This window comes from Aeromonas sp. EU05-FHT14A05, assembly GCF_058791175.1.
Genome location: NZ_JBYTDH010000010.1, coordinates 113716 through 167361 on the forward strand (window position 1 = coordinate 113716; position 53646 = coordinate 167361).

63 protein-coding genes, 1 other RNA gene, 1 pseudogene and 1 riboswitch (2 of these 66 cut by a window edge) are annotated in these 53646 nt (G+C 62.0%); of the genes and pseudogenes, 21 read left to right on the forward strand and 44 right to left on the reverse strand.

The window, feature by feature from the left end; translation table 11 throughout:
- The 8 genes from lafS to lafA (AC3WR3_RS14960) form a co-directional block, all read right to left on the reverse strand.
- On the reverse strand, nt 1-434 hold the 5' portion of the coding sequence (gene lafS / locus AC3WR3_RS14925; protein WP_139438978.1) for a lateral flagellar system RNA polymerase sigma factor LafS. 280 nt of this gene lie to the left of the window's left edge; the window shows 434 of its 714 coding nt (coding positions 1-434); the start codon lies at nt 432-434; the stop codon falls past the left edge of the window.
- A gap of 5 nt (nt 435-439) precedes the next feature.
- Nucleotides 440-898: a lateral flagellar basal body-associated protein LafF gene (gene lafF / locus AC3WR3_RS14930; RefSeq protein WP_025328471.1), complete on the reverse strand. Its 459-nt coding sequence runs from the start codon at nt 896-898 to the stop codon at nt 440-442.
- A gap of 40 nt (nt 899-938) precedes the next feature.
- Nucleotides 939-2012: a flagellar hook-length control protein FliK gene (locus tag AC3WR3_RS14935; protein ID WP_492292218.1), complete on the reverse strand. Its 1074-nt coding sequence runs from the start codon at nt 2010-2012 to the stop codon at nt 939-941.
- Entirely contained in the window at nt 2003-2341 is a 339-nt protein-coding gene (locus tag AC3WR3_RS14940; protein ID WP_265435648.1) for a LafX, read from the reverse strand. The genes AC3WR3_RS14935 and AC3WR3_RS14940 overlap by 10 nt, the downstream gene beginning before the upstream one ends.
- A gap of 120 nt (nt 2342-2461) precedes the next feature.
- On the reverse strand, nt 2462-2854 hold the full coding sequence (gene lafC / locus AC3WR3_RS14945) for a lateral flagellar export chaperone LafC (RefSeq protein WP_492292219.1): 393 nt from the start codon (nt 2852-2854) through the stop codon (nt 2462-2464).
- 37 nt (nt 2855-2891) lie between these two features.
- Nucleotides 2892-4175 carry a lateral flagellar capping protein LafB gene (gene lafB / locus AC3WR3_RS14950; RefSeq protein WP_492292220.1) on the reverse strand — a complete coding sequence of 428 codons (1284 nt, stop codon included), beginning with the start codon at nt 4173-4175 and terminating at the stop codon, nt 2892-2894.
- Nucleotides 4176-4288: 113 nt separating this feature from the next.
- Nucleotides 4289-5155 (reverse strand): lateral flagellin LafA, encoded by an 867-nt coding sequence (gene lafA / locus AC3WR3_RS14955; protein ID WP_139438968.1) that lies wholly within the window; start codon nt 5153-5155, stop codon nt 4289-4291.
- Nucleotides 5156-5336: 181 nt separating this feature from the next.
- Entirely contained in the window at nt 5337-6200 is an 864-nt protein-coding gene (gene lafA / locus AC3WR3_RS14960) for a lateral flagellin LafA (RefSeq protein ID WP_139438965.1), read from the reverse strand.
- Nucleotides 6201-6385: 185 nt separating this feature from the next.
- On the opposite strand from lafA (AC3WR3_RS14960), the gene fliB reads away from it, so the two are divergent.
- Nucleotides 6386-7549, forward strand: coding sequence for a flagellin lysine-N-methylase (gene fliB, locus AC3WR3_RS14965; protein WP_492292221.1), 1164 nt, complete (start codon nt 6386-6388; stop codon nt 7547-7549).
- Between the two features lie 61 nt (nt 7550-7610).
- On the opposite strand, the gene AC3WR3_RS14970 is transcribed toward fliB, so the two are convergent.
- The 12 genes from AC3WR3_RS14970 to lfgB all read right to left on the reverse strand — a co-directional run bounded on the left by AC3WR3_RS14970 (nt 7611) and on the right by lfgB (nt 17381).
- Nucleotides 7611-8612 (reverse strand): kinetochore Spc7 family protein, encoded by a 1002-nt coding sequence (locus tag AC3WR3_RS14970; protein ID WP_479758948.1) that lies wholly within the window; start codon nt 8610-8612, stop codon nt 7611-7613.
- A 19-nt stretch (nt 8613-8631) separates the two neighbouring features.
- Entirely contained in the window at nt 8632-9531 is a 900-nt protein-coding gene (lfgL, locus tag AC3WR3_RS14975; protein ID WP_265435642.1) for a lateral flagellar hook-associated protein LfgL, read from the reverse strand.
- A gap of 10 nt (nt 9532-9541) precedes the next feature.
- Nucleotides 9542-10861 (reverse strand): lateral flagellar hook-associated protein LfgK, encoded by a 1320-nt coding sequence (lfgK, locus tag AC3WR3_RS14980; RefSeq protein ID WP_139438954.1) that lies wholly within the window; start codon nt 10859-10861, stop codon nt 9542-9544.
- Nucleotides 10861-11259, reverse strand: a complete 399-nt coding sequence (locus tag AC3WR3_RS14985) for a rod-binding protein (protein WP_265435641.1) — start codon at nt 11257-11259, stop codon at nt 10861-10863. The genes lfgK and AC3WR3_RS14985 overlap by 1 nt, the downstream gene beginning before the upstream one ends.
- Nucleotides 11260-11267: 8 nt before the next feature.
- On the reverse strand, nt 11268-12374 hold the full coding sequence (gene fgIL, locus AC3WR3_RS14990; protein ID WP_139438950.1) for a lateral flagellar basal body P-ring FlgIL: 1107 nt from the start codon (nt 12372-12374) through the stop codon (nt 11268-11270).
- An 8-nt stretch (nt 12375-12382) separates the two neighbouring features.
- The gene (gene flgH / locus AC3WR3_RS14995) at nt 12383-13054 is read right to left on the reverse strand and encodes a flagellar basal body L-ring protein FlgH (RefSeq protein ID WP_025328484.1); all 672 of its coding nucleotides are present in this window, start codon (nt 13052-13054) and stop codon (nt 12383-12385) included.
- Nucleotides 13054-13839 carry a lateral flagellar basal-body rod protein LfgG gene (gene lfgG, locus AC3WR3_RS15000; RefSeq protein WP_025328485.1) on the reverse strand — a complete coding sequence of 262 codons (786 nt, stop codon included), beginning with the start codon at nt 13837-13839 and terminating at the stop codon, nt 13054-13056. Before lfgG ends, flgH begins: the two co-directional genes overlap by 1 nt.
- 89 nt (nt 13840-13928) lie before the next feature.
- Nucleotides 13929-14663 (reverse strand): lateral flagellar basal-body rod protein LfgF, encoded by a 735-nt coding sequence (gene lfgF, locus AC3WR3_RS15005; protein WP_025328486.1) that lies wholly within the window; start codon nt 14661-14663, stop codon nt 13929-13931.
- Nucleotides 14664-14673: 10 nt separating this feature from the next.
- Nucleotides 14674-15867 carry a lateral flagellar hook protein FlgEL gene (gene flgEL / locus AC3WR3_RS15010; protein ID WP_319914002.1) on the reverse strand — a complete coding sequence of 398 codons (1194 nt, stop codon included), beginning with the start codon at nt 15865-15867 and terminating at the stop codon, nt 14674-14676.
- An 18-nt stretch (nt 15868-15885) separates the two neighbouring features.
- Nucleotides 15886-16569, reverse strand: a complete 684-nt coding sequence (locus tag AC3WR3_RS15015) for a flagellar hook assembly protein FlgD (protein WP_139438943.1) — start codon at nt 16567-16569, stop codon at nt 15886-15888.
- On the reverse strand, nt 16570-16995 hold the full coding sequence (gene flgCL / locus AC3WR3_RS15020) for a lateral flagellar basal body rod protein FlgCL (RefSeq protein WP_025328489.1): 426 nt from the start codon (nt 16993-16995) through the stop codon (nt 16570-16572).
- A 2-nt stretch (nt 16996-16997) separates the two neighbouring features.
- The gene (lfgB, locus tag AC3WR3_RS15025) at nt 16998-17381 is read right to left on the reverse strand and encodes a lateral flagellar basal body rod protein LfgB (protein ID WP_025328490.1); all 384 of its coding nucleotides are present in this window, start codon (nt 17379-17381) and stop codon (nt 16998-17000) included.
- A 130-nt stretch (nt 17382-17511) separates the two neighbouring features.
- Between lfgB and lfgA the strand changes: the two genes are divergently transcribed.
- From lfgA to lfgN, 3 genes are all read left to right on the forward strand, one after another.
- Entirely contained in the window at nt 17512-18237 is a 726-nt protein-coding gene (gene lfgA / locus AC3WR3_RS15030) for a lateral flagellar basal body P-ring formation protein LfgA (protein ID WP_492292222.1), read from the forward strand.
- Nucleotides 18238-18313: 76 nt separating this feature from the next.
- On the forward strand, nt 18314-18586 hold the full coding sequence (flgM, locus tag AC3WR3_RS15035) for a flagellar biosynthesis anti-sigma factor FlgM (protein ID WP_025328492.1): 273 nt from the start codon (nt 18314-18316) through the stop codon (nt 18584-18586).
- The gene (gene lfgN, locus AC3WR3_RS15040) at nt 18583-19026 is read left to right on the forward strand and encodes a lateral flagellar protein LfgN (RefSeq protein WP_139438939.1); all 444 of its coding nucleotides are present in this window, start codon (nt 18583-18585) and stop codon (nt 19024-19026) included. Before flgM ends, lfgN begins: the two co-directional genes overlap by 4 nt.
- Nucleotides 19027-19030: 4 nt before the next feature.
- Here lfgN and lfiJ read toward each other — a convergent pair whose 3' ends face one another.
- The 16 genes from lfiJ to rsmI form a co-directional block, all read right to left on the reverse strand.
- Nucleotides 19031-19447: a flagellar export protein FliJ gene (lfiJ, locus tag AC3WR3_RS15045; protein WP_247625392.1), complete on the reverse strand. Its 417-nt coding sequence runs from the start codon at nt 19445-19447 to the stop codon at nt 19031-19033.
- A 9-nt stretch (nt 19448-19456) separates the two neighbouring features.
- Complete coding sequence (gene lfiI, locus AC3WR3_RS15050; RefSeq protein WP_247625391.1) at nt 19457-20788, reverse strand: flagellar protein export ATPase FliI; 1332 nt, start codon at nt 20786-20788, stop codon at nt 19457-19459.
- On the reverse strand, nt 20781-21473 hold the full coding sequence (gene lfiH, locus AC3WR3_RS15055) for a lateral flagellar assembly protein FliH (protein WP_139438859.1): 693 nt from the start codon (nt 21471-21473) through the stop codon (nt 20781-20783). The genes lfiI and lfiH overlap by 8 nt, the downstream gene beginning before the upstream one ends.
- Before the next feature lie 12 nt (nt 21474-21485).
- Nucleotides 21486-22514 carry a lateral flagellar motor switch protein FliGL gene (fliGL, locus tag AC3WR3_RS15060; protein WP_139438861.1) on the reverse strand — a complete coding sequence of 343 codons (1029 nt, stop codon included), beginning with the start codon at nt 22512-22514 and terminating at the stop codon, nt 21486-21488.
- Nucleotides 22501-24240: a lateral flagellar M-ring protein FliFL gene (fliFL, locus tag AC3WR3_RS15065; protein WP_404838560.1), complete on the reverse strand. Its 1740-nt coding sequence runs from the start codon at nt 24238-24240 to the stop codon at nt 22501-22503. The genes fliGL and fliFL overlap by 14 nt, the downstream gene beginning before the upstream one ends.
- 18 nt (nt 24241-24258) lie before the next feature.
- Nucleotides 24259-24585, reverse strand: a complete 327-nt coding sequence (lfiE, locus tag AC3WR3_RS15070; RefSeq protein WP_492292223.1) for a lateral flagellar hook-basal body complex protein LfiE — start codon at nt 24583-24585, stop codon at nt 24259-24261.
- Nucleotides 24586-24596: 11 nt separating this feature from the next.
- Nucleotides 24597-25859, reverse strand: coding sequence for a lateral flagellar response regulator transcription factor LafK (gene lafK, locus AC3WR3_RS15075; RefSeq protein ID WP_492292224.1), 1263 nt, complete (start codon nt 25857-25859; stop codon nt 24597-24599).
- Nucleotides 25860-26111: 252 nt separating this feature from the next.
- Nucleotides 26112-26199, reverse strand: a riboswitch (cyclic di-GMP riboswitch).
- A gap of 194 nt (nt 26200-26393) precedes the next feature.
- Nucleotides 26394-28469, reverse strand: a complete 2076-nt coding sequence (gene lfhA, locus AC3WR3_RS15080; protein ID WP_025328501.1) for a lateral flagellar biosynthesis protein LfhA — start codon at nt 28467-28469, stop codon at nt 26394-26396.
- A 3-nt stretch (nt 28470-28472) separates the two neighbouring features.
- Nucleotides 28473-29609: a flagellar biosynthesis protein FlhB gene (gene flhB / locus AC3WR3_RS15085; RefSeq protein WP_265436454.1), complete on the reverse strand. Its 1137-nt coding sequence runs from the start codon at nt 29607-29609 to the stop codon at nt 28473-28475.
- Nucleotides 29606-30388: a lateral flagellar biosynthetic protein LfiR gene (gene lfiR, locus AC3WR3_RS15090; RefSeq protein WP_139438871.1), complete on the reverse strand. Its 783-nt coding sequence runs from the start codon at nt 30386-30388 to the stop codon at nt 29606-29608. The genes flhB and lfiR overlap by 4 nt, the downstream gene beginning before the upstream one ends.
- Nucleotides 30385-30654 carry a flagellar biosynthesis protein FliQ gene (gene fliQ / locus AC3WR3_RS15095; protein ID WP_025328504.1) on the reverse strand — a complete coding sequence of 90 codons (270 nt, stop codon included), beginning with the start codon at nt 30652-30654 and terminating at the stop codon, nt 30385-30387. The genes lfiR and fliQ overlap by 4 nt, the downstream gene beginning before the upstream one ends.
- Nucleotide 30655: 1 nt before the next feature.
- Nucleotides 30656-31390 carry a flagellar type III secretion system pore protein FliP gene (fliP, locus tag AC3WR3_RS15100; RefSeq protein ID WP_247625385.1) on the reverse strand — a complete coding sequence of 245 codons (735 nt, stop codon included), beginning with the start codon at nt 31388-31390 and terminating at the stop codon, nt 30656-30658.
- Nucleotides 31390-31767, reverse strand: coding sequence for a lateral flagellar motor switch protein LfiN (lfiN, locus tag AC3WR3_RS15105; RefSeq protein ID WP_025328506.1), 378 nt, complete (start codon nt 31765-31767; stop codon nt 31390-31392). Before lfiN ends, fliP begins: the two co-directional genes overlap by 1 nt.
- Nucleotides 31768-31774: 7 nt before the next feature.
- Nucleotides 31775-32632, reverse strand: a complete 858-nt coding sequence (gene lfiM, locus AC3WR3_RS15110; protein WP_492292225.1) for a lateral flagellar motor switch protein LfiM — start codon at nt 32630-32632, stop codon at nt 31775-31777.
- Between the two features lie 246 nt (nt 32633-32878).
- Nucleotides 32879-33265: RNase P RNA component class A (rnpB, locus tag AC3WR3_RS15115), an RNA gene on the reverse strand.
- 62 nt (nt 33266-33327) lie between these two features.
- Nucleotides 33328-34161, reverse strand: coding sequence for a 16S rRNA (cytidine(1402)-2'-O)-methyltransferase (gene rsmI / locus AC3WR3_RS15120; RefSeq protein ID WP_139438874.1), 834 nt, complete (start codon nt 34159-34161; stop codon nt 33328-33330).
- A 199-nt stretch (nt 34162-34360) separates the two neighbouring features.
- On the opposite strand from rsmI, the gene AC3WR3_RS15125 reads away from it, so the two are divergent.
- From AC3WR3_RS15125 to dolP, 4 genes are read left to right on the forward strand one after another with little or no spacing between them, the layout of a single operon-like run.
- The gene (locus tag AC3WR3_RS15125) at nt 34361-36151 is read left to right on the forward strand and encodes a penicillin-binding protein activator (RefSeq protein ID WP_492292226.1); all 1791 of its coding nucleotides are present in this window, start codon (nt 34361-34363) and stop codon (nt 36149-36151) included.
- The gene (locus tag AC3WR3_RS15130) at nt 36069-36464 is read left to right on the forward strand and encodes a YraN family protein (protein WP_492292227.1); all 396 of its coding nucleotides are present in this window, start codon (nt 36069-36071) and stop codon (nt 36462-36464) included. The genes AC3WR3_RS15125 and AC3WR3_RS15130 overlap by 83 nt, the downstream gene beginning before the upstream one ends.
- A 9-nt stretch (nt 36465-36473) precedes the next feature.
- Nucleotides 36474-37064 carry a D-sedoheptulose-7-phosphate isomerase gene (locus AC3WR3_RS15135; RefSeq protein ID WP_005331389.1) on the forward strand — a complete coding sequence of 197 codons (591 nt, stop codon included), beginning with the start codon at nt 36474-36476 and terminating at the stop codon, nt 37062-37064.
- A gap of 4 nt (nt 37065-37068) precedes the next feature.
- Nucleotides 37069-37647, forward strand: coding sequence for a division/outer membrane stress-associated lipid-binding lipoprotein (gene dolP, locus AC3WR3_RS15140; protein WP_106885641.1), 579 nt, complete (start codon nt 37069-37071; stop codon nt 37645-37647).
- Nucleotides 37648-37693: 46 nt separating this feature from the next.
- Here dolP and AC3WR3_RS15145 read toward each other — a convergent pair whose 3' ends face one another.
- The 8 genes from AC3WR3_RS15145 to zapE all read right to left on the reverse strand — a co-directional run bounded on the left by AC3WR3_RS15145 (nt 37694) and on the right by zapE (nt 43874).
- The gene (locus tag AC3WR3_RS15145; RefSeq protein WP_025328512.1) at nt 37694-38101 is read right to left on the reverse strand and encodes a ClpXP protease specificity-enhancing factor; all 408 of its coding nucleotides are present in this window, start codon (nt 38099-38101) and stop codon (nt 37694-37696) included.
- Between the two features lie 17 nt (nt 38102-38118).
- Nucleotides 38119-38748: a stringent starvation protein SspA gene (sspA, locus tag AC3WR3_RS15150; protein WP_025328513.1), complete on the reverse strand. Its 630-nt coding sequence runs from the start codon at nt 38746-38748 to the stop codon at nt 38119-38121.
- Nucleotides 38749-38835: 87 nt separating this feature from the next.
- On the reverse strand, nt 38836-39570 hold the full coding sequence (locus tag AC3WR3_RS15155; RefSeq protein WP_265436450.1) for a cytochrome c1: 735 nt from the start codon (nt 39568-39570) through the stop codon (nt 38836-38838).
- On the reverse strand, nt 39567-40784 hold the full coding sequence (locus AC3WR3_RS15160) for a cytochrome b (protein WP_139438882.1): 1218 nt from the start codon (nt 40782-40784) through the stop codon (nt 39567-39569). Before AC3WR3_RS15160 ends, AC3WR3_RS15155 begins: the two co-directional genes overlap by 4 nt.
- Before the next feature lie 2 nt (nt 40785-40786).
- Entirely contained in the window at nt 40787-41377 is a 591-nt protein-coding gene (petA, locus tag AC3WR3_RS15165; RefSeq protein WP_025328515.1) for a ubiquinol-cytochrome c reductase iron-sulfur subunit, read from the reverse strand.
- Between the two features lie 300 nt (nt 41378-41677).
- Nucleotides 41678-42070, reverse strand: a complete 393-nt coding sequence (gene rpsI, locus AC3WR3_RS15170) for a 30S ribosomal protein S9 (protein WP_005336286.1) — start codon at nt 42068-42070, stop codon at nt 41678-41680.
- 14 nt (nt 42071-42084) lie between these two features.
- On the reverse strand, nt 42085-42513 hold the full coding sequence (rplM, locus tag AC3WR3_RS15175) for a 50S ribosomal protein L13 (RefSeq protein ID WP_005336289.1): 429 nt from the start codon (nt 42511-42513) through the stop codon (nt 42085-42087).
- A 266-nt stretch (nt 42514-42779) separates the two neighbouring features.
- Complete coding sequence (gene zapE / locus AC3WR3_RS15180; protein ID WP_492292228.1) at nt 42780-43874, reverse strand: cell division protein ZapE; 1095 nt, start codon at nt 43872-43874, stop codon at nt 42780-42782.
- Nucleotides 43875-44013: 139 nt separating this feature from the next.
- On the opposite strand from zapE, the gene AC3WR3_RS15185 reads away from it, so the two are divergent.
- From AC3WR3_RS15185 to AC3WR3_RS15245, 13 genes and pseudogenes are all read left to right on the forward strand, one after another.
- Nucleotides 44014-44394 carry a Z-ring associated ZapG family protein gene (locus AC3WR3_RS15185; protein WP_139438885.1) on the forward strand — a complete coding sequence of 127 codons (381 nt, stop codon included), beginning with the start codon at nt 44014-44016 and terminating at the stop codon, nt 44392-44394.
- An 81-nt stretch (nt 44395-44475) separates the two neighbouring features.
- Nucleotides 44476-45837, forward strand: a complete 1362-nt coding sequence (locus AC3WR3_RS15190; protein ID WP_182787435.1) for a Do family serine endopeptidase — start codon at nt 44476-44478, stop codon at nt 45835-45837.
- Nucleotides 45838-45926: 89 nt separating this feature from the next.
- Complete coding sequence (gene degS / locus AC3WR3_RS15195) at nt 45927-47048, forward strand: outer membrane-stress sensor serine endopeptidase DegS (RefSeq protein ID WP_139438890.1); 1122 nt, start codon at nt 45927-45929, stop codon at nt 47046-47048.
- Nucleotides 47049-47361: 313 nt separating this feature from the next.
- Nucleotides 47362-47724 (forward strand): transcriptional regulator, encoded by a 363-nt coding sequence (locus tag AC3WR3_RS15200; RefSeq protein WP_202047354.1) that lies wholly within the window; start codon nt 47362-47364, stop codon nt 47722-47724.
- A complete protein-coding gene (locus AC3WR3_RS15205) occupies nt 47725-48090 on the forward strand; it encodes an SFCGS family glycine-rich protein (RefSeq protein ID WP_202047355.1) in 366 nt (121 codons plus the stop codon).
- Entirely contained in the window at nt 48090-48386 is a 297-nt protein-coding gene (locus tag AC3WR3_RS15210; protein ID WP_139438896.1) for a DUF4312 family protein, read from the forward strand. Before AC3WR3_RS15205 ends, AC3WR3_RS15210 begins: the two co-directional genes overlap by 1 nt.
- A gap of 25 nt (nt 48387-48411) precedes the next feature.
- On the forward strand, nt 48412-49188 hold the full coding sequence (locus AC3WR3_RS15215) for a DUF4311 domain-containing protein (RefSeq protein ID WP_429109283.1): 777 nt from the start codon (nt 48412-48414) through the stop codon (nt 49186-49188).
- A gap of 11 nt (nt 49189-49199) precedes the next feature.
- On the forward strand, nt 49200-49850 hold the full coding sequence (locus AC3WR3_RS15220; RefSeq protein ID WP_025328524.1) for a DUF4310 family protein: 651 nt from the start codon (nt 49200-49202) through the stop codon (nt 49848-49850).
- Nucleotides 49851-49892: 42 nt separating this feature from the next.
- Nucleotides 49893-51032 (forward strand): amidohydrolase/deacetylase family metallohydrolase, encoded by a 1140-nt coding sequence (locus tag AC3WR3_RS15225; protein ID WP_492292229.1) that lies wholly within the window; start codon nt 49893-49895, stop codon nt 51030-51032.
- Entirely contained in the window at nt 51016-52131 is a 1116-nt protein-coding gene (locus tag AC3WR3_RS15230) for a DgaE family pyridoxal phosphate-dependent ammonia lyase (RefSeq protein ID WP_492292230.1), read from the forward strand. The genes AC3WR3_RS15225 and AC3WR3_RS15230 overlap by 17 nt, the downstream gene beginning before the upstream one ends.
- Nucleotides 52131-52205 (forward strand): annotated as a pseudogene (locus AC3WR3_RS15235) (2-dehydro-3-deoxy-phosphogluconate aldolase); the annotation flags it as partial. The gene AC3WR3_RS15230 and the pseudogene AC3WR3_RS15235, both read left to right, overlap by 1 nt.
- A gap of 34 nt (nt 52206-52239) precedes the next feature.
- Nucleotides 52240-52980, forward strand: coding sequence for a 2-dehydro-3-deoxy-phosphogluconate aldolase (gene dagF / locus AC3WR3_RS15240; RefSeq protein ID WP_492292231.1), 741 nt, complete (start codon nt 52240-52242; stop codon nt 52978-52980).
- 106 nt (nt 52981-53086) lie between these two features.
- Nucleotides 53087-53646 carry the beginning of a BglG family transcription antiterminator gene (locus tag AC3WR3_RS15245; protein ID WP_319917332.1) on the forward strand. The gene runs 1345 nt beyond the window's last position, so the window shows 560 of its 1905 coding nt (coding positions 1-560); its start codon is at nt 53087-53089; its stop codon lies off the right edge, out of view.

Genomic DNA, 53646 nt, shown 5'->3' on the forward strand with positions numbered 1-53646 from the left:
GCATAGGCCAGCTGGCGCACCTCCTCCACTGAGCAGCCCAGCGCCTGCGCCAGCTCCTGTTCGGTCGGGTTGCGACCCAGCCGGTTGAACAGCTCCCGCTGCACCTGGTTGTGCCCGTGCACCTGCTGGCGCAACTGACGGGGGCGCCAGTCGAGGCGGCGCAGCTCGTCCAGCATGGCGCCACGGACCCGCTTGAACGCATAACTCTCGAACTGGGCATCCGGCTCGCTGCCATAACGGCGCCAGGCCTCGAGCAAGCCCATCATGCCGACCTGCTCCATGTCCTCCTGATCGAAACAGGCACTGACCTGGCTGCGCAGGTGAGTGGCCGCCCGCTTCACCAGCGGCAGATAGCGGGTCAGGATCGCCTGCTCGCCAGTACGGGGGGGCGAGGGGGTCAGTTCGCAGGGAGTGTCCCAGCCAGCGTCCATCATTTCCGTTACTGCACCAGTACCTTGGTGACCAGCACTTCATCCAGATAGGGCTTGTAGCCATACCCTTGCAGTGTCGCTACCAGCTTGCCAAGCAGAGAGGTCTGCAGGGCGGAGATGTTTTGCAGCTCCAGCTTCACCGCATCGTGGGAGCGATGGCTGAAATATTGCACCATGGCATTGCGGATCAGGGGGGTCAGCTCGTTGAGCGTCTCCAGCTGCTGGGGATTGTGAGTCACCAGCGCCAGCTCCAGCACCAGATAATGAGGTTCTGTGTCCCCCTCCAGGCTGATGACGAAACGCTCCATCGGCTTGAACAGCGGCGTCTTGCTCAGCTCGGGCTTGGCCTCCGCCAGCCCCAGCCAGACGGCAACCGTATCTCGCTTGAGATAGGCGCCATAGGCCAGCGCCGCCAGCAGACACAGTGCCATCACCATCAACATCATCCACTTCATGACACGCCGCATAATTTGAAATCACTCTCGCTATTGCCAGATTGTAAAAATGTCACACCAGGGTATTGAGCCAATCCTGGCCAGCACCGCCCGATGCATCTTGTTCTTCCTGCCACTGTCGCCGACCCGCCAGGATCTTCTCCTGCTGCCAGCGATCGCCCCGCTCCTGCTCTCCCCCCTGACCGACGTTCACTTCGACGCCGCCGGCATGGTGAGGGGCCAGGCTCATCCGCAGCCGCTCCATCGACTGGATCATGGCCTCGCGCACCGCAGGGTTGGTCACGTTGAGCTGCACGCTGAGCCGATCCCCCTCGACCCTGACCGTCAATTCGAGACGCCCCAGCTCCGGGGGATCGAGGCGAATGTGCGCCTGCTTGATGCCCTGATTCACCTGCAGCTCGAGCTTGTCCTTCAAGACGTCCACCAGTTGCTGCCCCCACTGGGTCTGGTTGTCGCTCAGGCGGGCCGGGGCCCATTGATACTCGGCCGTCCTGGTCAGTGGCGAGGGCGCCAGAGCGGACATGCCTCTGAGATCCGAGACAAGGGACTCCCGCTCTGACGAGCCATCCGCACCAGGCAGGGGAGGCAAGCCCGCCATCGATTTACCGTGCAGCAGCGACGACTCGGCCTGAGCGGCCGGTTGCACCAGCTGACGGGCAAACTCCCCGGTGAGCGAGGCGCTCATCTCCCGGCGCCCCGACACCAGATCCATCGGCAGGCTGCGATCCGTTTCCAGCCGCTCGTGGCGCACCAGGGCACGCAGGGCGGGTGAGACGGCGGGTGCGTCATCCTGAACGCCCCCGGCATCCGGCGCCAGGGAGGAGATGTCCGGGGTCTGACGCAGTGGCGGCAGGCGCCCCCCCTCGTCAGGGCGAACAAACACGGGCTGCATATGGGTAAAGGCGTGCAGTTGCTCCGTCACATCCTGCTCGGACAAGTCCGCCTCCTCGACCTCGGTGTCCGGGGCCGGAGCTTCATCGAGCGGCAAGATGGCAGGGGCTTCCTGCTGGAACTCCAGAGGCTGATACTGCCCTCCCTGCCCCTCGGGTTGACGAGCGAGGCGCGTGAAGCCAGGGGGATCGAGATTGGGGGCCGGGTCTGAACCGACGAAGGGGATCATGCCCATGCCTGCGCCTCGTCATAGGCTTGCAGCCCTTCCCGTCTGAGGGAGAGGGCGTCCCACTCCTGCTTGCGCTGGGCGGTCTCCTGCTGGCAAAGCGCCAAGGCTTCCTGATGCCAGTGACGCACCTGATCCCGGGCCGGTACCAGGGATTGCCACAATGCCGGTTGCTGGCGCAGCTGGTCGACGAGCCGGGCCAGGCGATGATCCGCCAGACGCACCGCGTCCCACTGCCCGGCACGGGCCTGCTGTAGTATCAGACGTCCCAGCCCCAATAGCTGGCGCTGGCGAGTCTCGCGTTCCGTGCTGGGCGGCACGGCCCCGGTCATGGACATGATGATGGCCCCAAAATAAGACGACCTTGCCAGTAAGCAAGGAGCAGGCCAGATATGTAGTTGTGGTATTTCAATGCGTTAGCCGCAGCCCTTGGCGGATGAGGAAGGGGGACTTCCGCATCAGCGAGGATGGCGGGCCATGGCTTCCCAACCATCTTTCAGCTCCAGCAGGATGCGACGCACCTCGGCAAAGCCGGCGACGTCGTTGCCCACGCTGATCTCGAACAACCGCTGCCCGCAATAGTCGTACAGGCGGTGCAGGTTGGCCGCCAGCTCCCCCCCCTTGTCCATGTCGAGAGCGCTGTCGAGCCCTCCCAGGATCTGCAGACACTTGTTGATGGACTGACCCTTGCGCTCATACTGCCTGACCAGGATATGGCCCTCGGCCCTGGCTATCTCGTCGAGCAGCCCATCCATCAGCATCAGCACCAGCTGGTGCGGATCGGCGCTCGCCGCCTTGGCCTGGGTGGCGGCGAACTGATAGGCGTCATAGCCTTCTTGGGGTTCAAACATAAAGACTCACTTATTCAGGGAATACGGGATCACCGACTCACAACGCGCCCATGGTTTGCAGCATCTGGTTCATGGTGGTGAACTGATTGAGGTAGCGCTTATACGCGGAATCCATACGACGATCCAGCGCCTCCATGCGCTCGTTGACCCGCTTCTCGTTCGCCTCCAGACCCGTCTTGCGCCCCTTGAGTGCACCGTCCCGCTTGGTGTAGGGATCGAGTGCGTTGCTCATCCGCTTGAGCAGGCCGTCATCCCCCATCAAGGCCTTGCCAAGCAGCTCGGGATCCTTCTCCAGCGCCTTGTTGAAGTCGGTCTCGTTGAAGGAGAGCTTGCCCGCCTTGTCGGTCTTGATCCCAAGGCTGCCCAGGGTCAGATCGCCGGGCAGATCCCGCACGCTGCGGGCCAGCATGCTCTTGAGACTGCGCACCCCGCTGTCGGAGGAGAGGGCCCCCGGCGCCTTGGGATCGCTGGAGGTCATCTTGGCCAGCTCATCCACCAGCTCGTTGTAGCTATCGACGAATTTCTTGAGGGAGCCGGTCACCGCCTCCTTGTCCTGATCCACCGTCACCAGCAGGGGCGCGTCATCGACCTTCTGCGCCTTGGTCAGCTGGAAGGTCAGGCCGTCCACCACGTTCTCTATCTTGTTGCTGGCGGAGGTGATGGTGAGCGGGTTGTCGCCCCCCATCCGCAGCTTGGCGTCCTGCGCCTGGGTGATGTCGGTCTTGCCGGTGACGGCCACCCCGAGGGCATTGGCACTATCTCCGCTATAGCCCAGGGTGATGGCGTTCTCCACCCCGCTATCCTTGCTGGTCAGCACCATGCTGACCTTGCCGTCGGTGCGCACCAGGGTCGCCTTCACGCCCGGGTTGTCCTTGGCGTTGTTGATCTGGGAGACCAGATCCTTGGCGGTGGCACCGGCCGGCAGGGTCGCCAGATCGATGTTCATGGTCTTGCCCTTGACGGTCAGGGAGAAGACGCCGTCGGCGGGCAGCGGCGCAGTGTCGCTATCGAGCTGCAGGCCGACCTGATGGGACTGGGCAAGCTGCTCCACGAAGAAGTTGTACTGGCCCGAGCTGGCCTTGCCATTGCTCGTCACCGTCATGATCCCCTCCTGGGACATGGTGGCCTTCTGCGCCTGCAGGCTGGTCGCCTTGTTCAGGTCCTTGAGCAGGGTCTGGAAGCTCGACAGCTTGGTCGTGAGCGTGCTGATGGCGCTCTGTTGTCCCTTGACGCTGTCCAGCTGCTTCTTCAGCAGCTTGTCCATGTTCTGGCGCTCGATGGCCACCAGTTGCATCGCCGTGCTGGCCGGATCTATTTGCATCTTTATCCCCTCATTCAGTGGCATGCCTGTTGGAAAACACCGGCTCGGCCCTTTCCAACCGACAAGCGATTGTCAGACAAGGGCCGCCCCTTTCGAAGCGGCCATGCAATCCATCAACGCAGCAGAGAAGTTACCATGCCGGTCATCTGGTTGGAGTTGGACAGCACTGACATGCCAGCCTGCATCAGCATCTGGTTCTTGGTCATGTTGGTGCTCTCCTGGGCGAAGTCGGCATCCATGATGCGACCGTTCGCCATGTCGGTGTTCTCTTTCATGTTGGAGAGGTTGTTGACGGTGTGCTCCAGACGGTTGATGTTGGCACCGAACTGGGAACGGGCGGTACCGATCAGATCCAGGGCATCTTCCATCTTGGTGATCTGCGCATTGAAGTCAGTGGACGCCAGGGCAGTCGCTGCCACATCGGCGGCGGCCAGATCCGTGGTCGCCGTGGTGATGGCGGTGTTGACAGCCTTGACGTTGGTGTCGGCCTTCACATCCAGCTTCTCGGCAGCGGTGCCACCGATCTGGAAGGTCACGGTGCCAGCTTCGAACTTGCCACCTGCGCCGATCAGGGCCTCACCACCAAACTTGGTGTTGTCGCTGATGTTCTTCAGCTCGGCGGTCAGCTCCTTCATCTCGGTCCCCATGGCCAGACGATCTTCCGCGCTCGCGGTACCGTTGGCACCCTGGGTGGCCAGATCCTTCATGCGCTGGACGATGTTGGTCATCTCGTCCATGGCGCCTTCGGCGGTCTGCATCATGGAGACGGCGTCCTGGGCGTTGCGCATGCCAACCTTCTGACCGTTGGACTGGGCTTGCAGACGGGTAGCCATCTGCAGGCCGGCGGCATCATCGGCGGCAGAGTTGATGCGCAGACCGGTACCCAGGCGCTGCATGGCGGTGCCCAGCATCTTGTTGGTGGAATTCAGCTGGTTCTGGGTGGTCAGAGAGGCGAAATTAGTGTGAATGGACAAACCCATGGTTCTACTCCTCAAAAAGGCTGCAATGCAGCGGGGATCTCTACGACAAGGAGAAGCGACAGGGGAGGCTCAAGACTTGAATGGCAAATGAAAATGAGGGTGAAAAAGGCGAGGAAGGCAGAGGAAGAAACGTTCAGGAAGGGAAAACAGGCACCCATCCAGCGGATGGGTGCCACAGATATCAACGCAGCAGGGAAGTCACCATGCCGGTCATCTGGTTGGAGTTGGACAGCACGGACATGCCAGCCTGCATCAGCATCTGGTTCTTGGTCATGTTGGTGCTCTCCTGGGCGAAGTCGGCATCCATGATGCGGCCGTTCGCCATGTCGGTGTTCTCTTTCATGTTGGAGAGGTTGTTGACGGTGTGCTCCAGACGGTTGATGTTGGCACCGAAGGAAGAGCGGGCGCTGCCGATGTCTTTCAGGAAGGTTTCCATCTCGGTGATGGCGGCAGAGGCCTTGGTCTGATCACCGATACCGGCCTTCAGGGCGGCGCCATCCAGACCGGAGTTCGCGGTAGAACCGGTCACCTTCTTCAGGTCGGTGGAGATGTCCACGCTCAGGGTCTCGGCAGCGGTGCCACCGATCTGAAACTTGACCGCGCCCTTCTCGAAGTTGCCGGCACCCTTCTTCAGCAGGGACTGGCCGCCGAAGGTGGTGTTGTCGGTGATGTTGGTCAGCTCTTTCGCCAGTTCGCCGAACTCGGCGTTCAGGGCGGTGTAGTCTTCGGTGCTGGTGGTGCCGTTGGCGCCCTGAGTGGCCAGATCCTTCATGCGCTGGACGATATTGGTCATCTCGTCCAGGGCGCCTTCGCCGGTCTGCATCATGGAGACGGCATCCTGGGCGTTGCGCATGCCGACCTTCTGGCCGTTGGACTGGGCTTGCAGGCGGGTAGCCATCTGCAGACCGGCGGCGTCATCGGCGGCGGAGTTGATGCGCAGACCGGTGCCCAGACGCTGCATGGCGGTGCCCAGCATCTTGTTGGTGGAGTTCAACTGGTTCTGGGTGGTCAGGGAGGCGAAGTTGGTATGAATGGACAAGCCCATGATGTATTCCTCGAGTAGTCGCTGCGTTGCAGCCTGTTAGGTTGACATCAGAGATAGGCGACCCCTTTCTCGGGAAAATGTAGTCCTGCCCCCGCATATTTTTTGTCAGGCACCACAGTCCTGGCTTGCCTCATCCGGCATGCTTATTGCTTTTAAAATGTCCTCTCTCATTACCGGACCGCGACATGGCAACCTCGCTCTACACTCCTCGTTTCGTTCAACATTTCCAGTGCATCGGCGATCGCTGTGAAGACAACTGCTGTCATAGCTGGACCATCACCATCGACAAGCAGACCTTCCGCAACTACGAGCGGCACCCGGATCCTGCGGTCAAGTCCCTGAGCAAACTGCACATTCGCAAGGTGAAGGAGAGCAACGAACGCTGGGGGGAGATCAAGCTCGATGAGCAGGGCGCCTGCCCCTTCCTCGATGAGAATCGTCTGTGCCAGATCCACAGCAAGGCGGGGCCGGAGGCGCTGAGCCACACCTGCAAGACCTACCCCAGAGCCCAGACCCGCATCGGCAACCAGCTCAAGAAGTCCCTGATGCTCTCCTGCCCCGAGGTGTGCCGGCAGCTGCTGCTGGATCCCCTGGCGATGCAGACAGAGGTGACCGAACTCGCCCAGCCCCTGCCCTTTGCCACACCCCCCTCCACCGCCATGGCGACCCTGCACAGCCTGAGCATCCATGTGCTGGCGGCCACCGATGTCCCTGTCGAAATACGGCTGTGGCTGATCGGCATGCTGATCCACCGGGATCCCTCGGCCCTGTCCCACGAAGCCTTCCTCGATCAGGTGGCGGCGCTGGCCGAGCGGGGGGAGCTCAATACCATGTTCGAACAGTTGCCCGCCCTGCCGCAGTTGCAGTGGTGGGGACTGAGGACCATCACCGGCCAGTTGCTGGCGTATTCACAGGGGCGCCGGGGACGGCAGACGATGCAGCGCTGCCTCGACAAGATCAATCTGGTGCTGGAGGGGGTCTATCATGAGGGCAAGCTCGCGCGCCTGCAGCAGACCTGGCACGACAAGGTTGCCCCCTTCCTGGCCGAGCGCCCCCAGATCATGAACAACTACCTGCTCTACTACGTCTATCACCACAACTTCCCGCTGCTGCAGAGCGACCGCTTCCAGGCCTATCAGCTGCTGGTGATAGATTACTTCCTGCTGCGCAACTATCTGTGTCTGCTGGCCATGGACAAGGAGCTGGAAGAGCAGGACGTGGTCAACCTCTTCTACAGCTATCACACCATACGTCAGCACAACGCGAATTTTCTCAAGACCATAGAACAGGGACTGAGCGAGTCTGGCTTTGCCTCGGATCTCAGCCTCTACGCCCTGCTGAAACCCTGAAAACAAGAAACCGCCAGGGGAATCCCATGGCGGTTTCTTTTGCGGGACGGGCGTCTCGGCCCTAGGTCAGCAGTGCCACCACGTTCTGGCGCGACACATTGGCCTGGGCCAAGAGACCTGACATGGTGCCCATGAAGCCCCCCTCCTTGAGTTGCAGGCTGAGCTTGCCTTGCAACTGTGCCAGCTCCTCCTGCGGCATGCTCTGGCTGCGCGACTTCACCCGATCGAGCTGCTTGACCATCTTCTGGCGGAACTGCTTCAACTCGCGCACCGACTGCTCGATCTCGCCGAGCAGTCGCTTGAGGCGCTGCTGCTCCTGCTTGAGCTCCCCCTTGTCGAGCCCCTCGCCGAGCTGGGTCAACTGCCCGGCCCTTTGCTTGAACTGCACCGGAACCGGGTTGCCTGCAGGAATGCGGATGCCTTCCCCGCTCAGCAGCACGGGTTCGTCCAGCTTGCGCCTGTGCTGATCCGGCACGCTCAGCTCCAGCTTGCCCAGCTCGTTCAGGCGGGCCTGAATGTGCTCCTTGCGCAGCGCCCTGTCCAGACGGGAGGCCGCCTCCGACTCGCTGGCATCGGCGGGCAGCAGCACCTCGACGGCGCTGCTGGTCTGGGGGAAGGAGAAGACCAGTCGCTCAGCACTCGACTTGGGGCTCAGCAGATCCAGGCGATCCGCGCTGTAGTGCACCCGACTGTCCGTCGTTGACGCCAGCAGGCGGGGCTTGAGTTCGGCGGTCAGAGGGGCCTTCGGCTGGGTCAGCTTCTCTTCCAGCAGCTTGAGGCGGGAGACCAGATCCCCGCTCGCCGCCTTATGCTGGCCCAGCTGTTGTTCGAGGCGCTTCAGCTCGCCCCACACCTGGCTCAGGGCCTGTTCGCCCCCCTGGGCATGGGCGATGCGCTGCTGCGCCGTACCGATCAGGGCCCAGCGATCCAGCCGGATGACATTGGGCTGGCGCTCGTTGCGGGGAGTCTGCTGGGAGCTGGCCTGGGCAGTCGAACGTCCATGCAGCCTGGGCTGGGCCGGCGTCTCGGCCACGCCGCCCGGGCGGGTTTGTTGAATCTGCATCCTGGCTCCTTAGACAGACTTAGGGCATGTAGTTGAACAGGCTCAGCCCGTTCACCTTGGCGAAGGCCTGCTGCTGCACCTGCAACGCCATCAGCACATGAGCCTGCTGGGTCACGGCCCCTGCGTAATCGAGGGACTCTATCTGATTGCTCACTTCCTTGCTATAGGTGCTCTTCTCGGCGTGCCCTTCGTCCACCTGATCCAGCAGATTGATCCGTGCCCCTATGGTGCTGACCATCTGGCTGATGTCATCTTGCAGGGTCAGACTGCGATCCAGCATGGCTCTGGCCTGATCGGTCGCGTCCGCGGCACCGCTGTCGAAGGCCGCCACCATGTCGTCGAGCTGCTTGAAGAAGTCCCCGTTCTGAATGAACAGCTTGTCCGCGGTGTGATTGAGCTCCACCGTGACCCCTCTGGCGATGCCGACCTCGCGCACCAGAGCATCCCCCTGATAGAGATAGTCGCCGCCCGGCCCCTTGACGATGGGGGCCTTGTCCACCTGGCTGCCGCTGAACAGGCTGGAGCCACTCTCGTTGCGGGCATTGGCCAGATCCAGCAAACCGTCCTTGATGATCGCCAGTTCGCTGGAGACGGCCCGGCGATCGTCCTCGGAGAGGGAGCCGGTGGCGGCAGTCTGGGTCAGATCCCGCAGACGGCTCAGCATGTTGGTCATGGTCTCGAGCTGGATCTCCCCCTGGGAGAGCTGGCTCTTGGCGTTGGCGATGTTCTTCTGGTACTGCGCCATCGCCGCCTGCTCCTTCTTCAGTCCGAGCAGTTGCACGCTGCCCACGGGATCGTCCGAGGGCTGCAGGATCCGCTTGTTGGAGGAGATCTGGCGATCGAGGCGGGCATACTCGCCGAAGCCCTGCTGCAGGTTGTCGAGCATGCTGAGCTGGATCTGGTTGGTGCTGATGCGCATGCGGACTCCGTCAGAACATGTTGAGGATGGAATTGAAGAGTTGATCCGAGGTGCTGATCACCTTGGCATTGGCCTGATAGGCCTTGGTATAGGCCATGATCTTGACCCCCTCCTCGTCGGTGTTGACCCCGCTGACACTGCTGAGCTTGGTCGCCAGCTGCTTCTCCATGTTGGCATCGGCCTCCATGGTCGCCTTGGCCTGGCCGCTCTGCACCGCCATCTTGCCGAGCAGGGCACTGTAGGCCTCATACTGGCTGTCCTTGATGGTCAGCAGCTCCTGCAGGTTGCGGTTGTCGCCGTTGCCGCCACCCGCCTTGGCGAAGGCCAGGTGATCGCCGGTAAAGCCGTCGGCCACCTTGAGGGTGCCGGAAGGATTGAGGGGGTCGTAGCTGAACAGGGGTTTGCCCGGGTCACCGTTCAAGTCGATGCCCCCCGCCTGCTTGGCGTTGAAGTCGTCCGCCAGCTTCTTCGCTATCTGGTTCAGTTCGTCGCGCAGGGGGCGCAGTACCGTGGTGCGATACTCCAGCACCCCGGCCAGGGTGCCGCCCTGCAGCTTGGGCACCTCGAAGGATTGCGGCCCGAAGCTCAGGCTCAGGGTATCGCCGGTGAGGGAGAGGGTACTGCTGCTGCCCGCCAGCACCAGGGGCTGGCCCTGGGGCAGGCTCAGGGAGAAGGAGCCGTCACTCTGGCGGTTGACCCGCACCTCCATGAAGGTCGAGAGCTCGCGCACTATCTGCTCGCGGCTGTCTTCCAGGGCCGAGGTGTTGACCCCCTTGGAGGCCTGTTCGCCAATCTGGGTGTTGAGCTCGGCCACCTGTTTCAGATAGCTGTTCACCTGGGTGATGGTGCTGCCGAGCTGATCGTCGATCTGCTTCTCCTGGGTCAGCAGGCTCTCGTTCAACTGGCCGAAGCGGTTGGCCAGCGCCCCGGCAGAGCTGACGATCTGGCTGCGCTGCGCCGGCGTCTCCGGGCTGTCGAGGGCGGCGCTGAGGGAGGCGAAGAAGCTGTCCAGCCCCTTGGTGATGTTCATCGATTCGCTGCCAAGCAGCTGCTCTGTGGTGTTGATGTACTGATGAAACGCATAGGAGGAGCCGGTGGAGGAGCGGCTGCGCCAGTGCTGGGACACCAGATAGTCATCGGTGATCCTGCGGACCCCGGTCACCTCGACCCCCATGCCGTTATCCAGCCGACCGAAACCGGACAGGCTGCCCATCATGGCTTCCTGGCGGCTGTAACCCAGGGTGTTGACGTTGGCGATATTCTGGGCGGTGACGTTTAACGCGATCTGCGCCGCGTTGAGTCCGCTAAAACCGATATTGAGCAGCGACATCAGTCAACTTTCCTCATTTTTGCCGAATTCAGAGGCTGACTGAAGGCAGCCAGGGTCTGGGGTTCTGAAGCGACCACAGGCTCGGCATTCTTTAATGTGGGGGCCAGTTGATTGACCATCTGCTCCGTGAGCCCCATGCCGCCACGCTTGACCAGGCTCATCGCCAACTGGCTGTCGTACATGTCGCGGTAGAGCGCCTCTCCCTTGATGAGCTTGTCATCCTCATCCTGCATGGCGTCGGAGGCCGAGCGCATGTGTTTGAGCACCGTCTGCAGGAAGCTCACCTCGAACTGACCGGCCGCCGCCTCCAGGGCCGCGCGCTGATCCGGGTTGCTCTTTATCTGCTGCAGTTCATTGAGATCCTGATAGAAGCCAGGCTCAGAGGTAATTCTGGTCATAGAGATCCTTAGATGACCACCAGCTCGCCTTCGAGGGCTCCCGCCTCGTCGAGGGCTTGCAGGATGGCCATGACATCGTCCGGGGTCGCCCCCAGGGAATTCACTGCCTTGACGATCACCTCCAGGGAGGTGCCATCGGGCCAGACAAACATGTTGTTGCGCTCCCGGTCAACCTGAACCTGAGAGTTGGGCGTGGTGGTGGTCCGGCCGTTGGAGAAGGCATTGGGCTGACTGACTGTCTGGCTCTCGCCTATGGTCACCGTCAGGCTGCCGTGGCTGACCGCGGCCTTGCGTACCTTGACCCCCTGCCCCATCACCACTGTGCCGGTGCGGCTGTTGAAGACCACCCTGGGTCGCTCCTTGCCCATGTCCACCTGGATGTCCTGCAGCAGGGCCATGAAGGAGATGCGCTGGCTCTCGTCGCGGGGCGCCGCAATCTGGATGCGTCCGGCGCTGACCGCCTTGGCCACGGGGCCGAGCTGACGGTTGATCTCCCGCTCCACGTTGCGGGCCGTCTTGAAATTCGGCTGATGCAGGTTGAGGGTGACCTCGGGCTTGTCCGAGAAGTTGCTGGCCGCCTCCCGCTCTATGATGGCCCCGTTGGGAATGATGCCCGCCGTCGGCACATTGATGGTGACGGACGAGCCGGACTGGCCCTCCGCCTTGACCCCGGCCACCACCAGGTTGCCCTGGGCAACCGCATAGACCTCGCCGTCGATACCGCGCATGGGCGTCAGCAACAGGGAGCCGCCCCGCAGGCTCTTGGCATCGCCGATGGAGGTCACAGTCACGTCCACCAGCTGCCCCTTGCCCGCCAGGGCAGGCAGGGTCGCCTGCACCGAGACCGCGGCCACGTTCTTGAGCTTGGGGTCGATGTCATCGGGCAGTTGCACGCCAAACTGCTTGAGCATGTTGGTCATGGACTGGCCGGTAAACTTGACCTGGCTGCGATCCCCGGTGCCGGAGAGGCCGACCACCAGGCCATAACCCACCAGCTGGTTGGTTCTCATCCCCTGCACGTCGGCGATGTCCAGCAGGGCCCGTTTGGCGGGTGCGGCCGCCCCTGCCACCCCAGACAGGGAGAGGCAGAGCAAGGCGATATACCATCTGTTCATCGAAATCCTCACAAGGGGGCGAAGGCGGAGCTGAAGAAGCGCGACAGCCAGCCCATCTGGTTGCTGTCGGCGAGGGCACCGCGACCCGCGTAGGTGATGCGGGCGTCGGCGATGCGCTGGGAAGAGATGCGGTTGCTCTGATCGATGTCCTCGACCCGCACCATGCCCCCCAGACGGATGTACTCATCCCCCTGGTTGAGGCGGATCCACTTCTCCCCCCGGATCCCCAGCACCCCGTTGGGCATCACCTCGGCCACGGTGACAGTGATGGCCCCCGCCAGGGTGTTCTGCTGGCTGGAGGTGGCACCGCCATCGAAGTCCCGATCCGCCGTGACGGAGGCGCCCCAGTCGGGCCGCGACACGCCGCCGATGGAGGGAGCCGGCACATTGAGGCTGCTGTTCTTGTTCATGCTGGTGTTGGCTTTCTTGCTGGACTGGGTCCGCTCTTCCAGCATCACGGTCAGGATGTCGCCGATGCGATAGGCGCGGCGATCCTGAAACAGGGTCATCATGTAGTCGCCACGGTAGAGGCTGCCATCCTCCCCCACCCCTGACTTCGTCATCTGGGAGCGGGAGGGCGCCCACTTCTCGTCACCGGGCTCGGGAGCCTGCAGTTCATAGGTGGAGCAGCCCCCCAGCAACAGGCTGAACACGACACAACGCCACATCGCCCTCATCATCACAACGCCTGGGTCACGAACTTGAGCATCTGATCCGCGGAGGAGACCACCTTGGCATTCATCTCGTAGGCGCGTTGGGTGGTGATCATGTCCACCATCTCCTCCACCACGTTGACGTTGGAGCTCTCCAGGGTGAACTGCTTGATGGCCCCCATGGCCTCTTCCCCCGGCACCCCTTCGATGGCTTCACCGGAGGCGCCGGTCGCACGATAGAGGTTGCCCCCCAGGGCTTCCAGACCGGCCGGGTTGGAGAAGTTGGTCAGGGTGATGCGTCCCAGCTCGACGTTCTCCTGCTGGCCCGGCAGGGTGGCACTCACAGTGCCATCGGTGCCGATGGCTATCTTGGTGGCGTTGTCCGGGATCTGGATCTGCGGCAGCATGGGCAGGCCGTCTGAGTTGACCAGCAAGCCTTCCGCGTTGCGGTGCCACTGACCATTGCGGGTATAGGCCGTCTCGCCATCCGGGCGCTCGACCCCGAAGAAGCCGGCACCGACCACCGCCATATCCAGCTCCTGATTGGTGTTCTGGAACTGACCCGGGGTAAACACCTTCTGGGTGCCGACCACCCGCACACCGTTACCCATCTGGATGCCGATGGGGGACAGGTTCTGCTGATCCTGCTGGGCCCCGGGCTGGCGCTGCACCTGATAGAAGAGGTCTTCGAACGCCACCCGATCGCGCTTGAAACCGACCGTGTTGACGTTGGCCAGGTTGTTGGAAATGCTGGCCATCTTGGCATCTTGTGCCGACAGACCCGTTTTACTCACCCAAAGCGCTGCATGCATCTTCGTCTCTCCACCGATTCATTCGGGAGCGCTCACGCGCCCCATCAACTCTTGTTCACGGTCGCCCAGGGCCACCGTCTTCAATGCCGTCAGCCCTGGCCCGAGATCAGCCGGGCGCCCTGCCTGGCCTGATCGTCCGCCGTCTTCATCAACTTGACCTGCAACTCGAAGTTGCGGGTCAGGGACATGCTGCTGATAAGCTCATCCACCGCGTTCACGTTCGCCCCCTCGAGGAAGCCCGAGGCCAGCACCACCTGTTCGCTTATCTCCGCATCCCCGCCCTGACGCTGACGGAACAGACCATCCGGCCCCTTGACCAGATCGGCCGGATCCGGATTGACCAGCTTGAGGCGACCCACGTCCAGCCGGGCGCCACCGCCGGGCGGAGTGATGCTGAGGGAGCCGTCCTTGCCAAAGCTCAGATCCCGATAGGCAGGCAGCACCATCTCGCCACCGTCCCCGAGCACGGGGCGGCCGTTGAGGGTCAAGAGCCCCTCCCCGTCCACCTCCAGGTTGCCGGCACGGGTGTAGGCCTCCTTGCCATCGGCGGTCTGCACAGTGATGAAGCCTTCACCTCGTACCGCCACATCCAGCTTGCGGCCGGTCTGCATCAGGGCGCCCGCCCGAAAGTCGGTCCCCGCCTGCTCCTCCCGGGCCATCACCCGGCTCTGATAGCCGTCGCCGGCCAGGGCATAGGCGGAGGCCCGCTCGAAGTCGGCCCGAAAACCGGCGGTGTTGACGTTGGCCAGGTTGTTGGCCCGGATTTGCTGGGCCATCAGGGTATGTTGCGCCCCCGACATGGCGGTATAGATAAGCTTTTCCACGCATCACGCCTTAGAAGGAGTTGAAGAGAACCTGGGTCATCTTGTCAGCCGAGCTGATGGTCTTGGCGTTGGCCTGATAGTTGCGCTGGGAGGTCATCAGGCTCACCAGTTCACCCGTCAGATCGACGTTGGATGCCTCATAGGCCCCCGCCGTCAGACCGCCCAGGGTCCCGGTGCCCGGCGCGCCCAGCACCGGCTGGCCCGAGCTGAACGACTGCTGCCAGGTGGTGTTGTTGGTCTGCAGCAGGCCGTTGGGGTTGGTGAAGTTCGCCATCACCACCTGGCCCTGGAGCAGGCTCTGGCCGTTGGTGAAGGTGGCGTAGACACCGCCGTCCGCATCCACCCGCACCCCGGTCAGATCCCCGGAGGTATAGCCGTTGGACTGGTTGCGGGTGGCGTTGAAGTCGGAGGCATACTGGCTGACCTTGGCCAGATCGGCCGTGAGGCTGATGGGCTCGGCGCCGGCGGGGGCCAGGTTCAGCACAGGGGCCGTGGTCGGTGTCTTCAGGGTGCCGTTGGTGTTGAACTCCATGGCCACCGGGGTACCGGTCTTGGCGCCGTTGAAGGCGTAATTGACCTGCCAGCTGTTGTCACCCGTCTTCACGAAATACTGGGTGACGGTGTGCTCGACCCCGAGGGAGTCATAGACCTTGCTGGACTGGGAGTAGCTGAAGCTGTCGGACTTGGCGGGATCGAAGGGATGCACGGCCTGATCGATGACACTGGCATCCGCCTTGAGGTTGGCCACGAACTCCAGGCTGTCGGACGGCTTGGCGGGCAGGCTGCCGGTCTTGACCTGGATGTCCCCCACCACGCCAGACTGCAACTCACCGGCTTCGTTGGTGGTGTAGCCCTGTAGGCGGGTGCCGCTGGCGGTGGTCAGATAGTTGCTGGCATCCCGCTGGAACATGCCGGCCCGGGTGTAGGAGGTCTGGCCGTTGCCATCCTTGAGCACGAAGAAGCCGTTGCCGGAGATCGCCAGGTCCAGCCCGCGCCCGGTCCGGGTCACGTCGCCGTTGCGATCGAAGTTCTGGGAGACGTTGTTCATCTCCACGCCACCGGCCTGGCCGCCGCCGTAGATGGCGGCAAACTCGGCACGGCTGGACTTGAAGCCGGCGGTGCTGGCGTTGGCCACGTTGTTGCTGATGACACTCAATTCCTGGTTGACGGCGCGCAGGCCGCTCAGTCCGATACTAAAAGACACAGTTTCGCTCCTATCTGATTACGCCGACTTGCCGAACTGGACGGCGCTGAACAGGGGAACATCCCCCACGCCCGCCACTTGCAACATGATCTCGCCCGTGCCCGGCAGGTTGACCCGTTCAACCTCGCTGGCCACGTAATTCTTGGTAGTGGTGGCAACCCCGGCGAGGGAGGCCTTCACCTCGAAGCTGTATTCACCGGCGGGCAGGGTCGGCAGCGCATAATCCAGCGCCCCCGCCTTGCTCTCGCCCCAGCCCTTGGTCGCGACCAGGGTGCCGTGCTTGTCGTACACCTTCAGCTCGACCGTATCGGCCGCACCGGCCAGCTCCACCTGACCGCGGATGGCGCCCTCTTTCTGCTGCTCCAGGGTCTGGCTCGGCACCATCACTTCCTGGCCGACCAGGCCAGTGCTCTGCAGCACCTGCTGGGTATCCATCATGTTGATGGACTTCTGTTGCAACACCTTGAGCCCTTCCACCCCCTCCACCATGCTGAACTGCGCCAGCTGGGTGACGTACTGGGCCCCGTCCAGCGGGTTGGTCGGATCCTGGTTCTGGATCTGGGCCACCATCATCTGCAGGAATTCGTTGCGCAGCTGCACGCCCTGACCGGCAGTCGTGTTGTTGCTGGCGATATCGGGCGTCGCCGAGTACTGGCTGGCACTGCGGGCGGTATCCAGACCGCTGACCTGTGGCAGGCTCATTTATGCCCCCTGGCCGAGACGCAGCAGCCCTTGCTGCATGCTGTTGATGCGGTTGATCACCTCGACCGAGGTCTCGAATCCCCGGGAGGCGCTCATCATGTCCGCCATCTCCTCCACCGCATTGACGTTGGAGTAGTAAACGAAGCCGTCCCCATCGGCCAGGGGGTTGGTCGGCTCGAGGCGCTTCTCCACCTGGCGATCCGACTGCACTATGCCGGCGATCTGTACCTGGGCGGCGCCGAGCCCCTCGGCATCCTGTACCCGTTGGTAGAGGGTGGAGAAGACCGGCTTGATGGCTCTGAACGCGGCATCTTCGCTGCCGGCTGCGCTGTCGACGTTGGCGAGGTTGGAGGCGACGGTGTCGAGGCGGACGGTTTGCGCCCGCATGGCACTGCCGGCGATGTCATAGATGCGATTGAACGACATGATTAACGGCCCTCGATCGCCTTGGCGATCCCGGTGATTTTCATATTCAAGAAGGTGAGGCTGGTCTGAAAGTCGGTGGCGTTGCTGGCAAACTTGCTCTGCTCCACGCTGAGTTCGGCGGTGTTGCCGTCCATGGAGACCTGGTAGGGAATGCGATAGAGAGGATGCTGCATGTCGGTCTCGCCCTGGCTGATGGCACTTCCCTGCTCGCCCGCCGCGACCTGCCGGGCGACGCGACCGAGGATCGACTTGTAGTCGACATCCCGCGCCAGATAGCCTGGGGTATCCACATTGGCCAAGTTCCCTGCCAGAATACGGGCTCTGTCCGCCCGCACATCGAGGGCATAGGGGTGCACGCCAAGCGCGCTGTCAAATGAGATACTCATGCTTCATCCTTCTTGTGAACCAGTCAGACCAGTGCATCCTTTATCAAGACTCATGCCAATCGTGAAAACCCGTTATTTCCGCTGGTCGGGGCATAGACTGCGGCCAGGGGCGCTGGCAAAAGGGGAAGCGTTGTTTCCCACATGGAAGCGGGGTGGCCTGCTCGCCCTGCTGATCCTCCTGGCGCTACCCCTGCGGGCAGAGCCCGAACCGCTGGCGCAACGGCTGAGCGACGGGCTCAAGGAAGATGCGACGCTGGCCCTGCGCGACTATCTGCAGCAACAGGGCTGGCCGGATACCCGGGCCGACTACCAGGTCTGGCTCTCCCCCGCCGTGGCCCATCTTCCCCCCTGCCAGCAGGCGGTGCGGTACCAGGCGGGCGGGCAATATCGCCAACCCTGGGGGCGGCGCCCCTATCTGGTGGAGTGCACCGAGCCGGCCTGGCAGCTCAGGGCCCGGGTGGAGGTCACCCTGATGCTGCCGGTCTGGGTGACGGCGCAGGAGATCCAGAAAGGACAGACCATAGGGCCGGGGGATCTGCTCGAGAAGTCCCTCGACGTCAGCCGGTTGCAGCGGGGTTTCGTCCCAAGCAATGAGTCCCTGGTGGGCAGCAAGAGCACCCGCCATCTCAGAATGGGCCAGCTGATAGGGGAACTTGACTTGCAGCTGGCCTGGGCCGTCCGGGCGGGGGAAGGGGTATTGATCAGGGCGGGCCAGCAGGGCTTTTCCGCCACCACCCGTGGCACTGCGCTGACCAATGCCGCCATTGGCGAGGGGGTCAGGGTCAGAAACCTCAGCTCGGGCAAGGAGATCCAGGCCTGGGTGATCGATAAGGGGGAAGTCGAAACCCGTTTTTAGCCAGAAGGAGGAGTTTGATTCAAGTTCGGCTGCCTACGGGTCGCCTGTCACAGATAGACCATCAGGAATTGACGTTATGAAAATCACACGCACCGACCCTATCTATGTTCAACCCCAGCAGCAGCGCAAGCCGGAGTCGGCGGCCACGGCGCAGCCACGGGCCGGCCAGGGGGATGCCCTGATCAGCAGCACGGCCCAGAGCATCAATCAGGCAAGGTCCCAGCTGGCATCCACTTCCGACGTGGACATGGAGAAGGTGAACCAGATCCGCCAGGCCATCAGCGAGGGCCGGCTCGAGCTCGACATGGATGCCCTGAGCCAGGCCATCCTGGACATGCACCGCCGATGAGCATGGCCCCCAAGCTGAGGGTCAAGGAGCTGATCATCGGCATCCAGCAGGACTGCGGCCGCTACGCCGATCTGCAGCAGTTGCTGCTCAACCAGCACTCTCTGCTGGCCAGCCACGATGTCGACGGGTTGACCGGGCACAACCGGCAGCAGACCCGGCTGATGGCCGACATCCAGCAACAGGCCCAGCAACGCTGTCAGCACCTGCTGGCGCTCGGGCTCAAACCCGACGAGCAGGGCATGGCGACGCTCATCACCAGGCTGCCCTCCCCGCTGCAACAGCGCGTCGGCGAGCAATGGCAGCGCCTCGAGTGGCTGTTGCAGCAGTGCCAGCGACAGAACGAACTCAACGGACGCCTGCTGGCCGGCCAGATCGAAACGATCAACACCCTGCTGGGCCAGGAGTCATCCTATGGCAGGCAGGAACGCTTCCCCGACTGAATCGTCAGCGCCCCTGCAGGGTGCGATGACGCAGGCTGGCGAGCTCGTCCAGTTGCCGCTGCTCCCCTGACTCCTGCCGCTGGCGCGCCGCCAGATCCCGCTTGTCCAGCAACAGCTCCAGCCCCTTGACCCGGCCAAACTGCTTTAGCAGTTGTCCCTCGTGGCGCGCCAGATCCAGGCTGGCCAAGGCGGACTGCTGCACCTGGTGATCCAGCAGGTGGCGCAGTTGCCCCTGCATCTGCTGCTTGTTCTGCCACAGCAGGGGATGGAAGCTGGCCGAGCCCGGTTGCAGGGTCGCTATTACCTCCTGCAATTTGAGAGCCCGCCGCTCCTCACGCAGCGCCACCTCCCGCAACCGCTGCCGCTCCTTGCCCATGGTATCCAGGGCATCCTGTTGCAACCCGAGATAGGATTTCAGCATGGGACGTCCTTAGGCTCTGCCAAGCACTTGCTTGAGGCCGCTCACCACCTGGGTGATGGGGGTCTCTTCATGGATGCCCTGCTGCAGGAAGCTGGCGATGGCGGGATAGCGCTGCACGGCTTCGTCCATCTGGGGATCGGCGCCGGGCTGATAGCCGCCAAGGGGCAGCAGCTCGCGCACCTGCTGATAGCGCCCCCACAGCTGGCGCAGGTTCACCGCCAGCCCCTGCCACTCCTGGGGCACCACCTGCGGCATCACCCGGCTCACCGAGGCGCCGATGTCGATGGCGGGGTAGTGCCCCTCCTCCGCCAGCCGCCGCGTCAGCACTATGTGTCCATCGAGAATGGCTCTGGCGGCATCCACCACGGGATCCTGCTGATCATCCCCCTCCGCCAGCACTGTGTAGAAGGCGCTCAGGCTGCCGTCGGTACGGGTGCCGTTGCCCGCCCGCTCCACCAGCTGGGTCAGCATGCTGAACACAGAGGGCGGATAGCCACGGGTGGCGGGGGGCTCTCCGATCGCCAGGGCTATCTCCCGCTGGGCCTGGGCGTAGCGGGTCAGGGAGTCCATCAGCAGCAGCACGTCCTGGCCCTGCTCACGGAAATACTCGGCGATGCGGTGGCACAGCTGGGCGGCTCGCAGGCGCATCAGGGGGGATTGGTCCGCCGGGGCCGCGATCACCACGGCGCGGGCCAGCCCCTCTGTTCCCAGGCTGTGTTCGATGAACTCCCGCACCTCACGGCCCCGCTCGCCGATGAGCCCCACCACCACTATCTGGGCGCTGGTATTGCGGGTCATCATGCCAAGCAGCATGCTCTTGCCCACCCCCGAGCCGGCAAACAGCCCCAGTCGCTGGCCCTTGCCGACCGTCAGCAGGCCGTTGATGGCGCGGATGCCCACATCCAGGGGTTCGCGCACCGGGGTGCGCAGCAGGGGGTTGGGGGGGGAAGAGAACAGGGGAACCCGCTCACCTTCCTCTGACAGCGGACGCCCGTCCAGGGGATGCAGCAGACCGTCCAGCACCCGGCCGAGCAGGTGCTCGCCGACCACTATGGTCTCCTCCCCGTCGATGGGCAGCACCCGGGCACCGGCATAGAGGCCGCTCATGGGTTGCAGGGGCATCAGATAGGATATGTCGCGGTTGAAGCCGACCACCTCGGCCAGCAGGGCGTCACCCGTTGCCGTTTCCACCCGGCAGCGCTGTCCCATCACCAGTTGGCAGCCCACCACTTCCAGGGTCAGCCCGGTGACGCGCACCAGGCGGCCATAACGACGAAAGCCCGGGATCTCGTCCAGGCTGTCCAGCGCCGAGGTCAGCGCCTGCTGCAATGCCTCATGCATCCCGAGGCAGTTCCAGGGTCTGGTTGAGCTGCTCGATGCAACGACCGAGCCGCTCCCCCGTGTTGATCTCTATCACCGCAGCCCGGGTCTCGATCCGGGCGTCACCGACCCCCAGGGCCCCATCCACCTGCAGCGGCCACTTCTCGCAGCGGGTCACCCCCTGCTCGGCCAGGCGCTGTCTGTCCCCCTCATTGAGGTAGATCACCAGATCTTCCGACTCGCTCGGCAGGGTCGCCATGGCCTGTTCGACCTGCTGGAGCACCTGTTGCGGGTTGAGGGTGAACTCGGCCTGGATCACCCGCTTGGCCACCTGGGCGACCAGCTGGGCGATCAACGCCTTCTGCTCCAGCATCCGGGCCCGGGTCAGGGACTCCCACTGCAGTTGCAGCTTGGCAAAGGGGACCATGGCCTGATCGAAGGAGGCACGTCCCTCGGCCAGCCCCTGGGCCAGGCCGCGCACCTGTCCCTGTTGCAGGCCCTTGGCCTCCCCCTCAATCAGGCCGCTGGTCAGCCCCTGCTGGTAGCCGGCCTGATACCCTTCGGCCTGCCCCTGCTCCAGCCCCTGCTGATAGCCGTATTCGAACTCTTCCTGCTGGCTCCTGGCCTCTTCCCCGCTCTGTCCCAGTGCCGGGAAACGGTAGAGACGGGTGGCACCGGCCGCCAGTTTGCGAACATGCTGACTCATGCCTGTCTCCTGTTAGCTGACGGTGGCTTCTTCGAACAGCTGGAACTCGATCTCGCCCTGCTCCACCAGTTCCCGCACCAGTTGCATCACCTCTTCCCTGGCCTGCTCCACCTTGCGCAGGGAGACGCTGCCCTGATCCTGGATCTGGGCTTCCAGTGCCTGCGCCATCCGCTTCGGCATGGCACCCAGCACCACCTTGCGGAAACCGGCGTCGGTATTCTTCAGCGCCAGCGCCAGCAGCTCCGCTGGCAGCTCCTGCACCAGACGCTGCAGGGTGTCGTCGCTCTGGCGACGCAGGGCCATGAAGTCGAACATGTTCTTCTCGATCTCGAGGGCCATGTCGCCGTCGTGTTCCCGCAACAGAGAGAGCATCTGCTCCTTGTCGCCCTGATAGCGATTGAGGATGTCGGCCACCTGGCGCACCCCGTTCACCTTGGCGCCGGACTGGTCGGCCACATAGGCGAGACAGCGATCCAGGGTCAGCCTCAGCTCGGCCAGCACATGCTCGCTGACCGAGCTGAGGCTGGCGACCCGCACCAGCAGATCGTCATGGACCGACCCCGGCAGGGCATCGAGTACCGCCGAGGCGGTCTGGGGCGGCAGGAAGGCGAGCAGCACCGCCTGCATCTGGGGGTGTTCGTTGCGAAAGAAGCGGGCCAAGACATCCGCGGGCACCCATTGCAGGCGCTGAATGTCCTGGCTCATCGCATCCCCGTAGAGACTGTCGAGCAGGCTGCGGGAGAGGCGCTGACCCAGCGCCAGATCCAGGGTCTGCTCCAGGTACTCACGAGACGCGCTGCCGATGCCGCTCTGCTCGCGATACTGGTTGAAGAACTGCTGCAGGGTCCACTTTGCCTCTATCGAGCTCACGCCGGAGAGGCCCGCCATCTTGGAGATGAGGCGCTGCACCTCGTCCCGCGACAGCTTCTGCATGACCTTGGCGGCCGCCTCTGTGCCCATGCTCAGCAGCAGGATGGCGGCCTTCTCGAGGTTGTCGATATCGATGTCGACCGCGCTCTGGTTCAGATTACCGTTGTTCATTGCCACTCACCCATTGTCTGACCACTTCCGCCACCCGGGCAGTGTCTTTATCCACCAGCAGTTGCAGGTGCTTGAGCTGTACCTCCAGCTCGGAGCCAGGCTCCGGCAGCGCCTCCAGATCCAGCGAGGAGAACTGGGGCTCCAGCTTGTATTCCGCCTGCTGCAGATTCTTGCCAACCGCGGTGCCGTCAGCCTCGTCATCCCCGTCACGGCGCATGGAGAGGCCTATGGTCGGTTCCTGCTCTTCATCCTGCTCCTGTTCCGGCTCGGCATCCGGATATTGCTGGGTGCGCACCAGGTGCTTCACCAGGGGGCGAATGCCGAAGAACACCAGGGTCAGCCCCAGCAGACCACCCACCAGGTAGCGCAGGGAGTCTTGCCAGTAAGGGGTCTCCAGCCAGCTCGACTCAGGTGGCGTCACCGGCACGGCGCCGGTGAAGTCGAACACCTGCAGGCTGATCTGATCGCCACGCACGCCGTCAAAGCCGACGGAGCGCTCCACCATCTGGCGGATCTGCTCCAGCTGCTCGGCGCTCCAGCCCCCCTTGGGGCTGCTCTGCTGATTGAGCAGTATGGAGACGTTCATCCGCTCCAGCCGTCCCTGCTGATAGCGGGTATGCACTATGGTGCGGCTGTTCTCGTACTGCTTGCTGACCTCCTGCCGTTCGGTGCGGGTGTCGTTCTTGGCAGGCTCCGGCGCCGCCGCATTCCCCTCGGCAGCCGCTTCTGTCTGGGGCGCCGTCTCGGGAGGACGGTTGGACAGGGCCCCCGGAATGCCGAGCGCCAGGGCATCTATGGTCTTGTCGGACTTGTTGGATTCCTTGGTCACCACACCGTTGGGATCCAGCTGCTGCTGGGTCTCTTCCACCGCGTTGAAGTTGACGTCAGCGGCGATCTGGACCCGGAAGTTGCCGGTGCCCAGCATGGGATGGAGCATGTCGCTGGCACGCTGGCGGATGTACTGCTCCAGCTTGCGCACGTATTCCATCTGCTGGACGCTCTGCTTGCCGAATCCCGCCTTGTCGCCAAGCTCGGCACTCAGCAATTGGCCCGCCTGATCCACTATGGTCACGGCTCCGGGCTTCATGCCCGAGATGCTGCCTGCCACCAGGTTGGCGATGGCCTCGACCTGACCCGGCTCCATGGACTGGCCGGGTTGCAGATCCAGCATCACGGAGGCGCTGGGTTTCTCTTCGTCACGGCCGACAAACAGAGTTCGCTTGGGGATGGCCAGATGCACCCGGGCACTGCGCACCGCATCCAGCGAGATGATGGTTCTGGCCAGCTCCCCTTCCAGGGCATGGCGGTAACGCGCCCCTTCCATGAACTCGCTGGTGCCAAGACCGGTGACTGTGTCCAGCCCCTCGAGGCCGGCCGGCATGGCCGCCCTGACCCCGCGCGCCGCCAGCGCCATGCGCACGTGGGCGAGCTGGCTCTCCGGCACCAGGATCTGGCCCGAGCTTTTCTCCAGCCGGAAGGGCACTTGCTCCTTCTCCAGCATCTCCATGATGTTGGCGGTGTCGTAGAGCTCCTGCTTGCCGTAGAGGGGCACATAGTTCTTGCTGGAGGTCCAGAGGATCACCACTATGGTGCCCGCCACTATGGCGGCAAGCAGCGCTATGGTCAGAATGGATTTGTTGTCCCGGGACAGGGTGCGCCAGTTGCGCATCCCTTCCTGTACCCGGGCGATCAGGGAGCCCGACGCCCCCGGCGAGGATGATACCAATTCAGTCATGACCTACCCTCAGAGCGGCATGCGCATGATGTCATCGAAGCCTGTCATCAGTTTGTTGCGCACCTGCATCAGGGCGGAAAAACTGAGACCTGCCTTCTGGCTGGCCACCATGGCCCCCACCAGATCGTCGCTCTGACCCGCGTCGACGGCGGTCATCAGTCTGGACGCGACATTCTGCTGTTCGTTGACCCGGCCGACGACGTCACGCATGGCGTCGCTGAACGAGACAACAGAGGCGTCGTTAGGCTCGATGGAAGGGGTGTGACTGGCGACGCGCTGCATTTCCTGCATCTGCTGCAGGAGCGTCACCTGTGATGACATGATCTCAATCTTCACTCGGTTATCCCTTAGTTTTGAATCTGCTGCTCGACATCGATGCCCTGCTCGCGCATGGCAGCCAGCTTGTATCTAAGTGCCCGGGTCGTCATCCCAAGGGCTTCGGCCGTACGAGTCCGGTGACCACGAAAACGGCGCAACGTCTCCAGGACGAATTGAAATTCGGCATGCCGTTTGGTCTCGCTGAGCCCCTCCGGGGCCGCAAGCGTCTGCGGTAACAGGTTGTCGGCTTCGACGGCATAATGGGGCAGCATCAAATCGACCGCCTGAATATGCAATCCGCGAGCCATAATTAGTGCCCGCTGGATCACGTTGTCCAGTTCGCGCACATTGCCCGGCCAGTCATAGGAGAGCAGCTGCTTGCAGGCGCTCTCGCTGAGGCGATACCCCTGCTGGGCGGCGTAGCGCTCGATGAAGTACTCCGCCAGCGGCAGTATGTCGTCCGGCCGCTCCCGCAGGGCGGGCCAGCTCATGGGCAGCACATCGAGCCGGTAGAAGAGGTCCTCGCGAAACTCCCCCTGCAACACCAGCTCCCTCAAGTCTCTGTTGCTGGCGGCGATGATCCGCACATCCAGCGCAATCACCTGATGGCTGCCCAGCCGCTCGACCTCTTTCTCCTGCAGCACCCGCAGCAGCTTGGCCTGCAATGCGAGCGGCAGTTCGGAGATCTCGTCGAGCAGCAGGGTACCCCCCTGGGCCAGCTCGAACTTGCCCTGCTGGCTGGCGGTCGCGCCGGTAAAGGCCCCCTTGCTGTGTCCGAACAGGATGGATTCGAGCATGGCTTCGGGGATGGCAGCACAGTTGATGGCCACGAAGGGCTTGCCCGCCCGACTGGACATCTCGTGGATGTAGCGGGCCAGCCGCTCCTTGCCCGTCCCCGACTCGCCGCCGATGAGGATGGTGGCCGAGGTCTTGGCAGCCCGCCTGGCAAGCTGCAAGACCTGCAGGCTCAGGGGCGAGGTGGCGATCAGGTTGGGAATGGCCTGACGCAGGCGCAGGGCTCCCCTCACCACATCGAGGATCTGGTGCTGGCTGAAAGGCTTGATGATGTAGTCGATGGCGCCGGCCCGCATGGCCTCCGCCGCCAGATAGGCCTGGTGCTCATTGACCAGGATGACGCAGTCGGTACCCGCCAGCTCCTGCACCATTGAGGGTCCGGCCTCGGTCATGACCGCCATGTCGAGCAGCACGAGATCCGCTGAATGGTGAGAGAGAAATTGCTTGGCCAGCGGGACAGAATTCAGGCAAGAAACGCGATAGCCTGCCTTCAACAATATTCCCTCAATATCGTCTCCATTTGATAACGAAGAGGAAACTAATAATAAATGTGCATGAGATTCAATACCGACAGGTATTGAATTTTCCTTGATAGATAAATCAGAAAACATATTAACCCGAACCTGTGATTGCACATGAATCAATCAACAGAACTGACGCTCAAAAAATAAAAACGCACCAGGACGGGGTAGCACCTCTTATTGAGCACTTACCCTATATCGGTATGAAAACAAGGCTGGAATCATGACCTTGGTAACCCCGCTATCATTAGCATCAATGCCGTTAGACCGGAGGCTTTGCGTCCTGACTTTTCAGTTCAGTTTGCCTTTATCATGCGACGACCCGTATTAGGATGGCATGGCTTGGTTGTCCTTAAGCCATGTGACACATCTGACTGTTTCTATTTTATTTTTTCACTGTCAGTCTGTGTCGCGTCAAAAGCCGTCACATCATAACGGCTTTATATGACAATTCAAGCAGATGTGCGGAATAGTCTCTTCCTGCCGGCATATGGGCGTGGCAATTCCACTTCAGCCCAGGGTGCCAATTACCTCGACCCGCAAATCTTCCGGGATCTCGTTATAAGAGAGTACTTTGAGACCCTTTGAAAAGGATCGGGCATAACGGGCGATCAACGGCCTGAGCTGGGGCATGACCACCAGCACGGGCGCATACCCCTGCTGCTGCAACTGCTCCTTCACCAGCGGCATGTTCTGCTGCAACTGTGCCAGCAATTGCGGGTCGACCGGGAAGCTGTCCAGCTGGATTTTTCCCTGCTGCTGGGACTGGTTCATTGCCGTCAGCAGAGTCTGCTCCAGCCGATCATCCAGGGTGAAGGCCGCCAGTATGTCGCGGGATCCGATCGCCTGCCTGACGATCTGGCGCTTTAGGGCGCAGCGCACGTCCGAGGCCAGCAGCACAGGGTCCTTGGTCAGCTCGCTCGCATCCAGCAAGGTGGTGGCTATGGTGCGGATATCGGTGAGGCTGATCTGCTCCTTGAGCAACTGACGGAAGACCCGCAGTTGCTGCATCTGGGTCAGGGCCAGATTGAGCTCTTCCGCCAGGCGGGGCGACTGGGTGGCCAGATACTGGCCCAGCTTGCCCACCTCGTCATGACCGAAGAGCCCATCGAGCTGCTCCCTGAGCAGCTTGCTGGCATGGGTAGCGATGACGGTGGCGGAGTCCACCACGGAGTAACCCAGGTTGAGCGCCTTGGCCTTGTTGTCCGGCGAGATCCAGACCGCGTTCATGCCATAGGCCGGATCCTGGGTCAGCTCGCCGTCCAGGGCCCCATAGGTCTCCCCGCTGCTGATGGCCATCAGCCGCTGGCAATCCACATTCCCCGTGGCCAGGGCGATGCCAGACAGCTTGATGCGATACTGGTCCGGTTGCAGTTGCAGGTTGTCCCGTACCCGGATCTCGGGCAGCAGGAAGCCATACTGCTCGGAGAGCGTCTTGCGAATACCGCGCACCCGGGCGAGCAGCTCGGCCCCCTTGTTTGCCTCGGCCAGCGGCACCAGCCGATAGCCCAGTTCGATGGCGACTGCATCCACCGGCGGCAGATCCTGCCAGTCCAGCCCCTGCGGCTCCGGCTGCACCATCTGCCTCGTCAACTCTTCGGCCGCATCCAGGGCAGGGTCCTTTGCCCGGCGCTGGCTGACGCTCCAGCCGGTCCAGGCCAGCACGGCGGCAAAGCTGAGGAAAGCCAGCATGGGCATGCCGGGCACCAGGCCCAGGATCAGCATGATGGTCGCCGCCGTATAGATGACCCGGGGGGAAGCCAGGATCTGCTGGCCGACCTGATCCGACATCTCTCCTTCGTCACTCACGCGAGTGACTATGATGGCCGCCGCGGTGGACATCAGCAGTGAGGGGATCTGGGCGACCAGACCATCACCTATGGTAAGCAGGGCATAGATGCGGAAGGCATCGGAAACCGGCAGCGAGTGCTGGAAGATACCTATGGCGAGCCCGCCCACCAGGTTGATGATCAGCACCAGCAGGCCGGCGATGGCATCGCCACGGACAAACTTGGAGGCCCCATCCATGGCGCCGTAGAAGTCCGCTTCCCTGGCGATCTCTTCCCGCCTTGCACGGGCCTGGTGCTGATCCAGGGTCCCGGCGTTGAGATCGGCATCTATGGCCATCTGCTTGCCCGGCATGGCATCCAGGGTGAAGCGGGCGGAGACTTCGGAGATCCGCTCCCCCCCCTTGGTGATCACCACGAAGTTGATGATCATCAGGATCACGAACACCACCAGACCCACCACATAGTTGCCACCGATCACCACTTCCCCGAAGGCCTGGATGACCTTGCCAGCAGCCTCGTTGCCCTCATGACCATGGAGCAGCACCACCCGGGTGGAGGCGACGTTGAGGGACAACCGCATCAGGGTGGCCACCAGCAGCACGGTCGGGAACACGGAGAAATCGAGGGGGCGACGGGCCGAGACAGAGACCAGCAGCACCAGCACCGCCAGCACTATGTTGAAGGTGAACAGGGCGTCCAGCAGCCAACCGGGCAGAGGCAGTATCATCATCGCCAGGATGGCCAGCAGCATCATGGGGATAGCTGTATAGGATTGGGTCAATACACGCCAGTTCACAACTTACCTCTCAGGTTGACGTAACTCGGGCGGCACATGCAAAGGGGCAAGGGGATTGGGTTTTCTGCCCTTGCCTGCCTCATAGGCCCGTAACTGCAATACGTGGTTCAATACATAGGCGACCGCTGTGTAGAGGCCTGCCGGCACTTCCTGATCCACCCGGGTGGAGTAGTAGATGGCTCGGGTCAGCTCCGGCAGGCTCATCACCATCTTGTCGTGCTGCCTGGCGACCTCGCGGATCCGCTCCGCCATGCCGTCTATGCCCTTGGCAATCACATAGGGGGCGTTGGCCCGCGCGGGATCATACTTGATGGCGACCGCGTAATGGGTCGGGTTCACTATGATCACGTCTGCCTGGGGCACCCGCTGTTCGATGCGCGCCCGTGCCAGCATGCCCTGCACCTGGCGGATCCTGGCCTTGATCTCGGGGCGCCCCTCGCTGTTCTTGTGCTCGTCCTTGACCTCCTGCTTGGTCATCTTCAACTGCTTGTTCAAAGACCAGCGCTGATAGGGGACATCCAGCACGGCGATCAGCATCTGCACGCTGCCTAGCAAGATAAATGCCTGAGAGAGGATGCGCAGCGCCTGTTCCATCGCTGCCTGGGGCGGCATGCGGTTCATCATCATCAGCAGGGGCCACTGGTGCTGGAGCATCAGGGCCAGGGTGCCGCCGATCAGCACCACCTTGAGCAGGGATTTCAGCAGTTCCATCAGGCTGTGGGTCGAGAACATCCGCTTGAGCCCCTTGAGCGGATTGAGCTTCTCCCCGCTTGGCATCAGCTTCTTCCAGACCAGCACCATGCCACCCGGCACTATGCTGAGCAGGACCAGCAACAGAGCGAGCAGGCCGAACAGCGGCAGCAGGACCCACAACATGCCGATCAGCGCATCTGCGGTCCACTGGATCATCATCTGCGGATCCCGCGCCCCCTGCCAGTTGAAGCGCTGGGGCTGCTTCATCAGCTCGGCAAAGAAAAGACCGAAGCTCGGCACCATCCACTGCATGGCCAGCCCGCCTATCAGCAGCAGGCCGGCGGAGCTCAGCTCCTTGGAGCGCGCTATCTGCCCCTCTTCCCGCGCCTTGCGCCGTTTCTGGGTGGAGGCCTCTTCGGTCTTGTCCTGGGCGCTGCTCTGACTCATGTCGGCGTCAACGCCCTGAGCTGGGCCAGCACATGGGCGACCAGATCCAGATACCGGGCCGGGACGCCGCTGATGGAGATGGCCATGGTGAGCAACCCCAGCAGCAACGTCATGGGGAAGCCCAGGGAGAAAATATTCAGGGAGGGAGCGGTACGGTTCAGCACCCCGAAGGTGAGGTTGACCATCAGCATGGCCACTACGGCAGGCAGGGTCAGGATCAGGGCCGCCCCTATGCTCCAGCCGAACAGGCCGATGACCCCCTTCAGGTCCAGCGCGTAGAGGGAGGCGCCCGGTGGCCAGCTGCGCAGGCTCTGCACCAGCACCTCCAGGGTCACCAGATGACCGTTCAGGCCGAGGAACAGCAGCGAGCAGAAGATCAGCATGATCTGGCTGACGATGGGCGCCGTGTCCCCGTTGGAGGGATCATTCATCACCGCCATCGCCAGACCCATCTGCATGGAGAGGATCTGGCCCGCCATGGTCATCACCATGAACAGCATCTGGATGCAGAGCCCGAACAGCAGGCCGAACAGCAGTTGCTCCAGGGTCAGCACCATCATGCCGACGCTGAAGGGATCCAGTGCCGGCATGCCTTTGAGCATGGGGGCGATCAGCAGGCTGATGACGAAGGCCAGAAAGATGCGAACCTGAGCCGGGATGCGGCCATCACCAAACACCGGCATCACCCAGAAGGCTGCCGCGATACGAATGAAGGGCCACCACCACTGTCCCAGCCAGGCGGTCAGCTCGGCCGCACTGAGCGACAGCAGGGAGTTCATCCGATGAGCCCGGGGATCTTCTGGAACAGGTCGGAAAACAGGGTGGTGATCTGCGACAGCAGCCAGTTGCCCGTGAAGATCAGCGTCAACAGGGTCACGATGAAACGGGGCAGGAAGCTGAGGGTCTGCTCCTGGATCTGAGTCGCAGCCTGGAAGATGCTGACCACCAGACCGACGATGAGCCCCGGCACGATCAGCACCGAGACCATGATGACCACCAGATTCACGGCCCCACCCACCAGGGCCACACTCTGCTCGGGGGTCACGTCAGCCTCCCCCGCCGAAGCTGGCGGCCAGGGTACCGACCGTCATGGACCAGCCATCCACCAGCACGAACACCATCAGCTTGAATGGCAACGAGATGATGAGGGGCGAAAGCATCATCATCCCCATCGCCATCAGCACGCTGGCGACCACCAGATCGATGACCAGGAAGGGAATGAACAGCATGAAGCCTATCTGGAAGGCGGTGTTCAGCTCGCTCAATACGAAGGCGGGCAGCAGCACGCCGAAGGGCACCTCGCTCTTGGCGAGGGTGGTTGGCTCGCCGGAGATGCGCAACATCTGCTCCAGATCCGGCTCCCGGGTCTGGGCCAGCATGAACTGCCGCAGGGGTTTCTCCGCCCTAGCCAACCCCTCGGACAGGGTAATCTCGTTCTGGTCATAGGGCACGAAGGCGTGCTGGTACATCTCGGTCCAGACAGGTCTCATGATCACCAGGGTCAGGATCAGGCTGATGCCGATCAGCACCCGGTTGGGAGGGCTCTGCTGCAACCCCATGGCCTGACGCAGAATGGCCAGCACTATGATGATCCGGGTGAAGCTGGTCATCATCAGCAGCAGGGTCGGCAACAGACCCAGCAGGGTCATGAAGAAGAGGATCTGCAGCTTGATGCTGTAATCCTCGCCCCCGGTATCGCTGGGGGAGACAGAGAACAGCGTCATGTCCGCGCCCCAGCTCGGCAACGCGAACAGCAGCAGGGCAACCAACAGGTAACGCATCAGTCGTTCATGCCACCCAGCAGCTTGGTGTCGACCACGTCGACCAGGCGCAGGCCGTACTTGCCATTCACCACAACCACCTCACCCCTGGCCAGCAGGCGGCCGTTGACCCGCACATCCAGCGGTTCGCCCGCCAGCTTGTCCAGCTCGATGACGGCCCCCTCTTCCACCTTCATCAGTTCCCCCAGCGCGACTTCGGTACTGGCCACTTCCAGCGTCACCTTGACCGGGATCTGATGGAAAAAGGAGAGATCCCGCTGCTTGCTGCTACTGGTGGGCGCCATGTAGTCGGCCGCACTCGGCATGCTGATATCATCACCAAACAGCTGATCCAGGCCATCCAGATCCAGCGGGTCATTCATGTTGTGCTCGTTCACGATTCGACTACTCCTCTACCACAGTCGCAACCTGATACACCAGGCTGCCTTTATGTTCAGCAATGCGTCCATTAAAACAGGGGCGGTTGCCGATCAGGGCCGGCACCACCTCGGGCAAATCCAGGGAGAGCACATCCCCCACCTTGAGGCATTCCAGATCCGCCAGTGTCATGGACATCTGCCCCATGACCACCCGCAGTTGCACCGGCACCAGGATCAGGGCCTGCTCCAGTTGCGCCTTCTGCACGGGATGACCGGCGCCTATGCTGAGGGCCTCCTCGGGAGGCGCGAGCCAGAACTGCCAGTCATGGGTGCTGCCACCGGCCAGCATGCTGGCCTCTGTCACCCAGAGCCGGGTTGCCGGCACCGCATCCCGGGTGATCAGGGTCAGCTGCCAGGCGAGGTCTCCCTGACCGAGGCAGGCAGACCAGATGTCGATCTGGTACTGGCATAGCCGCAGCAGCAATCGCTGCTCGGTATCGGTCAATCCCCTGCCATGGGCGGTCGTGGCGCCCTTGTGTTGCAGGGAGCCACCAAAGAACAGCACGGCAAGCTGATAGATGACGGTGGGAGAGATGGAGAAATAGGCGACACGCTGGGCATCCAGCGGGGTGCGTGCCTCGACCCAGATCAGGGTATCGTCGCGATCCTGGGGCAGAGCGGAAGAGAAATCCTGATAGCCCAGTTCGCAATCCGCCGCATTGAACAGCTGGGCCATGCAGCCCGATGCCTGCTGCGAAAAAGAGCCCAGCTGGGCATTGAGCTGCTTGAGCCGCGCCTGATTGGCTCGCTCGACGCCCAGCAGATCATAATGGGGAAGGGTTTTGCCCCGCTGCGCACAGAGCAACCGGGAAGGTGTGAGCATTACGCCGCTTGATGACATTACAAATCCACCTTTGCCATTTTCATCTCGCCCTACTGCCATATAGAGACACTCATCAGGCCAGCCGCGTGATCGATACCAATAGTTCAGCCGACATAGAGCGACCGAAACGGGCGAGAACTTTATTACAAAACCCCAAAAGGCGCCACGCGGCCGGATGACCAGCCGAAAATAAAAATCCCGGCACCAGAGGTGCCGGGATTTTAAGGTAATTACTTACCAGGAATAGGTCGGAGTCGGCCTGTAAGCCGGGTTCTGTACCGGGTTTCCCCGGGTAGCAATCATTCCTCTAGGCCAGCAATCGCTCACTGGCTCAAGCAACCTACCCGCCCCCAACGCGGGCCGCGCCAATAGGGGCCTATTTGGTCTTGCTTCGGGTGGAGTTTACCGTGCCACGAACTGTTGCCAGTCGCGCGGTGCGCTCTTACCGCACCCTTTCACCCTTACCTGATCCCTTGCGGGCCATCGGCGGTTTGCTCTCTGTTGCACTGGTCGTAGGCTCGCGCCTCCCAGGCGTTACCTGGCACCCTGCCCTATGAAGCCCGGACTTTCCTCCCCTCCGCCCGTCTGTCCCGAGGGACACAACGACGAAGCAGCGATTGCCCAGCCGACTCCGAGGCGTGGATTATAGCCTCGTGACACAGTGTGGGTAAACCGGCAATTCCCCTTTACGGCAATTAATAGTGCTCGAGGCCGTACTTGTAGAGGGCATTCTTCTTCACGCCGTGGATCTCGGCGGTGAGGGCGGCCGCTTTTTTCAGCGGCAGCTCCGCCACCAGCAGCCCCAAAGTGCGGATCGCCTCGGCGGGCAGCTCTTCATCCACCTTGCTGGCACCGGCGACCACCAGCACGATTTCGCCACGGCAGCGATTATCGTCTTCCCCAAGCCAGGTCAGCATCTCGGAGGCAGGCAGACCGTGGATGGATTCGAAGGTCTTGGTCAGCTCGCGGCACACCACCACCTGGCGTTCACCGAGAATGCGAGCGATGGCCTCCACCGTATCCTGCACCCGGCGCGGCGACTCGTAGAACACCAGGGAGCGGGTATCTTCGATGACGGCCTGCAGCCGATCGTCGCGGCCCTTGGCTTTCGCCGGCAGAAATCCTTCGAAGGAAAAACGATCTGTGGGCAGACCGGCGGCAGAGAGTGCCGTGATGGCGGCACAAGGGCCCGGCAGCGGCACCACCTTGACCCCGGCCTCGCGACAGCGGGTGACCAGGTGATAGCCGGGGTCGCTGATGAGCGGGGTGCCCGCATCCGAGACCAGGGCGACACTCTTGCCCTCCTTGATCCGGCCGATCAGCACATCCGCCTTCTGTTGCTCATTGTGATCGTGCAGGGCGAAGGTCGGCACCGAGATCTGGTAGTGGCTGAGCAGGATGCCGGAGTGCCGGGTATCTTCGGCGGCCACCAGATCGACGCTGCGTAAAATGTCCAATGCACGCTGGGTGATATCCGCCAGATTACCGATGGGAGTGGGGACTATATACAGGGTTGGGGTGTCACTCATGGGATCTCCGAGTGTCCCGACAATTGTGTCGCCATATTGGCCCGTTTACACTATGGAGAACTTCAACACTGGTCGGGGAATGAACTTGAACCGGGTTACAAAGCAGCTAAGTGTATCACGACTCTTCGGCATCATACTCGCGGCAGTACTGCTCGCCGCCTGTGCGTCGGAGCCCAACCCATCTTCCGCGGAGCCCGGCATGCCGTCGGCGTTCTCGGATCTGACCAAGAATGCCCAGTGGTATCTGGAGCAGGTGGATCCCGCCAAACCGGCTGAGGCCTTCACCTGGCAGGTGATGGCGGCGCGCAGCTATCTGGCGCTCGGCCAGGCCAAACCGGCCGCCGCCCTGTATCAACAGTTGCAGAAGCAGGCCGGCAACCCGGTGCAGCAGGCACAACTGCAACTGCTGCAGGCGCACCTCCTGCTGGCCCAGGGCAATGCCAATCAGGCCCTGATCCTGCTGGAAGGCAAGCCGGAAGTGGCCCTCGATGCCGATACCCAGAAGGATTGGTACCGCCAGCGGGTGGTGCTGCAACTGGACATCAACAACAAGTTTGGTGCCGCCAAGTCGCTGATCCTGCTGGAGCATTACCTGGCCAAGAATGAGCTGGCCACCAACCACCAGCAGATCTGGTCCCTGCTCAAAAGCATGACCCCCTCCACCCTGCAGGCGCTGGAAGAGGCACCGGCCCCAGACGTAACCACAGGCTGGCTGCGACTGGCGGCACTGGTGAACGAGTTCGGCGCCCAGCCGAGTCAACTCGCCCGCCAGCTGGCTGGCTGGAAGCAGAGCTTCCCGAACCATCCGGCCCAGACTGACATGCCGGCCGGCCTCGGGGATCTCGCCACCACGGACACAGGTTCACTGCAGCAGGTCGCCGTCTTCCTGCCTCTCTCCGGCAACCTGGAGGCGCAAGGCGCCGCCATCCGCAACGGCATGTTGATGTCCTACAAGGAGAATCAGGGGCAATTCACCCTGAACTTCTATGACACTCAGGGCAAGGCGATGGGGGATCTCTACAAGCAGGCGATCCAGGAGGGGGCCAACATGATCATAGGCCCGCTGCTCAAAGATCAGGTCGAGGAGCTGCTCAAGGCCAGCCCGACAGTGCCGGTGCTGGCGCTCAACGAGCTGGACAAGCCGATCATCAACGACAACACCTTCTACTTTTCTCTCTCCGCCGCCGCCGATGCGAGCCAGGCCGCCCAGTACCTCTATGGTCAGGGTTACCGCAAGCCGCTGCTGATCGCGGCGCAAGGCCGGATTGGCTACAGCAGCATCAAGGCGTTCGAGCAGGCCTGGGCCGGCGTCAGCCAGGAGAAGCCCGTGGTCGCCACCTTCGGGGCGCGCAACGAGGTGCAGGGCATGGTCAAGAATGCTCTGAGCGGTCGTTCCACCGCCCGGGCCGGGGAGATAGTGCAGCTCTCTGATGCTGCCCCGCGCAGCATAGATGCCGTCTATGTGGTGGCCAACAGCCTGGAGACCCGGATGATCAAGCCTTATGTGGACATCTCGGTCAATCCCATGGGCAGCCTGCCCATCTACAGCAGCTCGCGAGGCTATGACAGCGGGGCGACCGAGGTGGCTTCCGAACTCAACGGCATGCACATCTCCGACATGCCGCTGCTGCTGGGAGGCTATGAGCAACAACGGGAGCAGATAGCCCTGCTCTGGCCACAGACCCAGGGCGACCTGCTGCGCCTGTTTGCCCTCGGCTACGACGCGGTCAGTCTGGCCGGCAACCTGCCGCAGATGCGCAAGCTCAATGCCATGCAGCAACCGGGCATGAGCGGCCAACTGAGCGTGGATCCCCAGGGCAACATAGTGCGCATGCTGGACTGGGCCACCTACCAGAATGGCAAGCTGGTCAGCGACAGCGCCGTGCCCCAGCTGGAGGAGACCACCCATGAAGAGGCTACTGGCACAACTGCACCAGCAGTGGTTGAACCTGTTGCCGTCGGCAGCGACGAGCAAGGGACAGCACTTTGAGCAAGTAGCGGAACGCTGGTTGCAGGCCCGCGGCCTGCAATCCGTGACCCGCAACTACCGCTGCCGTGGCGGTGAAATAGATCTGATCATGCGCCAGGGGGATACCCTGGTGTTTGTCGAGGTCAGATATCGCGCTCGGGCCAGCCATGGCGGAGCCGCCAGCTCGGTCACCCAACGCAAGCAGCACAAGATCGTGCTGGCCGCGCGCCACTATTTCAAGCAACATGCCATCAACGAGGCCAGCCAGGCCTGCCGATTCGATGTGATCGCGTTCGAGGGCGACCAGCCAGACTGGATCCAGAACGCATTTTAAGAGGACCCCATGACTGATCCCATCAAAGAGAATTACACCGAAAGCATCCAGACCAAGATAGCCGCCGCCGAGGCGCTGCCGGACGCCATCCACACCGCGGCCCAGATGCTGACAATCTGCCTGCTCAATGGCCACAAGGTCATGGCATGCGGCAATGGCCCCTCCTCGGCCCTGGCACAGCTGTTCATCTCCGAACTGGTCAACTGTTATGAGACGCCACGCCCCTCCCTGCCCGGCCTGGCTCTGACCCCCGACATGGCCACCATCAGCGCCATCGCCACCGATCACGGCTTCGAAGAGGTCTATGCCAAGCAGATCAGGGCTCTGGGCCAGCCCGGCGACATCCTGGTGGTGCTCACCACCACGGGCAACAGTCGCAGCCTGATCAAGGCCGCCGAGGCGGCACTCTCCCGCGACATGACCATCATAGTGCTCGGGGGGGGCGACGGTGGCGAGATAGCCGGCCTGCTCGGGCCCAACGATGTGGAGATCCGCGTGCCATCCGCCCGCCGCCCTCGCATTCTGGAAGTGAATCTGTTGACCCTGCACTGCCTCTGTGATCTCATCGACCAGACACTTTTCCCGCAACAGGAAGATTGAAACCATGAAGAAGCCTATTCTCGCACTCGCCCTGCTGACCGGCGCCCTGCTGCTGCAAGGTTGTGCCGCCGTGGTAGTCGGTGGCGCAGCCGGTACTGCCAAGGCGACCGGTGATCGTCGCACCCTGGGTGCCCAGTGGGACGATCAGACCATAGAGCTGAAAGCGGCCAATCTGCTGGCCGACAACAAGTCGCTGAGCGCCTCCAGCAAGATCAGCGTCTACAGCAACAACGGCCGCGTCTTGCTGGTCGGTCAGACACCGTCTGACGCCTACAAGCAGGAAGCGGGCAAGATTGTGGGCCGGATCGAAGGGGTTCGTCATGTCTACAATGAGCTGCGTCTCGGCAAGCCGGTGAGCATTGGGGTACGCAGCAACGATACCTGGATCACCTCCAAGGTACGGGCCGACATGCTGGGCACCAAAAACTTCGACAGCACCAAGGTCAAGGTGGTCACCGAGAACAGCGAGGTGTTTCTCATCGGCCTGGTGACCCGTCAGGAAGGGGATCAGGCAGTGGAGATCGCCCGCCACGTCAGCGGGGTCAAGCAGGTGATCAAGGCCTTCGAATTCGCCCAGAACTAAGCGGGCAATGATGAAATAAAAAAATGCAGCCAGTCGGCTGCGTTTTTTATTTGATGACTTTCAGGGTCGGACGACCCGTCGGGCGCGGTGGCTCCGGCTCGGGTTCTACCGGCGCTTCGGCCTGCTCCAGCCAGAGATCGTAGCCCGGCTCAGGCGGGAACAGGGTTCCCACACCGTTTTCCCTGGCATGAATGGCCAATATGGCCGCCATGGGAATATAGACCTGCTGTGACACGCCGCCGAAGCGGGCGCTGAAGCTGACGGCATCATTATCCATGTGGAACTGGCCCACGGCCCGAGGCGCTATGTTCAGGACAATCTGACCATCCTGCACAAACTGCATCGGCACCATCACATGGGGGATATTGGCATTGACCACCAGATGCGGGGTCAAGTCGTTATCCAGCAACCAGTCAAAAAACGCCCGCAACAGATAGGGGCGACTGGGTGTCATGGTCGGTTCCATACTACTCATACGCTGGCACGGATCTCGCGTTCAGCCTCGGTCAGGGAGGCCTGGAAGGATTCACGTTCGAACAGGCGGACCATGTAAGCCTTCAGCTCTTTGGCACCGCGACCGGTGAAGTCGATGCCCAGGCTCGGCAGACGCCACAGCAGCGGAGCCATGTAGCAGTCAACCAGACCGAACTCTTCGCTCATGAAGTAAGGCATCTCGCCAAAGATAGGGGCGATGGCCAGCAGGTTGTCACGCAGCTCGGCACGGGCGGCTTCGGTATCGGTTCCCGCCATGATCTTGTCGGCCAGGGAGTACCAGTCCAGCTCGATGCGATGCATCATCAGACGGCTGTTGCCGCGAGCCACCGGATAGACAGGCATCAGGGGCGGGTGCGGGAAGCGCTCGTCCAGATACTCCATGATGATGCGCGAGGTGTACAACGCCAGCTCACGATCCACCAGAGTCGGCACAGTGTTGTACGGGTTCAGCTCGGCCAGCTCGTCCGGCAGGTTGCTCGGATCAACCTGGCAGATATCCACGCTAACACCCTTCTCCGCCAGGACAATGCGCACCTGATGGCTGAACATATCGTTGGCACCGGAAAACAGCGTCATTACCGAACGCTTATTGGCAGCTACAGCCATTGAACCCTCCCGTCATTAAAAAGCAGAAACGGCAATGAAGCATCTTGATCTTCATTGCCGTGCGTCATATTACTCCGATCTGGTCGCTTAGTGAACGTCGCGCCAGAATTCCTTCTTCAACAGCACAGTGAAGATGAAGAAGATTGCGATGAAACCGAGCACCCAGAAGCCCATGCGTTCGCGCTCCTGCTGCACCGGCTCAGCCGAGTAGACCAAGAAGTTTACCAGATCCAGTACCGTCTGATCATATTCTTCGTTGTTCATTTCACCATTGCCGTCGGATTTGATGCTGACGACTTGCTGCACCGGCTGTCCATCGACCTCGTGAGTTCCGAATTCGGCACGGGGTGTCCCCTGCAGCGGTTCCAGCACATGGGGCATGCCCACGGACGGGAAGACCGCATTGTTCACCCCGAACGGACGGGTTTCGTCCACATAGAAGGCACGCAGATAGGTGTAAATCCAGTCGGCGCCCCGCACCCTGGCCACCAGGGTCAGGTCCGGTGGCGGCGCCCCGAACCAGCGCGCCGCATCCTTCTCGGACATGGCGCTCTTCATCAGATCGCCAATCTTGGCACCGGTGAAGACCAGGTTCTCCCTCATCAGCTCTTCCGGGATGCCGATGTCGGCAGCCACCCGGTTATAACGCTGGTATTGGGTGGAGTGACAGCCGGCACAGTAGTTCATGAAGGTCGCCGCTCCCCGTTGCAGGGATGCCTTGTCACTCAGGTCGTACTCTGCCTTGTCGAGGGGGAAGCCACTGCCAGCCGCCAGTACAAGGCTGGGCAGCAGGGTCAGCACTGCAAAAATTATTCTTTTCATTTGAATGTCACCCTCTCCGGCAGCGGCTTGGTGCTCTCATTCTTGCTGTAGAAGAACAACAGGACGAAGAACCCGAAATACCCCAGTGAACAGATCTGTGCGAGCAGGGTCAGCGTCGGCGTCGATGGCAGGACGCCCAGCACACCCAGGATGACGAAGCAGACCACAAACTGGGCGATATTCAGCTTGTGCAGGGTGCTGCGGTAGCGCACCGAACGCACCTTGCAGCGATCCAGCCAGGGCAGCAGGAAGAGCACGACTATGGAGAGCCCCATCATGATGACCCCCAGCAGCTTGTCCGGCACAGCGCGCAAGATGGCGTAGAAGGGAGTGAAGTACCAGACCGGGGCTATGTGCTCCGGGGTCTTCAGCCCGTTCGCCACCTCGAAGTTCGGCTTCTCGAGGAAGTAGCCCCACATGTCGGGTTTGAAGAAGATGATGGCGCAGAACAGGAACAGGAAGCCCGCCACACCTATCATGTCCTTGACGGTGAAGTAAGGGTGGAACGCCACCGCATCCAGCGGCCAGCCTTTCTCATCCTTGTGCTTCTTGATGTCGATCCCATCCGGGTTGTTGGAGCCGACTTCGTGCAGCGCCAGGATGTGCATGGCCACCAGCATCACCAGCACCAGCGGCAGCGCGATGACGTGCAGCGCGAAGAAGCGGTTCAGGGTAGCCCCAGAGATGACATAGTCCCCCCGGATCCACAGGGTCAGATCGTCGCCTATGACAGGAATGGCGCCAAACAGCGAGATGATGACCTGAGCCCCCCAGAACGACATCTGTCCCCAGGGCAGCAGGTAACCCATGAAGGCTTCGGCCATCAGCACCAGGAAGATCAGCATGCCGAAGATCCACAGCAGCTCGCGCGGCTTCTGATAGGAGCCGTAGATCATGCCGCGAAACATGTGCAGATAGACCACAACGAAGAAGGCGGAGGCGCCGGTGGAGTGCATGTAGCGCAGCAGCCAGCCGTAGTCCACGTCCCGCATTATGTATTCCACGGAGGCAAAGGCACCCTCCGCCGACGGGTTGTAGTTCATGGTGAGCCAGATGCCGGTGATGATCTGGTTGACCAGCACCAACATGGCAAGGGAACCGAAGAAGTACCAGAAGTTCAGGTTCTTGGGAGCCGGATACTTGGCCATGTGGTCGTTGTACATGGCCGTGAGCGGGAAACGATCGTCAATCCAGCCCATGAGTTTGGCAAACATGGTCAGGCCTCCTTGCCATCGGCACCGACCAGAATGGTGGTGTCGCTAAGAAATTGGTATGGCGGAATGACCAGGTTCAGCGGTGCGGGCACGCCCTGGAACACTCGACCGGCCATGTCGAACTTGGAACCATGGCATGGGCAGAAGAAGCCGGAGGTCACCCCTTGCACCTGCTCGCCGAAGCTATCCGGCAGGTAGGAGGGGGAGCAACCCAGATGGGTACAGATACCGACCGCCACGAAGATCTCCGGCTTGATGGATCTGTAGCCGTTGTGGGCATAGTCCGGCTGCTGTGGCTCATCGGAGGCGGGATCGCGCAGTTTGTCATCGTGCGTGGCCAGGGCATCCAGGGTCTGCTTGGTGCGCTTCACCACCCAGACCGGCTTGCCGCGCCACTCGACGCGGATCAGCTGACCCGGCTCCAACTTGCTGATATCCACCTCTACCGGTGCCCCTGCCGCTTTGGCTTTGGCACTCGGATTCCATGACTTTATAAACGGCACTGCGGTAAAAGCAGCTCCTACTCCGCCAACGGCAACCGTTGACCAGGTAAGAAATCTGCGGCGACCGGTATCAACTGGCGCATTGCTCATCCAAAAACTCTCCCATGTGGACTCCGCTCATTCTTATAGTGTCCCCGTTTCCTATCTCCTCTCCCTCTGACAACTGCGGCGGAAGCGGAGTGGCAATTGACACAGAAAGACCATGGAAATTTTAAAGAAAAGATAACAATTTGACAAGAAAGAGAAGCGATGGGCAAAAACAATAAATACACAAATTTTTGTCTTTTGTGACGTATGGTTAGCATTGGCGTATGTAATATTACCAATAAAAAAAGCCTGGCACATGGCCAGGCTTTTTTGACACTCGTGAGAGTGCGTACCAAAAGCGAATTAACGCTTGGAGTACTGCGGACGCTTACGCGCTTTGTGCAGACCGACTTTCTTACGCTCAACCTTACGGGCATCGCGAGTAACAAAGCCTGCTTTACGCAGTTCGGAACGCAGGGTCTCGTCGTACTGCATCAGAGCACGAGTGATACCGTGGCGGATCGCACCAGCTTGACCGGAGATGCCACCACCGTTAACGGTGATGTACAGATCCAGTTTCTCGGTCATCTCAACCAGTTCCAGCGGCTGACGAACTACCATGCGGGCAGTCGGACGGCCGAAGTATTGCTCCAGGGAGCGCTGGTTGATTACGATTTTACCGCTACCCGCTTTGATAAAGACGCGAGCAGTGGAGCTTTTGCGACGGCCGGTACCGTAGTATTGATTTTCTGCCATGTTGCCAGTTCCCGTTAGATATCCAGTACTTGAGGTTGCTGAGCAGCATGAGCGTGCTCTGCGCCTGCGTAAACTTTCAGCTTACGGAACATGGCACGGCCCAGCGGACCCTTCGGCAGCATGCCCTTGACGGCAGCTTCGATTACCATTTCCGGCTTGCGCTGAATCAGCTTGTCAAAGCTGATGGACTTGATACCACCCGGGAAACCGGAGTGAGCGTGGTACATTTTGTCGGTAAATTTCTTACCGGTTACGTGTACCTTCTCAGCGTTTACAACGATGATGTAATCACCGGTGTCAACGTGCGGAGTGTATTCAGCTTTGTGCTTACCACGCAGACGAGCAGCGATCTCGGTTGCGATACGACCCAGAGTTTTACCTTCTGCGTCCACAATGTACCAGTCACGTTTTACGGTTTCTGGCTTGGCAACGAAAGTTTTCATTAAGTTAAACCCAATTACCTGTTACAGACCCAATTGCTTATGGGGGCTCTCCCACAAACAACAAACGATGGCCTACCTGTACCCCTTCGAATACAAGTAAAGCTTAAAGTGTTGCTGTCTTATCGACAGCTGTAACGTGGGCCGGGCGATTATAAGTGAAGTTGCCTTAAATATCACCTGCTAATTTCACTGCCATGAAGCTAGCAAATGTCGCCCGGCCCTACCTGCCGCAGATGCCCATCCGACTGGCAGGCGCGGTATTGTGACTAAGGAAGGTGCACTCTGGCAAGGTATTCGTGCGATTGCATTTCCTGGAGCCGTGAAAGACAGCGCTTGAATTCGAAATTCAGCAGACCATCGCCGTAGAGCGCGGTCATGGGCACCGCCGCCGACAGAATGAGTTTGACGTGCCGCTCATAGAACTCGTCCACCATGGCGATGAAACGGCGGGCCGCATCGTCCGTGCCTGTGCCCATGGGCTGCACATTGGCCAGCAGCACGGTGTGAAACTCCCGGGCCAGCTCTATGTAGTCCCCCTGGGATCGCGGGGTGCAGCAGAGCTGCTCGAACTCCATATAAAGTACCCCTTCCCCCACGCCCAGCGCGCTCAGCTGGCGATGGTTGATCTCCAGGGTCGTGGCCGTGATCTGCCCCAGCCCGGTCAGTTGTCCAAAGTAGCGGTCCAGGTTGGATTTTGCCTGCTGATCCAGCGGGAAGTGATAGATTTCCGCCTGCTCCAGGGTGCGCAGCCGGTAATCGACGCCACCATCCACATTGAGCACCTCGCAGTGGCGCTCGATCAATTCGATGGCCGGCAGGAAGCGGGCTCGCTGCAGCCCATTGCGATAGAGATCCCTGGGTGGAATGTTGGAAGTGGCCACCAACACCACCCCATGACCGAACAGCTCCAGGAACAATGTACCCAGCAGCATGGCATCCGTGATGTCGGAGACGAAAAACTCGTCAAAGCAGATGATGTCTGTCTCGCTGGCGAGCTTGCTGGCAATGAGCTTGAGCGGATCGGCCTGACCGGTCAGCCCCTTGAGTTCATCGTGCACCCGATGCATGAAGCGGTGGAAGTGGACGCGCAGTTTGCGCTCCCCCGGCAGGCTGTCGAAAAAAGTATCCATCAGCCAGGTCTTGCCTCTGCCCACTCCGCCCCACATATAGAGACCCAGGATGGGCTCGCGGGTTTTCGGCTTTTGCAGCCAGCCCAGCAGGCCACGGGATCTGGTCGGAGTCGGGCTGGCGCACAAATCCTGATAGAGTCGCTCCAGGCGGGCCACTGCCATCGCCTGGGCCGGGTCGGCCAAAAAGCCGGGACGCTGCAAATCCTGCTGGTATTTTTGCTGCGGGGTCATCCTGTAAACCGCCTCCAAGTCCCTGAATGAGGGACAAAATGGTATCACGCTCTCGGGGTGCACGGTATAGTGCCAACGAGGCATCGCGGTCAATCCGGCCGCCTCAAACTCATCGATTTAGCTGTAACAAGGAGCTTCTATGACTCTGTTAAACGGGATCCTGCTGGCGGTAGCCGCCCTGATCATCGGCGTGTTGATCGGCCGTTTCACTGTCCGCAGCCGGGATGCCGGGCGCCTGGAACAGGAGCTGAAAAAGGCTCACAAGGAGCTGGAAAGCTACCAGGGCCAGATCACCACCCACTTCGCCGACAGCGCCGCCCTGATGGAGCAGTTGGCCGATCAATATCAGACCCTCTATCGCCACATGGCCGAACAAAGCAAGTTCCTCGCCAAGGCGCAGGAGCCCTTGTTCCGCGAACCTCAGGTGGAAGAAGCAAACGCTGACTCCGCCAACGAGGAGCCGGGTCAGCCGCCCCGTGACTACGCCGGTGCGTCCGGCCTGCTCAAGCAGCCCGGTTAGCCTCTGGTGGAACTAATTACGCCTTATCGTGGTCAGACCTTGACGATTGCACTGCAACTTTTTCTGGGAGCTGTTTCTCATATGCGTAAATCTCTTTCTGTATTCAGTGTGTTAGCCCTCAGTGTCGGTATCGCCCTGTCAGCCGCGCCGGCACAAGCCGCCCTGCCCCTGATGGGCAACAACAGCCAGGAGATGCCGAGCCTGGCCCCCGTGCTCGAGCAGGTGACCCCTGCCGTGGTGAATATCTCCGTCTCTGGCAAGAAGATCACCCGCCAGCGCCTGCCGGAACAATTCCGCTTCTTCTTCGGCCCCAACATGCCCGATGAGCAGGTGAGCGAGCAGCCCTTCCAGGCGCTCGGTTCCGGCGTCATCATCGATGCCAAGAAGGGCTACGTGATCACCAACGCCCACGTGGTCCACGAGGCGGACGAGATCAAGGTCAACCTGAAAGACGGTCGCGAATACGCGGCCAAGAAGATAGGTGAAGACAAGCAGTCCGACATCGCCCTGCTGCAAATCAAGGCGGAGGACCTGGTGCAGATCAAGTTCGCCGACTCTGACGAGCTGCGGGTCGGTGACTATGCCCTGGCCATCGGCAACCCCTTCGGCCTGGGTCAGACCGTCACCTCGGGTATCGTCAGCGCCCTGGGTCGCAGCGGCCTCAATATCGAGAACCTGGAGAACTTCATCCAGACCGATGCGGCCATCAACTCGGGCAACTCGGGTGGTGCCCTGCTCAACCTGCGTGGGGAGCTGATCGGCATCAACACCGCCATCCTGGGCCCGAACGGCGGCAACATCGGCATCGGCTTCGCCATTCCCTCCAACATGGTGCGCGACCTGTCCGAGCAGATCGTGAAATACGGTGAAGTGCGCCGTGGCCAGTTGGGGATCACCGGCACAGAGCTGACCACGGATATCGCCAAGTCCTTCGGCTACAACAAGAAGGATGGTGCCTTCGTCAACCAGGTCATGCCTGACTCCGCCGCCGCCAAGGCGGGCATCAAGGCCGGCGACATCATCATCAGCATAGATGGCAAGCCCATCCGCTCGTTCGGTGAACTGCGCGCCAAGATCGCCACCATGGGCGCCGACAAGCAGGTTGCACTCGGCCTCATCCGTGATGGCAAGGAGCAGACCGTCAAGGTCACCCTGAAGAAGGCCGATGACAGCGAGATCCTCGCCAGCGCCCTGCACCCGGCACTGGAAGGGGCCAAGCTCAGCACCACCACGGATCCGGTGACCGGCGTGGCTGTGGCCGACATAGATCCGCGCTCCCCTGCCGCTGCCGCCGGTCTGCAGAAGGGCGACATCATCATCGGGGTCAACCGTCTGCGCATCAACTCCATGGATGAGCTGACCAAGGCCTTGAAGAACAAGCCGGAAGTCCTGGCGCTGAACATACAGCGCGGCGACTCCTCGCTCTATTTGGTGATCCGTTAAGTCCCTCACACCCGCGGCAACCGCCGCGGGTGATTTTTATCCACCGATAATGTTATTCTCTGCGCGCAGCATGTACGGACGAGAATGACATGAAAATCCCACCTTTGATCAGTTACTTGGGCAAGTCTGTCGGCTTTGGCCTCACCGTGGCTGCGCTCCTGTTGCTGCTGTTTCCCAGTTTTCGGGGCGGCGCCCCCCTGCCGGGCCTCATCACCAATGCCCGCGAACTGAGTTTCTCCTATGCCGCCCACCGCGCCGGCCCTGCCGTCGTCAACATCTACACCCGCAGTTTCGCCGGCAATCGCGGCGAGAAGGTGGAGCTGAGGCCACAGGGGCTGGGCTCAGGTGTCATCATGAACCAGCGCGGCCATGTGCTGACCAACTACCACGTCATCGCCGATGCGGACCAGATCATAGTCGCGCTGCAGGATGGCCGGGTATTCAGCGCCGAGCTGGTCGGCACCGACAAGCTGACCGATCTCGCCGTGCTCTACATAGAGTCGGACAACCTGCCGGTGATCCCGCAGGATCCCGAGCGCCTGCCCGACGTAGGCGACGTGGTCCTCGCCATCGGCAACCCCTACAACGTCGGCCAGACCATCACCCAGGGCATCATCAGTGCCACCGGCCGCATCGGTCTCTCCAGCATGGGGCCGGACAGCAACGGCCGGCAGGATCTGCTGCAGACAGATGCCGCCATCAACGAGGGCAACTCGGGAGGCGCCCTGGTCAATGGCCGTGGCGACCTGGTGGGCATCAATACCGCCGCCTATCACCTCAACGGCAATCAGGAGAGCTACGGCATCAGCTTCGCCATCCCCTACAAGCTGGCCAAGCGGATCATGGACGAGCTGATCGCCAATGGCCGGGTCATTCGCGGCTACCTCGGCATCTCCAGCGTCGAGATCAACCCCATAGTCGCGCGCATGATGAATCTCGGGGATCTGCAGGGTCTGGTGGTGGAGAGCCTGGATCCCGATGGACCCGCCACCAAGGCCGGCCTCAGGCGCGGGGATGTGCTGCTCAAGATCAACGGCGAGGCCATCAGCGGCGTGCGCCCCGTGATGGACAAGATCGTCGAGAGCCGCCCCGGCACCAAGCTGCGCATCTCGGTGATCCGCAATGGCAAGCCCCTGGATGTCGACGTCATCATAGAGGAAGACGTGCGCTACCAGAATCTGCCCACCAGCAGTGCATCACCCGCCAGCTGACGGCAAGGGAGTCTATAGAGGGGCCATCAGGGCCCCTTTTTCGTGCCTCCCTCTCTTGCCACCCTTCCCTGGCGTGAGATGACTCACAGTTTCCACCGGCGCCCTACCAGGCGGCTGTGGGGTGAAACTGTGGTCCCGCTCACACAGCGCCGGGGCTAATCCCTCCTTTTCCGCCTGGCTGCCACAAATTCGGCCTCTTTCGGGGCTTCTTGCCCGGGATTTCCATTTCGAATCGGAAAAACAGTGCCTCCTCCTGCCCTCTTCCCCGCCTTAAGGTAATCCCATCCTTTCTGCCAGCCTTGGAGAGCAGACCTTGACTACCGACACTCATGACACCGCCCTGACCCCGAACAGCCCGGCGTTGCTGCGCAAAACAGATCTCACTCTGGCGCGCATCCACAGCCTGCTGGCGGATCAGGGCATCATCCCCAACGAGGTGCAGAAGCAGATGCTCGCCTCCCACGTCAAGGCCATGGTGTGGCGCTCCCACAGCGGTGAAGCCCTGCCCGAGGTCGACCTCGGCCTGTTCGAGGAGATCTCCCCCCTCTCCCTGCGCCTCGCCGAACAGGTGGTCGGCTGGCTGGACAGGCTGGCCTATGAAGAGGCCCACCTCTTGTCCGTCCATTTCGAAGTTGCCAAAGAAAATGAACTCAGCTCAGTCAAAGGAGAAATCTAAATGTCAGCCATCAAACTCGTGATTGGAGATCGTCTCGGCAAGGGTCAGAAAGTGGGAGCTGGGGCCGAAGCCGCCGGCGCCAGCGTGACCATCATCCCCGGCATGGCCGCCGACATGAAGCTCGGTGATGTGATGAACAAGGAGCAGGCGGATCTCGGCATCTCCTTCTGCGGCAGCGGCGGCGCCGGCGCCATCACCGCCCAGACCAAGTACGGCTACAAGTGCCGCTACGGCATGCGTTCCGTCGAGGAGGGTGTGACCGCCATCAACGAAGGCTGCGTGGTACTGGGCTTCGGCTTCATGGACAAGGAAGAGCTGGGCCAGAAGCTGGTCGAAGCCTTCGCCAAGAAACACGGACGCGCCTGATGAAAGAGGACTTCACCACCCAGGTCATGGTCAACGGCAAGGGGGCGACCCGCCAGCAGGCGTTTGCCGCCGCCCTCGGTCAGGTGCAATCCAGCCTGCTCAAGGACAACCCCAGGGTGATGCTGCGCATCGAGCCACTCGAGGTCAGGGTCATCAAGGCCGAGGAGTCGGTGCGGGTGGAGAAGTTCCTGTTCTTCTTCCTGCCGCGCCAGCGCCGCGAGTTCAGGGTCCAGCTGGAGATCAGGGTCAAGGTCAGCAGCCTGGATGTCGACAAGGTGGATTTCACCAGGGCGTAACCCCACAACCAAAAGGACATGTTGGATGTTTCTAATCATTTTGATGAAGTCACTCATCATCGGCGGCCTGGTGGGCGTCGGTGTGGGAGCCGGCGCGGCACGGATGTTCCACGCCCCGACTGTACAGGGCATGGGCGCCTTCCGCACCCTGGGTGAGCTCAACTCCTGCGAAGGGGATCCCGCCTCACACTTCTCGTTCGGTCTTGGCTTCTTCTTCAACGCCTGGGCCTCCACGGTCGCGGCGGGCGCCTTCACCCAGGACGTGGATCACCGCATCATCCCGCACTGGGCCACGGCGGCACTGCTGTTCAAGAACCGGGATCTCGCCACTACCTTGCACGACCCGAAGAAGATGGCCATCGCCGGCGGCATCATAGGTGCCATCGTCGTCGCCTTCCTCAACAGCACGGCGGCGGCCGTACCCGAGGCCCTGCAGGTCACTGCGGTCAAGGTGCTGGTGCCAGCGGCAAACCTGCTGGTCAACACCGTCATGCCGGTGATCTTCTGGCTGGCCGCCATAGAGGCGGGCAAGAAGTCCGGCTTCTGGGCCACCATCTTCGGCGGTCTGGCGCAGCTCATCATGGGCAACGCCGTCCCCGGCCTGGTGCTTGGCATCCTGATCGGCAAGGGAGTGGAAGAGAGCGGCTGGAACCATGTCACTCGCGTGATGATGGCCGCCATAGTGCTGCTGTTCGTGCTGAGCGGCTTCTTCCGCGGCTTCGACATGAAACTGATTGAGTCCTTCCACCTGGGCATTCCCCTGTGGCTGGAGAACGTCCATAACCTGCTTAGCGGCAAATAAGGGGCCACCACATGGATGAGAAACTGAGAAACAACTTCTGGTACGCCGACTGGTCCTTCCCCATCTTCGTCGGCCTGCTGTCGGCCGGGGTTTTTGCCGGGACCCACATGTTCTACCTGTACGGGGTCGGCGCCTTCAACGAGGTGGCCTTCGTCGCCATGCTGAAAGCCGGGATGGACACAGGCGCCTACGGCGCGGTCGCGGCCTTCGGTGCCAGCTTCCTGTTTGCCCGCATCATAGAGGGCTCCCTGGTGGGGATCCTGGATATCGGCGGCGCCATCCAGACCGGCGTCGGCCTGGGGGTGCCCGCCCTGCTGCTGGGTGCTGGCATCGTCTACCCGGTGGAGAACTTCGGCGCCTCCCTGGTCACCGGCATGGCCATAGGGCTGGCCATCGGCTACGTGATCATCCTGGCGCGCAAGTTCACCATCAACCAGAGCAACTCCACCTACGGGGCGGACGTGATGATGGGGGCTGGCAACAGCTCGGGCCGCTTCCTCGGCCCCCTGATCATCCTCTCCGCCATGGGGGCCTCCATCCCCATAGGCCTGGGTTCCCTGGCGGGGGCGTTGCTGTTCTACATCTGGGAGAAGCCCATCACAGGTGGCGCCATCCTGGGTGCCATGCTGCTCGGTACCTTCTTCCCGGTTGCGCTTGCATAACCATCCGCCGCCCTGCGGGGCGGCGCTCCAGAGGCCATCAGCATGTACGACATCATCATCAGAGCGGGACGCCAGGGAGATGGCCAGCTCATCGACATCGCCATCCAGGACGGCAAGATAGCGGCGCTGGGTGCACTGCCAGAGAGCGCCGAGGCGAAGCAAACCCTCACTCTGGCCGGGCAGGTTCATGTGAGCGCAGGCTGGATTGACGGCCACACCCACTGCTACCCCGCCTCCCCCATCTATCAGGATGAGCCGGACAAGGTGGGCGTCGAGTCCGGTGTCACCACCGTCATCGATGCGGGCAGCACGGGGGCCGACGATGTGGACGACTTCCAGCGCCTCGCCGCTGGCTGCAAGACCCGGGTCCACGCCCTGCTCAACATCTCCCGCATCGGCCTGCTGCGCCAGAACGAGCTGGCTGACCCCGCCGACATTGATCCCGCTCTCGCCCGGGCTGCCATTCGCCGCCACCCCTCCTTCATCGTCGGCATCAAGGCCCGGATGAGCGGCAGCGTGGTGGGCGAGAACGGCCTGCAGCCCCTGCGCATGGCCAAGCAGATCCAGCGGCAAAATGGCCAGTTGCCGCTCATGGTGCACGTGGGCAACACGCCGCCGGATCTCGACGAGATAGTCGCCCTGCTGGGAGATGGCGATCTGCTGACCCACTGCTTCAACGGCAAGCCCAACCGCATCCTGACCCCGGCAGGCGAACTGCGCCTGGCGGTACGCGAGGCGATGAAGCGGGGGCTCTTGCTCGACATCGGCCACGGTGGCGCCAGCTTCAGCTTCGAGGTGGCGGAGGCCGCCATCCGGCAAGGGATACAGCCTCACACCATCAGCTCGGATATCTACTGCAAGAACCGCATCAAGGGCCCCGTCTACAGCCTGGCCCACGTGATGTCGAAGTTTCTCGCCATCGGCATGACCCTGGAGCAGGTGCTTGCCTGCGTCACCCACCAGGCCGCCGATGCCCTGCGCCTGCCCGGCAAGGGCCGGCTCGAGGTGGGCGCAGATGCCGATCTGACTCTGTTCGAGGTGAGCTGCGGCCCCACTCTCTTTACCGATACCGAAGCCGGTGCCCGCAGCGGCGACCGGCAACTGCATCCCCTCGCCGCCCTGGTCGGCGGTGACCTGGTTCTCACTCAATATGGACAATCCCACCATGCCTTCCGTGTATGAGAAATATCGGCTCAAACCCGTGATCAACGCCTCCGGGCGCATGACCATCCTCGGTGTCTCCACCCCTGAGCAGGAGGTGGTCGATGCGGTCAACTTCGGCCTGGGCCACTACTTCGAGGTCAAGGATCTGGTCAACAAGACAGGTGCCTACCTGGCCAATCTGCTCGGCGTGGAAGACGCAGTCGTGGTCTCCTGCGCCAGTGCCGGCATCGCCCAGTCGGTGGCCGCCGTCATAGTGCGCGGCGATCCCTACCGGCTGGAGCAGTTGCATGCCCATGCCCATGCCGTGCCAAGCGAAATCGTGCTGCCCAAGGGTCACAACGTGAACTTCGGAGCGCCGGTCGGCACCATGGTCAATCTGGGGGGCGGCAAGGTGGTGGAAGCAGGCTATGCCAACGAGTGCTCCCCCGCCCAGCTGGCTGCCGTCATCAATGCCAATACCGCCGCCATCCTCTACATCAAGTCCCACCACTGCGTGCAGAAGAGCATTCTGTCGGTGGCCGAAGCGGCCGAGGTGGCCAGAGCCCACGGGCTCCCGCTCATCGTCGATGCGGCGGCGGAAGAGGATCTGCGCCTCTATTACAACCAGGGCGCCGATCTCGTCATCTACAGCGGCGCCAAGGCCATCGAAGGGCCCACCAGCGGGCTGGTGCTCGGCAAGCGTCAGTATGTGGAGTGGGTCAAGCAGCAGGCCAACGGCATAGGCCGCGCCATGAAGGTGGGCAAGGAGGGGATCCTCGGCCTGACCCACGCCATAGAGCGCTACCTGGAGAAAGAGCAGGAGAGCGGCGCCGCCATGGCTACCAAGATGGCGTCCTTCATCGAGCGCCTCAACCTGCTGCCCGGCGTCACCGCCCGGGTGGTGTGGGACAGCGCCGGGCGCGACATAGCCCGCACCGACATCGCCTTCGACCACGCTCAGATCGGCATGACCACGGTGCAACTGGTGGCCCGTCTGCAGCAGGGTAATCCGGCCATCTACTGCCGCGGCTACAAGGCCAACGAGGGGCACATCGAGATCGACGTGCGCAGCGTCAGCCCGGCCCAGCTCGACCAGATCCATGCCGCCATTGCCAACCTCGTTCAGGAGAATCGCTGATGTCCCTTGTTCCCAACTACTACCGTGATCGCGTCTGTCTCGATGTATTAGCGGGTTCCAAACAGCATGCCGTCGTCCAAAACCATATCTAATTCAGGAGGATCACTGATGTCCCTTGCTCCCAACTACTACCGTGATCGCGTCTGCCTCAACGTACTGGCAGGTTCCAGACAGAATGCCGTCGACATCTATGAGGCGGCCGAGGGGCACGTGCTGGTCGGCGTGCTCTCGAAAAACTATCCGGATGTGCCCTCCGCCGTCGCCGACATGGGGGAGTACGCCAGGCTTATCGACAACGCCCTCTCCATCGGGCTGGGGGCCGGCGATCCCCGCCAGTCCGCCATGGTGGCCGAGCTGGCTCGCCAGCTGCAGCCCCAGCACGTCAACCAGGTGTTCACCGGGGTGGGCCCCAGCCGGGCTCTGCTGGGCCAGCCTGAAACCATCGTCAATGGCCTTGTCTCTCCCACCGGCACGCCGGGGATGGTGAAGATCTCCACCGGCCCCCTGAGTAGCCAGCAGCCGGACGGGATTGTGCCCATCGACACCGCCATCGCCCTGCTCAAGGACATGGGTGGCAGCTCGGTCAAGTTCTTCCCCATGGGAGGCCTGGCCTGCCGCGACGAGTATCAGGCGGTGGCCGAGGCCTGTGCTCGTCACGGCTTCTGGCTGGAGCCCACCGGCGGCATCGATCTCGACAACTTCGAGGAGATAGTGCGCATCGCGCTGGAGGCCGGGGTCGAGAAGGTGATCCCCCACGTCTACAGCTCCATCATCGACAGCGGGAGCGGCCAGACCCGCCCCGAGGATGTGCGTACCCTGCTCGCCACGGTGAAGTCTCTGCTGGCATAACGACACCCGCAGGCACCGGTCCGATCACTGGCCGGTGTCTGGCTTGTTGATGACCCCCTTGTTAACATCGACCCTTTATTTCGCAACAGGAGTCTTGCCTCACCCCATGATCAAGCTGCCCCACCCCAGGCTCCATCAACTGCTGACCCAGCTCCATGCCGAGCCGCTGCCCCAGGAGGAGCTGGCCCGTCGCCTCAATGTCTCCACCCGCACAGTGCGCACCGACGTGGCGACCCTCAACGAATTGATCGCCACCCAGGGCGCCCACCTGATCCACCAGCGCGGCACCGGCTATCAGCTCAAGATTTACAATCAGGGGCTGTTTGATGCGCTGCTGGCAGCACAGGAGCAGGAGAGCAGCCTGCCGCGCACCAGTCGCGAGCGGGTGCTGCATCTGCAGATCCTGCTGCTGACGGCGGAGCAGGGGATCAAGCTCGATGAGCTGGCGGATACCTGGTATCTGAGCCGGGCGGCCCTGCAGGGAGACATGGCACAGGTGAGGGAGCGGCTCGCCCACTTCGGGCTCACCATAGAGAGCAAGCCACGGCTGGGCATGCGCATCCAGGGGAGCGAGACGGCGATCCGTGCCTGCCTGACCCAGCTGCTGTGCCAGGAGCTGCTGAACAACCACCCGCTGCAGAGCCTGCTGCCCACCCTCTGCCCCAG

Bases quoted from the DNA above. Each gene is read 5' to 3' on its own strand.
- AC3WR3_RS15215 (WP_429109283.1), top strand. From the start codon at position 48,412: ATGTTTCTAATCATTTTGATGAAGTCACTCATCATCGGCGGCCTGGTG.
- lfgN (WP_139438939.1), top strand. From the start codon at position 18,583: ATGAGCATGGCCCCCAAGCTGAGGGTCAAGGAGCTGATCATCGGCATC.
- AC3WR3_RS15145 (WP_025328512.1), bottom strand. From the start codon at position 38,101: ATGACACCCAGTCGCCCCTATCTGTTGCGGGCGTTTTTTGACTGGTTG.
- lafC (WP_492292219.1), bottom strand. From the start codon at position 2,854: ATGTTTGAACCCCAAGAAGGCTATGACGCCTATCAGTTCGCCGCCACC.
- AC3WR3_RS15160 (WP_139438882.1), bottom strand. From the start codon at position 40,784: ATGTTTGCCAAACTCATGGGCTGGATTGACGATCGTTTCCCGCTCACG.
- lafA (WP_139438968.1), bottom strand. From the start codon at position 5,155: ATGGGTTTGTCCATTCACACTAATTTCGCCTCTCTGACCACCCAGAAC.
- AC3WR3_RS15230 (WP_492292230.1), top strand. From the start codon at position 51,016: ATGCCTTCCGTGTATGAGAAATATCGGCTCAAACCCGTGATCAACGCC.
- dagF (WP_492292231.1), top strand. From the start codon at position 52,240: ATGTCCCTTGCTCCCAACTACTACCGTGATCGCGTCTGCCTCAACGTA.
- lfgK (WP_139438954.1), bottom strand. From the start codon at position 10,861: ATGTCGCTGCTCAATATCGGTTTTAGCGGACTCAACGCGGCGCAGATC.
- AC3WR3_RS15190 (WP_182787435.1), top strand. From the start codon at position 44,476: ATGCGTAAATCTCTTTCTGTATTCAGTGTGTTAGCCCTCAGTGTCGGT.
- AC3WR3_RS14935 (WP_492292218.1), bottom strand. From the start codon at position 2,012: ATGGGCATGATCCCCTTCGTCGGTTCAGACCCGGCCCCCAATCTCGAT.
- AC3WR3_RS14970 (WP_479758948.1), bottom strand. From the start codon at position 8,612: ATGCAGATTCAACAAACCCGCCCGGGCGGCGTGGCCGAGACGCCGGCC.
- AC3WR3_RS15125 (WP_492292226.1), top strand. From the start codon at position 34,361: ATGCCGTCGGCGTTCTCGGATCTGACCAAGAATGCCCAGTGGTATCTG.
- AC3WR3_RS15130 (WP_492292227.1), top strand. From the start codon at position 36,069: ATGAAGAGGCTACTGGCACAACTGCACCAGCAGTGGTTGAACCTGTTG.
- flgCL (WP_025328489.1), bottom strand. From the start codon at position 16,995: ATGTCGTTCAATCGCATCTATGACATCGCCGGCAGTGCCATGCGGGCG.
- flgM (WP_025328492.1), top strand. From the start codon at position 18,314: ATGAAAATCACACGCACCGACCCTATCTATGTTCAACCCCAGCAGCAG.
- lfiJ (WP_247625392.1), bottom strand. From the start codon at position 19,447: ATGCTGAAATCCTATCTCGGGTTGCAACAGGATGCCCTGGATACCATG.
- lfiH (WP_139438859.1), bottom strand. From the start codon at position 21,473: ATGAGTCAGCATGTTCGCAAACTGGCGGCCGGTGCCACCCGTCTCTAC.
- lfiM (WP_492292225.1), bottom strand. From the start codon at position 32,632: ATGCTCACACCTTCCCGGTTGCTCTGTGCGCAGCGGGGCAAAACCCTT.
- lfgG (WP_025328485.1), bottom strand. From the start codon at position 13,839: ATGCATGCAGCGCTTTGGGTGAGTAAAACGGGTCTGTCGGCACAAGAT.
- flhB (WP_265436454.1), bottom strand. From the start codon at position 29,609: ATGAGTCAGAGCAGCGCCCAGGACAAGACCGAAGAGGCCTCCACCCAG.
- AC3WR3_RS15135 (WP_005331389.1), top strand. From the start codon at position 36,474: ATGACTGATCCCATCAAAGAGAATTACACCGAAAGCATCCAGACCAAG.
- flgH (WP_025328484.1), bottom strand. From the start codon at position 13,054: ATGATGAGGGCGATGTGGCGTTGTGTCGTGTTCAGCCTGTTGCTGGGG.
- fgIL (WP_139438950.1), bottom strand. From the start codon at position 12,374: ATGAACAGATGGTATATCGCCTTGCTCTGCCTCTCCCTGTCTGGGGTG.
- sspA (WP_025328513.1), bottom strand. From the start codon at position 38,748: ATGGCTGTAGCTGCCAATAAGCGTTCGGTAATGACGCTGTTTTCCGGT.
- lfiI (WP_247625391.1), bottom strand. From the start codon at position 20,788: ATGCATGAGGCATTGCAGCAGGCGCTGACCTCGGCGCTGGACAGCCTG.
- AC3WR3_RS14940 (WP_265435648.1), bottom strand. From the start codon at position 2,341: ATGTCCATGACCGGGGCCGTGCCGCCCAGCACGGAACGCGAGACTCGC.
- petA (WP_025328515.1), bottom strand. From the start codon at position 41,377: ATGAGCAATGCGCCAGTTGATACCGGTCGCCGCAGATTTCTTACCTGG.
- lafB (WP_492292220.1), bottom strand. From the start codon at position 4,175: ATGCAAATAGATCCGGCCAGCACGGCGATGCAACTGGTGGCCATCGAG.
- degS (WP_139438890.1), top strand. From the start codon at position 45,927: ATGAAAATCCCACCTTTGATCAGTTACTTGGGCAAGTCTGTCGGCTTT.
- lfiR (WP_139438871.1), bottom strand. From the start codon at position 30,388: ATGAACTCCCTGCTGTCGCTCAGTGCGGCCGAGCTGACCGCCTGGCTG.
- fliP (WP_247625385.1), bottom strand. From the start codon at position 31,390: ATGCGTTACCTGTTGGTTGCCCTGCTGCTGTTCGCGTTGCCGAGCTGG.
- lfgL (WP_265435642.1), bottom strand. From the start codon at position 9,531: ATGCGCATCAGCACCAACCAGATCCAGCTCAGCATGCTCGACAACCTG.
- AC3WR3_RS15185 (WP_139438885.1), top strand. From the start codon at position 44,014: ATGACTCTGTTAAACGGGATCCTGCTGGCGGTAGCCGCCCTGATCATC.
- AC3WR3_RS14985 (WP_265435641.1), bottom strand. From the start codon at position 11,259: ATGACCAGAATTACCTCTGAGCCTGGCTTCTATCAGGATCTCAATGAA.
- dolP (WP_106885641.1), top strand. From the start codon at position 37,069: ATGAAGAAGCCTATTCTCGCACTCGCCCTGCTGACCGGCGCCCTGCTG.
- lafF (WP_025328471.1), bottom strand. From the start codon at position 898: ATGCGGCGTGTCATGAAGTGGATGATGTTGATGGTGATGGCACTGTGT.
- fliB (WP_492292221.1), top strand. From the start codon at position 6,386: ATGGCAACCTCGCTCTACACTCCTCGTTTCGTTCAACATTTCCAGTGC.
- AC3WR3_RS15210 (WP_139438896.1), top strand. From the start codon at position 48,090: ATGAAAGAGGACTTCACCACCCAGGTCATGGTCAACGGCAAGGGGGCG.
- fliGL (WP_139438861.1), bottom strand. From the start codon at position 22,514: ATGAACAACGGTAATCTGAACCAGAGCGCGGTCGACATCGATATCGAC.
- AC3WR3_RS15155 (WP_265436450.1), bottom strand. From the start codon at position 39,570: ATGAAAAGAATAATTTTTGCAGTGCTGACCCTGCTGCCCAGCCTTGTA.
- lfgB (WP_025328490.1), bottom strand. From the start codon at position 17,381: ATGAGTATCTCATTTGACAGCGCGCTTGGCGTGCACCCCTATGCCCTC.
- zapE (WP_492292228.1), bottom strand. From the start codon at position 43,874: ATGACCCCGCAGCAAAAATACCAGCAGGATTTGCAGCGTCCCGGCTTT.
- AC3WR3_RS15225 (WP_492292229.1), top strand. From the start codon at position 49,893: ATGTACGACATCATCATCAGAGCGGGACGCCAGGGAGATGGCCAGCTC.
- rsmI (WP_139438874.1), bottom strand. From the start codon at position 34,161: ATGAGTGACACCCCAACCCTGTATATAGTCCCCACTCCCATCGGTAAT.
- rpsI (WP_005336286.1), bottom strand. From the start codon at position 42,070: ATGGCAGAAAATCAATACTACGGTACCGGCCGTCGCAAAAGCTCCACT.
- AC3WR3_RS15205 (WP_202047355.1), top strand. From the start codon at position 47,725: ATGTCAGCCATCAAACTCGTGATTGGAGATCGTCTCGGCAAGGGTCAG.
- AC3WR3_RS15015 (WP_139438943.1), bottom strand. From the start codon at position 16,569: ATGAGCCTGCCACAGGTCAGCGGTCTGGATACCGCCCGCAGTGCCAGC.
- lafA (WP_139438965.1), bottom strand. From the start codon at position 6,200: ATGGGCTTGTCCATTCATACCAACTTCGCCTCCCTGACCACCCAGAAC.
- AC3WR3_RS15220 (WP_025328524.1), top strand. From the start codon at position 49,200: ATGGATGAGAAACTGAGAAACAACTTCTGGTACGCCGACTGGTCCTTC.
- rplM (WP_005336289.1), bottom strand. From the start codon at position 42,513: ATGAAAACTTTCGTTGCCAAGCCAGAAACCGTAAAACGTGACTGGTAC.